This window comes from Rhizobium sp. GCM10022189 (assembly GCF_042656325.1).
GTDB lineage: Bacteria > Pseudomonadota > Alphaproteobacteria > Rhizobiales > Rhizobiaceae > Rhizobium.
Genome location: NZ_JBHSOR010000051.1, coordinates 1 through 57,671, shown reverse-complemented (window position 1 = coordinate 57,671; position 57,671 = coordinate 1). Strand labels below are relative to the sequence as shown.

Below are 57,671 nucleotides of genomic sequence, written 5' to 3'. Positions count from 1 at the left end.
CACGCGCCCGCCTCGCCCACGGACGAGACGCCGTTCCTGGCGGAAAACGATGCGGCTATGACGAAGATGATGAACGATATGGCGGTCAGGCCAACAGGCGACGTCAACAGGGATTTCGTCGAGATGATGATCCCCCATCATCAGGGCGCGATCGACATGGCGCAGGCCTATCTGCGCTACGGCAGCAACGAGCAGCTCAAGCGCATCGCCCAGGAAATCATCGTCGATCAGCAACAGGAAATCGCCGCGATGCGTCTGTCGCTTGGCGATCCGCTTCCGCCTTCGGCTCCGGCGCCGACCCAGGTTTCCCCGCAGAACTCTCTCCCCTCCGGCGCCGGCATGTCGATGATGCCGACGATGGATCCGAACATGAAAATGGGCAATTGAAAGGACCCTGTCATGAAGTCCAGCCTCCTCGTTCTCAGCCTTCTCGCCGGCACGATACTGGCGCCCGCCGCAAGTTTTGCCGGCCAGGCGCCGGGTGCTGCCTCCGATCCGGATATTCCGGTCAGCAGCAAGGATCGTGTCTATGCGGCCGAACAATTCTCCAACACGGTTTCGGTCACCGATCCGTCCACCAACAAGCTGCTCGGCGTCATCCGTCTCGGCGATCCGCAGCCGGGCAATCTGAGCCCGCTCTATCGTGGACAGGTCCTGGTTCACGGCATGGGCTTTTCGCCGGATCACAGGACGCTGGCCGTCGTTTCGATCGGCTCGAATTCGGTGACGTTCATCGACACGGCAACCAATGCCGTAAAACACACGACCTATGTGGGGCGCTCGCCGCATGAAGCGTTTTTTACGCCGGATGGCAGCGAGGTCTGGGTCACGGTTCGCGGCGAGGATTACATCTCCGTCATCGACGCGCATACCTATGAGGAGAAGCTGCAGATCAAGGTGCCGGCCGGGCCGGGCATGCAGATCTTCTCGCCGGACGGCAAATACGGCTACGTCTGCTCTTCGTTCAACCCGGAAACCGTCGTCGTTTCCGTCGCCGATCACCAGATCGTCGGCCACATCAAGCAGGAAAGCCCCTTCTGCCCCAATATTGCCGCGACGCCCGATGGCAAGCAGGTCTGGTTCACCCTGAAGGATATCGGCAAGACGCAGGTCTTCAACGCCGAGGCGCCTTTCGATCTGATCAAGACGATCGATACCGGACCGATCACCAACCATGTCAACATCGTTCACAACGCCAACGGCGATTTTGCCTACATTACCGTTGGCGGCCTCAACCAGGTGAAGGTCTATCGCACGGACAATTTCGAGCAGGTCGCGACGATCCCCGTCGGCAATCTTCCGCACGGTGTCTGGCCATCAGGCGATGGTACGCGCGTCTATGTGGGGCTCGAAAACGCCGACGCACTCGCAGCGATCGATACGCTGACAAACAAGGTGATCGCCACGATACCGATCGGCCAGGCTCCGCAGGCCGTCAACTATGTTCCGGATGCGGTGCCTGAGGGCAATGGCATGGAGAACCTTCAGCCGCTCGGCATCGCCGGCCAGGTGGCGCATCTTGCCCTGCGCGCGCCGAAGTCGGAAGGCGTTGCGCCAACGAGCGTCTCCCTTTTCGATCAGGGTCTGTCGCAGGTGCTGCAGGCATCCGTGACGGGGCTGGAGCCCAGGAAGCCTTACATTCTTGCGCTCTCCACCCGGGCCGACGGTACGGGCGATCTTCAGCCTCTGGCATCGTTCATGACGAATCCGGCCGGCTCGGCGATCGTCAACGCCGTCGGTCCGATCAGGCAGATCGTCCAAAGCAGCGAGAAGGCCGAGCGCCGCTATCTCGTCGTCGCCCTGGCGGGTCAAAAAGGACCGGGCGAAGTCGTCCAGATCGAAGCGAAGTAAATCCCTTCCGCCCGCCGCCTGTGCTAGGGTGGCGGGCGAAGCTCCTGAAGGTAAGCCTCATGAGTGACATTCTGCAGCTTGTCGAACCGATGATCCCCGCACTCCGCCGCTACGCGCGCGGCTTGCTGAAAGACGTAACGGCCGCCGACGATCTCGTTCAGGATTGCCTGGAGCGGGTTATTGCCCATTGGCATCATCGCCGAAACGACGATCCGCGCACCTGGATCTTCGCTATCCTTCATAATCTAGCGGTCAACCGGTTGAAACGGACGGCACGCCGCGGCGAACATCTGCCCTTCGAGAAGGTGGATGAACGCGTTCTTGCCCGGCAGCCGACGCAGGAAGACAATCTGATGAGCCGCGACATCCTTCAGGCGCTGGAGCAGCTTCCCGAGGAGCAGCGCAGCGTGCTGCTGCTGGTATCGGTCGAGGATCTGTCCTATTCGCAGACGGCGGAAGTGCTGGCCATCCCGATCGGCACCGTCATGTCGCGCCTGTCGCGAGCGCGCGAGCGGTTGCGGCAGATATTGGAGAACCCGGGCAAGGCAGCACAGGGGCCGGCGGCCCATCTTCGGAGAGTAAAATGAGCGTAAAACCGATCACCGAGGATGATCTTCACGGATTTGTTGACGGTGCGCTGGACGAAACGCGCGAAGCCGAGGTTTCCGCCTATCTCGAGACGCATCCCGAAATCGCTGCGCGAATTGACGGCTACGGCAGGCAGCGGCTCGATCTGCGGGCTGCGCTCAACCCGGTTGCAGACGAGCCAGTTCCGAGCCGGCTGAACCTGAGCCATCTGATGGAAGTGCGCAAGCAGAGCAGGCTCCCCGTCTGGCGTATGGCGGCGGCCGCTGTCGTTCTCCTTGTCGCCGGCGGTTCCGGCGGCTGGATGCTGCATGGCATGTACAGGCAGCCGGGCGAGGGCATGGTGGCGCTGGCCAACGAGGCAACCGACAGTTTCGCCACCTATGCATCTGACAGGATGAGGCCGGTCGAAATCCGCGCCGACAATATGGCCGAGCTTGTCGACTGGGCGACGGCGCGCATGGGCCGCAAACCGATCCTGCCGGACCTTTCCAACTCGGGCTATCGTCTGATGGGCGGCAGAATGATCTCGACGGCGCATGGCGCCGGATTGATGCTGATGTATGACGACGATCGCGGAACGCGGCTCGTCATGCTGACGCGCCCCATGCTCGTTGATCAGAATAGACCTATGGCGCCGCATGAGCAGGGCAATGTCGAGGGCTGGAGCTGGGCGTCGGGCGGCATGGGCTATAGTCTCGTCGGCGCCCTGCCGGCCGATCGTTTGCATCCGATTGCCGACGATATCAGGCTGCAGACCGAGACCGGTGCCTGAATTTTCCGCCGATGCATGCCGCGCAAAGGGCGCATGCCGCCCTGCGGCAACGATGGCGTGAAACGAAAATTTCAGTGCATGCGGGGGCGGCGTTTCTCGCCGCCGCGCTTTCGTGGCAATCCCATCATGCCTTCGGGAATCTGTTCGTCGGCTGCCAGTGCCGCATTATGCTGGCGTAGACGCTCGAGCGCCACCGAAGCAAGCTGGCTGTAGGGAACGGCAGCCGGATCGTCGGTATGGATATCCTGGATCGCCGCAAGAACCGCCTCCGCTTGTGCAAGGCGGCGCGTTGCGATGAGGGCGACCCCTTCCTTGTAGCGCGCCTGCACCGCATGGGGCGCCTGCTCGCCGATGCGGCGGAAGGTCACGATCGCATCCTCATAGAGTTTCAGCGCCAGTTGCGTATCGCCAAGGCGAAGTGCGATCGGCAATGGCTCGGCCGCGCGCTCCAGCAGCGACTGATAGGCGGCAAGGGCCTCGGTCAGCTTTCCCCGGTCGAACAGCAGGTTGGCAAGGCCGAATTCGGCGCCGGTATGGCCGGGCGAGGACTGCAGAACCTGGGTGAAGACGATCTCCGCTTTCCCCTTTTCCCCTTTCTGATACATGTCGAGCGCCTGCTTGTAGACATAGTTGACGCTGCGCGGATGCAGGACGCCGCCGAGGTTGCGTCCGTCGCGAGTCCTGAAGAGCGTATAGCTGATCCGCCGCTCGTCGGCGCCGAACACATATTTGTACGGTTCGTTTCCGCGCAGGAAATCGTAGGCCCGGAAGCCCGCCTCGATCGCCCGGCGGATGCAGTATCCGTGCAGCACAAGGCCGGGAGACGGCGTCTTCCAGTTCTCGTCCCGGCCGGTGATATAAAAGAGGATCGTTTTCTTCGGGCGGTCGATGATGTTGGCGAGCGCGCCGAGCGGCTGTTCGCCCAACCAGAAGACCGGGACCTCGAGCGTGCCGCTCTTGAAACAGTCCATCAGCATTTCGCGGGTGGAATTGATGAGCCGCTCGGTCCGCTCCGGTCCTTTGCGCTCCGTCCATCGCTTGCGCCAGAAATCGAAGAGAATCGTGAGGTCCCGGTCGATGGTTGCGGGCGTCGCCATGGTAATCCGGTAGCCTTCGTCGCCATCGAGCTTGCGCAGGAAGCGGCGCAGCTTCTGGCGCGTCTGGCTGCTCATCTTCTGCTCCAGATAGTCGTCCCAGCTTCCCGGCAGGAAGACGACCGGGCAGATCGTATTGTCGATATTGTCCGGGCTGGTCGGGGCGTTGTCACGGAACATGACGAGCGGCCCCTGCAGGGCCAGGATCATCTTTTCCCGCCGCTCCGGCGGCCCGTTGAAATGCTCCAGCCGGAGATGCGTCCAGTTCTGCTGCTTGAGGTATGCGGCAAAGCCGTCAATGGCTTTCTGTTCGTAGCCGGGCATGACGATGAAACCGGTATAATCGGCCGAATAGTTTCCGCCCATGACGATTTCGTCGTAGAAAAGCCCGCTCTGGGCATCGAGTTTCGTGAGCAATCTCAGGGGTAGGAATGCGACATAAGGAGCGTCCGGCTCCCGCTCGCGCAGCGCCAGGATGAACCAGCGGCCACGATGCCCGAGAAAGTCTCTCAGCCATGTCCAGGAAAGGAAATGCTGGGCGTCCGGATCGTCCCTGTAGACCTGATCCCAGTTGTCGCGGACGGCGTCGATGCCGGCTACGGTATCAATGATATCGATGCGCATGCCCCCTCCCAATACCCCATACGTAATTCGGGAGATTCCAGTCTAATGAGAAACATCGATCTTCAAATAAACCGTCCGGGTGATTCCTTCAGTCGAAATGGGATTAGCCCAGGGAAGCCGGTTTCGGCCGCCCGAAACTAGAGCGCGACAATTCGCGGGCTTGCGTGGATGAAGGTCCAGAGCGCCTTGCTGATATTGACGATCTCGCCAATGGATTTCTCCAGAAGCTCCATCTCGCGGTCGTCCATCTGTTCGATCTTGCCGTAGCGGATTTCCTTCTCGTCCTCGACGAGCCGCATGAGCTGCGTGCTGGAGATTTCGCCCTTCTCGTCGAAGGAATAGATGCAGTGATTGTACTTGTTGCGCATCTTCGATTCCTTCTTCAGGCGCGACATGGCCGAAAGAACGGCCTTGCGGTCCGCAGCTGGCGTCGAAGGAAGCTTTGCCAGGCGCTCGACAAGATCGATGCGTGCGCGTGTCGTGTTGAGCGTCAGGAACACCACCACCGCCGCTTCCTTCTCGACCTTGAGAAGGTGGGCGATAATATAGATCAGCAGACTTTCTGTATTCGTCCAGACATAGTTCAACCGGCCGACCATCAATAAAACATCCGACATGGCCGGCATGTTGAACTCCCTAGGCTCAACGTTGATGATACCTGGACTATATCAGATCAGTTCGGTGAACGCCTCAGTCATTTCTGCGCTCAGCGTTCCTTGAAGGCGCGGGACATGCTGTCGGCAACCGGCTTGCTCAGATATTCGAAGAAGGTGCGCTCCGAGGTCTGGATCAGCACCTCGGCCGGCATGCCGGGAACCGGGTGGAAGTTGTGAATGCGGGCAATTTCGCTGTCCGGGATCTGCACGCGCACGATGTAGACGTCTTTCACCGACAGACCGGTATTTTCCTCGACCGAGTCTGCCGAAACATAGAAAACCTTTCCTTCGAGAACCGGCGTGGTGCGTCTGTTGAGGGCCGTGAGGCGGATTGCGGCCGTCTGTCCCTCGTGAAGCTGGTCGATGGAGGTACGCAATACCTGCGCCTCCAAGATCAGCGGCACATGAGCCGGCAGAATTTCCATGATCGGCTTTCCGGTGGTGATGACGCCGCCGGCGGTGTGATAGTAGGAGCGGACGACCGTGCCCGACACGGGCGAACGGATGATCGTGCGTTCCAGGACGCCGGCTGCTTCCCTTGCCTGTTCGCGGACGCTGTCGAGATCGGATTCGGCCGTCTCCAAGGCATCGAGTGCTGCCTGCTTGTTGGAGTTGACGGCGATGACCGCTTCCTGGCGGAATTTGGCGATTTCCGCTTCGCTTTCGTTGAGCTCGCCGTTAAGGCGCGAAATATCCCCCATCGCATCGGCAATGGCGCGCTCGATGGCCAGAAGATCGGTCTTGCGCATATAGCCGACCTTGACCAGCCTTTCCTTGGAGTCCCGCTCGTCCGACAGCAGCGCCAGCTGCCGCTCGAAGGATTCGCGCTGCCCCTTGTACCCGTCGAAACGGTATTCCAGCGACTTGATGTTCTTCTCGATGAGGTTCAGCTGTTCCTCGAGCTTGATCCGTTTGCTGTGGAAGACGATGTTCTGGCTCTGGATAATGGCGTTGACGTCCGGATCGCTTGCCTCGGCCATGACGATCTCGGGAATTTTGAACTCGCTTGCCCCCTGCGCTTCTGCCCTCAGCCGCGCCACAACGGTTTCCAGGCGCAGGCGCCTCAGGTTCAACATGCGTTCGTTGGTCAGGGCGGCGGTCTGGTCGAGCGTCAGCAGCACGTCGCCTTCCTTGACGCTTGCGCCTTCGCCGACCATCATTTCCTTGATGATGCCGCCTTCCAGGTGCTGGACCACCTTGTTGTTGCCGGTGGCCACGAAGCTGCCCTGGGCGATGATCGCCGAGGCGAGCGGCGCGGTTGCCGCCCAATATCCGAAACCGCCAAACGAAGCGAAAAGCACCGTCAGGCCGATCATGCTGTGAAAGCGGATCGACCGCGGCACGTCGCCATACCATTCGAGCTGCGGGCCGGCTGTTTCCTGTTTCTTCTTGCCCATGGCCGTTACCCTTCGATACGCGGGGCTTGCTGGCCGTTGCGGCCATTGCCCTTGGAAATTGCTTGCAGCACTTCCATACGTTCGCCGAACATGGCGACCGTGCCGTCCTTAAGCACCATGATCTTGTCCACGCATTGCAGAAGTGCCGGGCGCTGCGTGATCGTCACGGTCGTGATCCCCTGTTTCTTGGCGTGGATCAGTGCTTTTGCGAGCGCTGCTTCGCCCTGGGTGTCGAGGTTGGAATTGGGCTCGTCGAGCACGACGAACTTCGGATCGCCGAAGAAGGCGCGGGCCAGCGCGATGCGCTGCTTCTGGCCGCCCGAAAGCGGCGCCCCGTCGGAAGCCACGACGGTCTCGTAGCCCTGGGGGAAGCCTGCGATCAGCTCGTGTACGTCGGCAAGGACGGCCGCCTCGTAGATCTGCCGGTCTTCGACGTCGTCGCGCATGCGGCAGATATTGGCCTTGATGGTGCCCGGAAACAGCTGCACGTCCTGCGGCAGATAGCCGATGCTTTCCCCGAACTGCCGCTGGTCCCAGTTGCGCAGATCCATGAGGTCGAGGCGTACATTGCCCGAGGTCGGCAGGATCGAGCCCACCAGCATCTTGCCGAGCGTCGTCTTACCGGAGCCGGAATTGCCGATGATCGCCAGCGATTCCCCCTTCTTCAGCGAGAAGGAAATGCCGTTCAGGATCACCTTCTTCTGCGGCGGCGGAACGAAGAGGATCCGTTCCACGTCCAGCCGTCCTTCCGGGTTGGGAAGACGCAGCCGCGGAAAATTGAGCGGCGAGTTCAAAAGCAGGTTCTTGATGCGGCCGTAAGCTGCGATCGATCGGTTAAACTGGTGCCAGCCTTCGATGGCTCCTTCGATCGGGGCCAGCGCGCGGCCGGAAATGATCGAGGCCGCGATGACCATGCCGCCGGTCAGCTCTCCCGACAGCGACAGATGTGCGCCCCAGCCGAGAAGCCCGATCTGCGTGATCATGCGGCAGGCTTTGGAAACGCCCGTAAAGATGATGTTCCGGTCCTGTGCCTGCACATGCGATTTCAGCGAGCCGGCGGTTTCCCGGCCCCACATTTTCACCGCCTCGGGAATCATCGCGAGCGCGTTGATGATCTGCGAATTGCGCGACATGGAATCGAGATGGAAGTTCGCGCGGCTGAGATAGCTGTTGGATTCGGCGAATTGTTTGGCCGTGAATTTCTGGTTCAGGAAAGCGATTACGAACAGCACCGCACAGCAGACCATGATGATGATGCCGAGATGCGGATGCACCAGGTAGACCACGATCACGAAAAGCGGCATCAGCGGCGCGTCGAGGAAGGCGATCAGCGTGCCTGACGTCAGGAAGCTTCGCAGAAGCTGAAGGTCCTGCAGGATCTGGTAGTCCTTGCCGTTCCCGTGCAGCGAGGCGCGCGCCGCCGCGCTCAGGATCGGGGCGCCCAGCTGGACCTCCAGTTCCACGGCGGTTCGCATCAGGATGAAGCGTCGGACGGAATCCAGGAAGGCCTGTATCAGGACAGCCCCCACCACCACGATCGAAAGCATCACCAGCGTGTCGATGGAGCGGCTGGTCAGGACGCGGTCGGAAATCTGGAAGAGGTAGAGCGGGATGGCCAGCAGCAGCACGTTGATCGCGATCGTAAAGACCATCACGATGGCGAGGTTGCGCCTGATGACGGCAATGCCGCGCGCAAGGCTCAAGGCGAAATTCACCGGCTCGCTGCGCTTGTGGAAGCCGCTGGCTCCGCCGCCGCCCCCGCCCCCGCCTCCGCCGAAGTCCGGCTCCTTGCCGCCCCCGCCTCCGCCGCCAGCGCGCAGGCGGCGCTCGTTCTCCTTCACCGGACCGGTGTCGCCCTCGATCGTCCTGGCGAAGGGAATGTCCGGTTTGGCCTTGAGCTCGTCGGCCTCATCGGGCGCCCGCCGTGCCTGAAGGTCTGGTGCCGCCCGCAATTCCTCGGTGGACTGCGGCCGTATTTCCGGCTCTGCGGCACTGACCGCAGGCATGTCGTGGCCGGAAAGCGGCCTGTCGGATCGCATGGTCGGTGTCACGGCTTGCACTTCATCCATTTTTTCCTCAGCGACAGCCTCGACAGCCTCGACAGCCTCGATTTCAGGCGGGCAGGAAGGTGCCGCGCGCGTCAACTGGCGAAGATGATCCACGGCGTCGTCGATGGCCGAAACGCAGGCCTGCGTCAGGACCTCCTGCGAATTCGCCGCTCCCGGCGATGGCTTCTCGCCACCCAGGTCGAGCGCGCTGCCATTGGCAAAAATCTGTTTCGAGATCTGATTCATCGCGGTCTCTCCCAAGATACGCAGGTCACGCGACCACGGCTTGCATTACATCCGAGGGGTGGGCGGAGGACCATGACGGATCCTGCCCGCTATTGATGACGGCGTCGCCGTTATCAGCGCCTTGGGGACTGTCGTCATCGAGAAAGGCGATGACTTCATTGGCAAGCCTTTCGCCTGCCGTTTCGGGCTGGGTCGTGTCGTGCTCGATGATCCCGCCCTGAATGAGAATGGCGTCGGAATAGAGCTGACCGGCAACATAGGTTGTGTTGCCGAAGCTGTCATAATCGACGATTTCAGCGATGTTGGCGACGGTATTGCTGCCCGTATCGATCGTGACCACGGCATCCTGGGCATTTTCCAGAAGCTCGGCCGCGGCTTGGGTCACATCGTCGGAATCTCCGAGCACCGCGACCTGCTTGATGATCGTCATGTCGAAGAGGTTGCCGGTGATATAGAGAACGTTGAGGCCGAGATAGCCCTGGAAATTGACATCGGTGGACAAGCCCTGCGGCATTGTCGGATCGCGATCCTGGATGCCCTCTTCTGCCTGGTGCATGTAGTCGGGCATCGTCTCGAAGCGGTCGTTGGCCCCGACATTGTGGATCGCCGCGAAATTCCAGATGAGATTGTCGCCGGACTGGACGGTGGCATCCCCCTCCGCGCCGTCTTCGGCGCGCGCCCAGTCGTTGTCGTAGAGAAGTGAAATCTGCGTGATGCTGTTGATGTCGTAGACGCTGCCGCCGACGATGATGAGGTCGTATTGCAGGCCCATTTCGAAGAACGACGAGAAATTCAGCGTTGTATTGCCGCCGGTCAGAACGGTGGCTTGCGACCCGCTCGTCGTAACGGTCATGGTGTCGTTGTCGCTGACGAAATGATACTGCTCGATCCAGTTTACGAAGGTTACGTCGCCCTCGATGACGCTGACACGCCAGGCCATCGGAAAGATGGGATCGCCCTGCGCATCGACCATTGTCTGCGGCTGGGGCGCTTCGTACGCATCGCGTTCGAAGCTGGCGATATTGTAGGCAGCGGTTGCGGCGCCCGCGTTCGAATCGGCGGAGGACTGGAACACCGAGGCGATGTCGTCATTGTTGCTGTAGGCGTAGACCTGCGTGATGGCGTCGATCTGGTGATAATCGCCCATGACAGCCGTTACGGAAGAGATCACCGCAGTGTTGACGACGGACGCTATGTTTGCGACGAGGTTTGCGCCGGCAGTGACCTCCAGGCTGCTCGAAGCCGGGTCGTGCTGCTCGACGGATGTCTGGCTTTCGTCCGGGTCTTCGGGCGGTTGGGCAAGACCGCGGTCCGGCAAGAGATCGTCCAGCACCGGAACCTCGGAAACGAGCTTGCCGTTCATGTAGGTTCCGGTGATCTCGTCGCCCGCCAGCACGAAATCGTGCACCTGGTCATTTGGATTGTCCGCCGGCGGCTCACCCGTGCCGAGCGATGTCTGGCCGGAAGCCTCCTTATCCTGGATATAGGCTTCCATGTCCGCGGCGATCTGCTTGATCCCCTCGTGGGTGTCGGTTCTGTGCAGATCGGAAAAGGGAGAGAATATCTCGACCTTCGAACTGAATTCGGCCAGTTTTTCCGTGACGAAGCTCGTATCGCGCGGGGCATGATGCCCGTCGGTCATGTCGAGATAGTCGTCGTCGTAGAGAACGTTGACCTGCGTGGTGTATCCGATCACCGATCCGGGACCATCGAAAACCTGCAGTTCTTCTTCGTCCTCGATGTTGATGTCCTGCGGACTGCCGAAACGTGGCAGCGGTACGTCGCGGTGGGCGATTTCGGACAGTTTGTCGAGGCTTTCCTCGAAGGAACTGCCGAACCGGCGCGGACCGCCATAGACGATGTCGTAACTTACGCTGCGGTAGTTGACGTCGGGATCGTAGTCTTTGAGCGCGAGATCGGAAGCGAATGCCGGGCTTCTGGCGGTCAGGTCGTCGAGCGTCGGATTGTTTTCGGCAGGACCGGCTCCCTCGGTCAATTCTGTGCGCAGCCGCATCTCTTCGGTCATCGTTTCGAATATGCCGATGAAATGGGCGATGATTTCTGAGAATTTCTCGATTTGCATTGCCTTGGCCCTCCCTACCGAAGAAACGACCGGCCATGCGACGTCCTTCTGCGGGAGCCGCGCTGTTCGTCAATTCGTACGCAAGCATTCAAACTGCACCGGCCGAAGCCGGTGCAGTCCTTTCTTGGTCTTGGAGGTTATTGTCCGCTGGTATCTTCGCCGACGTCGGAGGCGTGCGAGTTGCCGCCGATGACGCTGGAGTCCACAGCGTTGCTGAGCATGTTCGCGCCCTGCACGAGTTCCAGATGGAAGCCCGAATTGGCGAGGATTGCAGAAGCATCTGCCGTCGAAGTGCCTGCGACGTCGTCGCCTGCCTTGAGATCCCAGCCCTTGCCGTCCATGTCGACGCCGTCAGCACCATGCGCGGTGCCTGCATTCGCGCTCAGCTGGTTCTGAGCGCCGGCGTTGTCCATCTTGACGTTCCAGGCCTCATCCTGGTCTGCGAGATGGTTTGCCTGCACGATGCTGAAGCCGGTATCGTTGCCTGCACCGTTCAGCGAATCGTTGAGAATGTTGTTGACGTCGAGCGTGAAGGAGAAGTCGTCGCCGATATTGAAGGTAAGGTCATGGCCGGCCACGCCGAGGTTCCCGAAGTCCTTGACATCCTCGATAACGGCGAAGTCCGTGTCCGTCTTGTTGAAGCTGTCGCTGGTGTTGTAGCTGTCCGTGGTCGTCTTGGTGTCGGTATCGGTGACGGTCTTGATGTCGGTATCGATATCGGTGTCGGTCTTGGTGGTCGTTTCCGTATCCGTGACCGTCTTGATGTCGACGTCGTCGTCGCTGTACGACTTGGCGTCATAGCTCCAGTCGTAATCCGACTTCGTGGTTGTGGTCGTGTCGTTGTCGTTGATCGTGGTCGTCTTGGTGTTCGTGTCGTCGTCCGACTTGTAGCTCCAGTCGTATTCGTTGTCGCGGTTGTCGCCGTTGTCGGTCTTCACGTCGAGATCGATATCGGCCTTGACGTCGACGTCCGTGCTGTTGTCGGTGTTGTTGCGATTGTCGCCGTTGGCGATGCCGCCGACATAGCCCGTGGAATCGTCATCGATATCGGTTGAATTGATGGCGCTGGAAAGGCCGTCGGCCAACGCGCCTACCTTCACGGTGTCGTCATCGGAACCGTGCTTGGGGTCATAAGACATTGCTGTTCCTCCAAAAAATTGGAGCAGCTTTCGAAGTCCCTCTCATCTCAAATGGGATCTTTGCTCGCGCTTGCTCCAATACGTTAACATCGGCAGATGGACGCGGTACCTCTTCATCTGCAGTTCATTGCGATTTGTTGTCCAAATTCTGTATTGGGACTGTGCTTAAGCAGTACAAAGGCGCACAGATCCGATCCCGGACTCGTTTTGAGCGCGAGCAAGGCAGTTCAACTTCTTTTTGAGTTCCCTCGAAAGAAGACCAAGTATCAAAAACACATGCCGATACTTGATTTTCACGTCGCCACTTTGGCAACCGTCATAGATTGGTGCAAAAATCCGGGTCCCGATAGATATCAATTCGGGCTAAGGCATCTGAAAGCCGGTTCAATACTGTAATTAAGCCCATGCCGGCTCGAAGGCCCGGCGGAAGCCGTTTACGAATTCGGGAGTGCCTCGCAAACCGGCAGCTCCGACTGTTTGCGATACCGCGAAGTTAAGCCCGGAAGGTTCTCCGTCTTATTTTGAAATATCGTCTGGCAATACCACTTCGATTTCGTATGTCCCGAACTAATACATGCTGCTTTATACCGAAATCTAGTTGAAATACCGCCCGCCAGGATGTTTCTGGTCGGAAATGCAACCATAAAGTGGCAAAAAATAAATAGAAGTTCCTGACAACTAACCCATTTGGGCCATTTCTTTCCTTTGAAATCCATATTACCATAATTAAGAAATGCCTAAAAGATAAGGCGGCCACATGCCTAGGGGCAATGTTCGTCGGCATGTAATACCCGTCATCGCGCCAATGGGAGTAGATGCTCCGAGTTTGAGTATAGTGTAGCGCTAGGGGAGGCGTATATGTTCATGGTTGGGTCGGAAGTAGGAGATTCGGATCAGGCAAGAAGACTGAGCCCGAACGGGGAAACAGTCCTGGTAATCGCCAAGGCGGATCTGTTCTCGGAGTGCATGGTTGAGGCACTCGCAAAGAAATTCCCGAATTTCGATGTCGTAAGCGTATCGAGCGCGCAGTCCATATCCGAGAAGGATATTCAGGATATGCGGCTTGTCCTTTTCTATCACGTCACCGGCGCCGAGTTGCATGATGCGCTGCAGGTCGTTCGCGAAAACCGTCCGGACGCATCGATCGGCCTCGTCGTCGAAGCCATCGACATGATGGAGCCCTATATCAGCCGCCTTGTCGAGGCGCGTGTCGTCGATGGCGTCCTGCCGCTCAACCTGCGCCTGGATGTCTTCATGGCGGCAATCGATTTGCTGATGAAGGGCGGCGAACATTTTCCATCCGCACTTTTAGGCCGTCTGTCCAATCGGGCGACGGCCCAGCTCGAGCCCTCGCTGTACCAGACCAAGTCCGTCGATGCAGCGCGCGCCAATGCCCTGAAGCTTCGCCGCAACAGCATGGCGGCCCTGACCACGCGCGAGGTGCAGATCCTCGACCTTATCTGTAAGGGCACGCAGAACAAGATTATCGCCGACAAGCTTCACCTGTCCGAAAACACGGTGAAGGTCCACGTCCGCAATATCTACAAGAAGATGAATGTGAGAAATCGCACGGAAGCGGCCTCGCGTTTCTTCAACGACACGTCGGACAACGGCGAACTCTCCGGCAGGTGGCCGCACTAGGCCATCAATCCGTCCGGGACGTGCGGGCAAAGCAGCGCGATTTCTGGCCGAACCCACTCGGCGAGCAAATGTACGGCGCGGAACCGGGATAGATCGCGGCGCTCACTTTCGCCGGCGCAGTCTTTGGTTCGGCGGCATCGGGGAAGTCCTTCGCGGCACGTGGCGCACTTGCCACAACGATGTTCTTCTCCGTGCTGCCTACGATCGCCGGATCGACGACCGCACATGACATCGGTCCGAAAGCCGAGAGAACGACCGTCGCCGCCAAAACCAGAGAGCTGAAACCGCATGGCGCTCTGCCATGCATGCGATCGTCAGCCGTCATCGAAGAACCCCCTATATCATCAGGGCAATTGCGACGCGCCCTCGCACAGCACTGGCCGGCCACGTCCCTAAACTGGCTTCATCGACTGAAGCAGGAGCGGTCGGACTGAGGCTTGGCACCATAGTCGTTGAGGGGGATTAATCAAGAGAATTCCAAAGTTTAATACTGTAGCTATTTAGAATTGCTCTAGCGTTTTCAAGTTGACCTGACCTGATATCCTCCTATCATTTTGACCATGGGTGCAACTATCCGAAGAATAGCCAGGGTGGTTATTTGATCGATACTACTTCACGTTGAAGTTATCGAGGCGGAAGAAGGGGGAGCCTAAAGTATAGAAGGGTCTAAAAGACCACACCACATGGGAAGGATTTGTAATGCGTAGCTTCATTCCCACCGAAGGACATTCAGGATCTGCGTCCGCATCGCCGCGACAGCGGTCAAAGACCGTGCTGGTCAACGGCGGCGCCGGTTTCCTGGGTTCGCATCTTTGCGAGCGACTTCTCGAGCGCGGCCACGAGGTCATCTGTCTCGACAATTTCTACACCGGTCGCCGCGTCAATATCGAGCATCTGCTGGCGAATACCCGTTTCAGGCTTTTGGAACATGACGTGCGCCAGCCCTATGATGTCGAGGCCTCCGTCATCTTCAATTTTGCGTCGCCGGCTTCACCGCCGGATTATCAGCGTGATCCTGTCGGCACCTTGCTGACCAATGTGCTCGGTGCCGTCAACACGCTCGATGCGGCGCGCCGCACCGGCGCAACGGTCGTCCAGTCCTCGACTTCGGAAGTCTATGGGGATCCGCACGAGAATCCGCAGCGAGAAACCTATTTCGGCAACGTCAACCCGATTGGTCCGCGCGGGTGCTACGACGAGGGCAAGCGATCGGCCGAAACCCTGTTCTTCGACTATCACCGCAAATATGGCGTCGATATCAAGGTCGGCCGGATCTTCAACACCTATGGCCCGCGTATGCGCCTTGATGACGGGCGGGTCGTATCCAACTTCATCGTCCAGGCGCTCTCCGACGCGGACATCACCATCTACGGCGACGGCAGGCAGACGCGCTCCTTCTGCTATGTCGATGATCTCGTCGATGGGTTCCTGCGTTTCGCCGAGGCCGGTGAGCACTGTGTCGGTCCGATCAATCTCGGCAATCCGGCGGAGATCACGGTGCGCGATCTGGCCGAAATCGTCCTCGATCTGACCAATTCGCGCTCGCGCATCATTTACCTGCCGGCCGTGGCAGACGATCCGCAGCAGCGCCGGCCGGACATTTCCAAAGCCAGGGAAACGCTGAACTGGTGGCCGACGACGGAGTTGAAGGCCGGGCTCAAGCGCACGATAGCCTATTTCGATGCGCTGCTGACCTGCCGACAAGTGGTGGAGGCACTATGAGATGCCCCGCTACATCCTGGTTACGGGTGGCGCCGGCTTCATCGGCAGCCACATCTGCAAGGCGCTTGCGCGTGCCGGCATGGTTCCGGTCACTTACGACAATCTTTCCACCGGGCATATCGATAGCGTCCGGTGGGGGCCGCTGATCCAGGCCGACATCGCCGACGGCGCGAGGCTGCGGCAGGTCATGGCCGCCTATTCGCCGGATTGTGTCATCCATTGCGGTGCCAATGCCTATGTCGGCGAATCCGTCGAAAAGCCGAGCGTCTATTATCGCAACAACGTCATCGGCAGCCTGTCGCTGCTGGACGCCTGCCTCGACTGCAATATCGACAGGATCGTCTTTTCCAGCAGCTGCGCGACCTACGGCATCCCGGAAATGTTGCCGATCAGCGAGAAAACGCCGCAACAGCCGGTCAGTCCCTATGGCAGGACCAAGCTGATCTTCGAAATGGCGCTGGAGGACTATGCTGCCGCTTATGGCATCCGTTTTGCCGCACTCCGTTACTTCAACGCCGCAGGCGCCGATCCGGAAGGCCAGCTTGCCGAGCGGCACTATCCCGAAACCCATCTGATCCCGCGTGCGCTTCTTGCCGCAAGCGGCCGGATCGAGAGCCTCGATGTTTTCGGCACCGACTATCCGACGGAAGATGGCACCTGCGTCAGGGACTATATTCATGTCAGCGATCTCGCCGAGGCGCATCTTGCCGCCGTTCGCCACCTTCTGGTTGGCGGCAATTCCCTCAGCCTCAATCTGGGTTCGGGCCGCGGCACGTCGGTCGGCGAGATCCTCCGGGCCGTCAGGCGGAAGACCGGCCATAAAGTGCCGATCCGTTGCCAGCCGCGCCGCGCTGGCGATCCGCCCGTGCTTTTCGCCGATACGAAAAGGGCTTGCCTGGAATTGGACTTCGTGCCGACGCTTTCGGATATCGACACGATCATCCGCACGGCCGGCCCGACCTTCGGACTGGAGGTGATCGCATGAGCGCCGGAGCCGGAATCGGTCGAACATATCGGTCTTCCGCAGCCGGATCCCGGATGTTCGAGCCCGTCTTTGCCGGCTGGAACCGGGCCGCCTACGGCCTTGGCATCGCCGGCTGGCTGGCAGCGCTTGCCTACTTCTGGCTCTGGTGGGTCGAGCCGACGCACGTCGTTTCATGGCCGGCATTCCTGCTCGTCACCCTCGTCCTTGCCTGGATCACTCTGGTGCCGGCCTATTTCATCCTGATTTTTCTGGACGCAAGGCAGGTCGGATCGTCCGCCGGCCTGCCGCAGGGCCGCGTCGCCATGGTGGTTACCAAGGCGCCGTCGGAACCCTTCGCCGTCCTGCGCAAAACGCTTCTTGCCATGCTCGATCAGAAGGGTGTCGAGTTCGATGTCTGGCTTGCCGACGAAGATCCGTCCGAGGAAACGAGGAGGTGGTGCGGGCAGCACGGCATCATGATCTCGACACGCAAGGGTGTGAGCGAATATCACCGCGCCACCTGGCCGCGCCGCACGCGCTGCAAGGAAGGTAATCTCGCCTATTTCTACGATCACTTCGGCTACGAACGCTATGACTTCGTCGCTCAGTTCGACGCCGATCATGTTCCGACGCCGACCTATCTTCGCGAAGTCCTGCGACCCTTCTCCGATCCCGAAGTGGGCTATGTCTCGGCACCCAGCATCTGTGATGCCAATGCGGCCGAAAGCTGGGCCGCCCGCGGCAGGCTCTATGCGGAAGCAAGCCTGCATGGCTCGCTGCAGGCGGGATACAATAATGGCTGGGCGCCGCTTTGCATCGGCTCGCACTATGCCGTTCGCACGGCGGCCTTGAGGCAGATCGGCGGGCTCGGCCCCGAGCTCGCCGAAGATCATTCGACCACGCTGATGATGAATGCCGGTGGCTGGCGTGGCGTCCATGCGGTCAATGCCATCGCCCATGGCGATGGGCCGGCGACATTCGTCGATCTGGTCGTGCAGGAATTCCAGTGGTCGCGCAGCCTGGTGACGATCCTCCTGCAGCATTCTCGCCGCCATGTCGCCCGGCTGCCGCTGAAGCTGAAGTTCCAGTTCCTGTTTTCGCAGCTCTGGTATCCGCTGTTTTCAGCTTTCATGGCCCTGACGTTCATGCTGCCGGTCGCGGCCCTGCTCACGGGGCATGTCTTCGTCAACGTCACCTATCCGGCATTCCTGTTGCACTCGCTGCCGCTGTCGCTCGCACTGACGGCATTCGCCGTCTTCTGGCGCGCGTCGGGCACATTCCGGCCACACGACGCGAAGCTTTTCGGCTGGGAAGGTGTCGTTTTCATCCTGCTGCGCTGGCCCTGGTCGCTTGCCGGCAGCCTCGCCGCGCTGCGCGATCACATGACCGGCTCCTTCGTCGATTTCCGTATCACCCCGAAGGGTGATCAGGGCGCGCGCAAACTACCGGCGCGGATCATCGCACCATACATTGCGCTGGCAGGCATTTGTGCCGCGGCCATGGCTTTTGCTGCCGATGGCGATGCCGCGCATGGCTTCCAGATCTTCGCGGCGATCAACCTGTCGATTTATCTGTCGCTCGCAATCCTGGTTGTCGTCCGTCACGCCGCCGAGAACGGTCAGCCCCTCTTGCCGCAGGCATACGGCCTGCGCCTTGCCGCTGCGGGCGGTCTCGTTGCCTGCCTGGTCGGCGGAGCGCAGCTCGGCAACCATGGGCTGGTTGCCATGGAAGCGCTTTCCCACGGCCAGCCGTTTGTCACCTTTACCCGGTCGCAATTTGCTGTGGCGGGCGCGGGGCTCGGCGGCGGCAAGACCAGGATCGTGAAATTCCGTCTCAAATGGCACGGTTTTGCCGACCTTGGCCGGGAGCGAAGGGATGTTGGGGAGAGCAGAAATGCGTGAGGAGGACAAAATGAGCATGACGACACGATTGACGGGAGGAGTGCTGGCTCTGTGCCTTAGCCTTATCCTGCCGGCGGGCGCACTGGCCGCAGAAAAGAAGAAAGCACCGGTGCCGGTGCCGCTGAGCGCCGGCGAACTCTACGGGATCTACGCCAACAAGACCTGGATCTGGAATACGGGCGGCGGTCGTTTCTTTGGCGAGGGCAGGCATTTCGTCGCCTGGGTCGACAATGGCGGCAAACAGTCTTTCGCCGAAGGCCGTTGGGTCGTCGACGATTTCGGCCAGATGTGCATGCGCGCGACCTGGACCAACAATGAGGGGGCGGCACGTGCCAGTACCTGCTTCGGCCACCGCAAGATCGGCAATACGATCTATCAGCGGCGTCAGCCGAGCGGGGACTGGTACGTGTTCCGGCACGCTTCCACGAAAACCGACGATGAGTTCCGGAAGCTGGTTCCGGCAGACACGGTGAGCCTGAAAGCCAAAGAGCTGAAACAGGTTCTCGTGACCAACAGGTAAGCCGAAGGGGAGGGCAAGACCATGAAAACCCTGGCGAAGAAAATCTCGACGGCAGCAATCGCGTTGCTTCTGTTCGGCGCTGCCGACCTGTCGCACCGAAGCGCGGCGCAGAACGCCATCGCCCCCGTGAATACGGCTGCGCAAACGATCGCCGACAAACGACCGGTCATTCACGCCGGCGGCATCCGGTTTGGCGCCTACGACCCGCATGGAGATTTCGGCGCGCAGCAGAACGTAACGACGGAGCACCTTTTCCTTCCATGGGAAGATGTCGATCTCGAAACGCTGCGTGTCGCGGACGCCTATGCGCTGGCGAGGGGCCGCAACCTGCTGATCACGGTGGAACCCTGGTCGTGGGATGTGGACTGGCGGCTGACGTCAGCTGAACTTCGCCGGAAGCTGTTCCGCGGTGAATACGACGCGAACATGCGGGCGATTGCCAGGTTGATCGCCCAGCTGCAAAGCCCGGTCATCGTCCGCTGGGGACAGGAAATGGAAGACGATTCCGGCCGCTTTTCGTGGTCCGGCTGGAATCCTGCCGACTATATAGCCGCCTACAGGCGCATGATGGATATCGTGCGGCAGGAAGCGCCCAAGACGAAACTCATGTGGTCGCCGAAGGGAAAGCCTGGCCTCAATGCCTATTATCCCGGCGATACCTATGTCGACTTTGTCGGCCTATCGGTTTTCGGCCTGGAGCCTTACGACCGGATCGTTCACAACGGCCCGCGGACGTTTGCCGAGGCGCTGAGGCCGGGATACGACCTTGTCGCCCGGTATCACAAGCCGGTCTGGGTGGCCGAGCTCGGCTATGAAGGCAGTGACGGATACGTCAAACCGTGGATGGAAACGGCGACGCTGAGGCAGGGCGATTTTCCCGAACTGCAGGAAGTCGTCTACTTCAACGACCGCGACGTGCATGCATGGCCGTTCAATCTCGGCCGGCCCGACTGGCGGGTCGTTGACGATGCCAGCAACTGAGCTGGCGTACTGAATGCGCTGGGGTTGCCGAAAGGGAAAGGCCCGCCGATGGCGGGCCGCAATTCGTCGTGCAGGATATGATTAACCCCTGATGGTCGCCTTGCCGGTCTCGACAAGCTGCTGGGCGGCATCTGCCACCGAGATACGTTCGAAGGCGAGTTCGTCGCAGGTCGGACGAAGCACCCGCTGGTCGAATTCGGTGGAACCCATCGGAGCCGGCGGCGGATACTCGCCCACCTGATCCTTGAGCAAGGTAATGTACTTGACAGTCTCTTGCTCCGTCGGGTTGAGCTGCGGCAGAATGGCTTCCCGCACCACCGGCGACATCGGCACGCCGCGTTCTACGCCAAGGATCTTGCCGGCTTCCGGATCGTTGACGAAGAAGCTGATGAACTTTGCGGCTTCTTCACCCTGCTTGGTCGTGGCGCCCACGCTCCAGATCAGTCCCGGACGATAATAGTGGCCCGACGGGCCGCCCTTCTTCTCGCGCGGCAACATAGCAATACCGAGCTTGTTCTTGATGACCAGCTGATAGCCGACCATCTGGTTGGAATAGGCCATGCTGATGGCCGATTTACCAAGTGTGAGGCAGTTCGTGTCGATGTTGTTCTGGTCCAGCGTCTGCACGTCGGCAGCAACGGTGCCGCCGGCCTTGCGCAGCTTATCCCAGTAATCGAACCATTCCTTGGCGTCGTCGACCGTGAAGCCGAGGGTCGGGCTTTCCTTGGCATAGAGGCTCTTGCCGCGCTGGCGCAGCCAGGCGTCGAAGACGTAGGTGTAACGGGCTGCGAAAGGACCGGGCTTGCCGCCGGATTTCCCGAGCTCCACGGCGAGCTTGGCATATTCCTCCCAGGTAAGATCGGGCGTCGGCGCCGGAATGCCGGCCTTTTCGAATGCGGCCGTGTCATAGAACATCGCGAAGGAATTAAGGCCGAGGCCGACGCCGTAGAGCTTGCCGTCCACTGTTGTCAGTTTCAGCATGTCGGCGCCGAAATCGTCGACCTTCAGCGTCGAAGGCACGAATTGATCGAGCGCCAGGCAGGCGCCGCGTTTGGAATAATCGGAAATCGTGCCCGGCTCGAGTTGGAAGACGTCGGCAATCGAGCGGCCGGCCATCTGTGTCGCAAGCTTCGTCCAGTAGCCGTCACCGGCCAGCGATTCACCGACGATTGTGACGCCAGGCGTCTTGGACTGGTAGAGCTTGGCGACATCGAGCGTGCGCTTGGCGCGGTCGTTCGAGCCCCACCACATGGCACGAAGCGAAACGTCCTCGGCAAAAGCGGGGGTCGCGCTGCCGGCGCCGAAGGCGAGGCCGGCCGCGGCACCTGCGGTTCCCATCAAGAATGAACGGCGATTGACCTGCATTGATTTCCTCCTTTGTCCAATGCCCGGTGCCATCCTCCAATGGTCTTTCCGGGCGTCTCGGCGTAGAGTACGCAAAAAATTTCTCTTTGCAAGAAATTATGATTGTCTTGCAAATTTGCATGATTTGCATAATCTTTGCCGTATGGATGAGATCAAAATGAACGAGACCAAGAGCAAAAGGCCACGCCAGGCCGATATCGCCAGTCTGGCCGGTGTATCCGTTTCCACGGTCTCGCGGGTGCTCGCCAACGAGCCCGGCATCAGTGAAAACGTGCGGCGGCACATCCTGAAGGTCGCTGCCGAGCACGGCTATCCGGTTAAGACCGTGTCGGAAAGCGTGCCAGGCGGGCTTGCCCTGATTGCCAGTGACGGGGCGACCGGCGGCCTCAGCGTCTTCTACGAATCGATCGTCGAGGGTCTTCGTGCCGGTGCTGCCGAGGCAAGCATGCCCTTCGAGGTGCGGCTCGTGCGTGAGGACCGCACCACGCCCGACGTCGTCGGCGAATATATGCAGACGGCGGATGCCGAAGGACTGTTCCTCGTCGGCATCGATCCCAGCGATACGCTGCGGGCCTGGCTGGAAGAAACGGGAACGCCGACAGTGCTCGTCAACGGTACCGATCCGCGCCTGCGTCTCGACGGTGTTTCGCCCTCCAATTTCTTCGGCGCCTACGAGGCGACGAGCCGGCTCACGAAAGCCGGGCATCGCCGTATCCTGCATCTCACCGGCTCCCACCGCCACACGATCCGCGAGCGCGTGCGGGGCTTCGAGGCGGCGATTGCCGCGGTGCCCGGTGCCGAAGGCCGGCTCGTACCGCTTACCTTCCAGGGCAGCGCCAGCCGCGAGGCGCATGAGCGCACGCTCGCGATGCTCGCCGAGGATCCGGGATATACGGCAGCTTTCTGCATGAATGATTTCATTGCCGTCGGCGTTCTCGAAGCCGTTACCGAAGCGGGCCGTCGTGTTCCCGAGGATTTTGCGATCGTCGGCTTCGACGACCTGCCCTGCGCGGTCATGACCAATCCCCGGCTTTCCACCATGCGCGTCGACCGCGCAGCCCTTGGCCGCGAGGCCGTCTCCCTGATGCTCTCCCGCTACCGCGACAGGACCGCTCCCGCCCGCCATATCTGCCAGGCGGTCGTTCCCGTTGCCGGAGGCACCGTTCCCGATACAGACAAGCTGTGAGTGATGCCGATGACCTATGATCCCGCCAGCGCAAACCCGCTTGCAGGCAATCCGCTGAAGACGCGCGCCGACATGATCCGTGCCGTCAACGACCTCTTCGACCCGCTGCTGCCCTTCTTCTCCGAGGGCAGCGCTCGCGTTCGCCTCGATGGCGCCGGCGCCCATTTCGACCGGGCCGCTGCCGATCTCGAAGGCTTTGCCCGTCCGCTATGGGGTCTTGCGCCGCTCGGCGCCGGCAGGAACGCTTTCGATCACTGGCACCGCTTTGCCGAAGGCCTGGCCAATGGCTGCGATCCGGCTCATCCCGAATATTGGGGCACGGTCAACGCCCGCGACCAGCGCATGGTGGAACTCGCCGCTCTCGGTTTTGCCCTGGCGCTGGTGCCCGACAAGATCTGGGAACCGCTCGACAGCCGCGCCCGTGACAATGTCATCGCCTATTTCAAGCACGTCCGGCAGTTCGACTATGCCGACAACAACTGGAAATTCTTCCGCATCTTCGTCGATATCGCGCTCGACCGTCTCGGAGCTGATTTCGACCGCAGCCTGACCAGGCAATATCTCGAGGAACTCGAAGGTTTCTATATCGGCGACGGCTGGTATCGCGACGGCAATATCCGCCGCATCGACCACTACATTCCCTTCGCCATGCATTTCTACGGGCTGATCTATTCGAAGCTGGTCGATGACGACTATGCCAGGCGCTATCGCGAGCGCGCCGTGCTCTTCGCCAGGGATTTCCGCCACTGGTTTGCGCCCGATGGCGCGACAATACCCTTCGGCCGCAGCCTCACCTATCGTTTCGCCTGTGCCGGTTTCTGGTCGGCGCTTGCCTTCGCCGATCTCGAGGCATTGCCCTGGGGCGAGGTCAAGCATCTCTGCCTGGAGCATCTGCGCTGGTGGCGGGACAAGCCGATCGCCAGCCACGACGGCGTTCTCTCCATCGGCTTCGGCTATCCGAACCTCCTGATGTCCGAGAGCTACAATTCTGCCGGCTCGCCCTATTGGGCCTTCAAGGCCTTCCTGCCGCTCGCCATTCCGGAGGATCATCCTTTCTGGCTCGCGCAGGAGAAGGCACCGGAGCCGGTGCCGGATGTCGTTCCGCAGCGTCATCCCGGCATGGTGGTCATGCGCGCCGGCAATGATGTCGTGGCGCTGTCTTCGGGGCAGGAAAACCTGCAAATGCGCTTCGGCACGGAGAAATACGCAAAATTCGCCTATTCTGCCCGCTACGGTTTCAGCGTCGAGGCCGACGAGCGCGCTTTCGCATTGGCTGCCTTCGATTCGGCACTCGCCTTCAGCGACGACGGGCTGCATTACCGTGTCCGGGAAACGAACGAGGAAGCGAAGATCGCCGGCGACATCCTTTATTCCAGATGGTCGGCCTTCAAGGACGTGAAGGTCGAAACCTGGCTGGTGCCATCGGCGCCGTGGCATATCCGCGTTCACCGTATTGCGACGCCGCGCCCGCTGCAGACGGCGGAAGGCGGCTTTGCGATTGCCAAACGCGATCTCGATGCGGATACGCTTTCAGCCGCCGAAGGCTCGGCCCATGCGATCGGCGAAGCGGATTTCACCGGCATCGTCGATCTTGGTTCCTCGATCAAGCGAAACGGCCTTGTCCAGAAGGCGCTGCCGAATACCAACCTGATCGTTTCCAAAACGCTCGTGCCCCAGCTCCGCGGCGAGATTCCGGCTGGCGAAACGATCCTGGTCACGGCTGCGCTCGCGTTGAACGATCCGGCTGCCGTATCGGGCGTTTGGTCCACGCCGCCCAAGGCTCCCGATCTCGTTGCGCTCCGGAAGCTGGTCAGCGAAAAGGGCGTGACCGTCAGCGCCATCGAAGCGCCGGGACACATGCCATGAGCCGTCCTGCCATCGTCCTCGCCATGCAGCCTTCCCGTACGGAGCATGTGCTGCCCGAGACGATCCTTCGCCGGCTGGATGGCGTCGGGCGCCTGCTGGATGCCGAGCCGCTCGAGCACTTTGACGACGAGCGGGCGAAACGCCTTCTTTCCGAGGCGGAAATCCTGATCACCGGCTGGGGAGCGCCCTATGTCGGCCATGAGGTTCTGACGCTTGCTCCGAAGTTGAAGCTCGTGGCTCATGCGGCAGGAACGGTGAAGGGCATCGTCGATGCCGGCATATTTGAAGCCGGCATCGCCGTCAGTCATGCGGCCGAGGCCAATGCCGTTCCCGTTGCCGAATTCACGCTGGCCGCGATCATCTTCGCCGGCAAACATGTCTTCCGCTTTCGCGACCTTTATGTCGCCGACCGCCATCGTGATCGGACCTACCCGATGCAGCGGGAAGCCATCGGCAATTATCGCCGCACGGTCGGCATTATCGGCGCCTCGCGCATCGGGCGCCGTGTCATCGATCTGCTGAAGCCCTTCGACTATCAGGTGCTGCTCTTCGATCCGACAGTCGATGCTGAGCAGGCACGCGCAATGGGCGCGCAGAAGGTGGAGCACGACGAGCTCATGCGCGGATCGGATATCGTCTCCGTCCACGCGCCGTCGCTGCCGTCTACCCGGCACATGATCGATGCGTCGAAGCTGGGCCTGATGAAGGATGGCGCGACGCTCATCAATACGGCCCGTGGCGCGCTGATTGATGAGAATGCTCTGCTGGCCGTGCTGAAAACGGGCCGTATCGACGCCGTCATCGATGTGACCGATCCCGAAATACCGGGACCGGGTTCGGCATTCTACGACCTGCCCAACGTCTTTCTGACGCCGCATATCGCCGGCGCGGTCGGCCTGGAGCGCACCCGCCTCGGCGAAATGGCGGCGGACGAGGTCGAGCGCTTCATCAAGGGCGAGCCTCTTCTCTACGGGCTCACCCTCGAAAGCCTGGAAAATACCGCCTGAGGCCTCTTACGACGCCTTCAGGGAATTCGGCGAACCGTCATTGGCAAGTTCCGGCATGAGGTCGGATATGCTGACGACCTTGCCGGTGCGCGAACTCGTCAGTGCCGCGATTCCGCAGAGCACGGACATGGCGCCGGCCCGGGTGCCGGCGCGCTGTGCGAGCCTGTCCTGCATGTCGGGCTTGAAGATCATGTTGCGCATCCTGTCGTCGCCGCCATAGTGGCCGCCGGAGGAGTGCGGCACCTTGATCCGCTCGACCGCCTCCTTGCCATGCGGGAAGCTGCGGATCAGCAGGATCGTATCTTCCCTCGGCTCCTCCCAAGGCTGCGCCTCATACTGGCGGATTTCGATGCGGCCCTTGGTGCCGTTGAAGGCAAGGTGATGTCCCTCGATCGGCTGGAACGTGTTCAGCGAATAGGAAACGTGCACATTGTTCCGGTAGCGGATGGAAACGACCATCGTATCGGGAATGTCGATATCCTCGCGGAAAACGCAGCCGTCGCGGAAATAGCCGTCGATCTTCGACGGATCCTCATAGAGCGTGTCGAGGAAAGGATCCTTCTCGAGATCCAGGTAGTAATCGCACTCCTGCGTATGCGGACAGAGCTTGCAGCGCGGGCCGCGGAACGGCCCCTTGCGGCCGTAGTTCTGCAGATCGGCAAAAGAGGTCACGGCGTCGGGATCGCTGTCGAGATACCAGTTCAGAAGGTCGAAATGGTGGGTTGCCTTATGAACGAACAGGCTGCCGGAATTTTCCGTATAGGCATGCCAGCGGCGGAAATAGTCCGCGCCGTGCTTGGTGTTGAGATACCAGTGAAAATCGACCGACGTGACGCGGCCGATCTCACCGGAATTCAGCAGTTCCTTGATCTTGGCCGCCGTCGGCGCGTAACGATAGTTGAAGGAAACGTCGACCCGGCGGCCGGTGCGCTTTTCCGCATCCAGAATCCGGCGAATCTTCTCGACCGAGGTCGTCATCGGTTTTTCGGTGATGACGTCGATGCCAGCTTCCAGCGCGCGCACCACGATATCGTCATGCGTATGGTCGGGCGTGCAGACGATCACCAGGTCCGGTTTCTGCTCCGAAAGCATCGAATCGATGTTTTCGTAGAGCGGCGCGTTGCTGCCGATCATGGTGCGGGCGCGCTCGCCGCGCAGCGAATTCTTCTCGACGATCGCGGTCAGGTCGACATGCTCGCGCCAGCCGGCCAAGAGATCCTTGCCCCACATCGTCGTGCCGCGGTTACCGGTGCCGATCAGGGCAAAACGGCGTTTCTCCATCGAATGATTCCTCCTTCATACGTGATGAAACGATTGGATTTTAAACTAGGCTTGGCAGCAGCTCCTGAAGCGCTCGACGCAGGTGGCGATCACCTCGTCGGCAGGACGCTTCCACCAGTTTTCGGCGGAGAAGATCTCAACCTCCTGGGCGCCGAAGAAGCCGGCGGCTTCCACCATCCGTCTTATGCCTTTGAGATCGATAACGCCATCGCCCATCATGCCGCGGTCCAGCAGCATGTCCTTGGTCGGGACCAGCCAGTCGCAGATATGGTGGGCAAAGATGCGTTTCATCCGCCCGGCCCGGGCAATCTGGTTGGCAAGATCGGGATCCCACCAGACGTGATAGACGTCCACGGCAACGCCGACGTCTTCGCCCAGCTGCTCGCACATGTCGAGCGCCTGGCCGAGCGTGTTCACGCAGGCGCGGTCGGCGGCATACATCGGATGCAACGGCTCGATTGCGAGTTTCACGCCCGCAGCCTGCGCATGCGGCAGCACGGCGGCGATACCGTCGAATACCATCTGGCGCGCTGCGACGATATCTTTCGAACTGCCCGGCAGGCCGCCGACGACGAGAACGAGGCAATCGGCTGAAAATGCCGCCGCTTCGTCGATGGCGCGTCTGTTGTCGTCGAGGTTCTTCTGCCAGTCCGCCGCGTTTGCCGCCGGAAAGAAACCGCCGCGGCAAAGGCCTGTGAGCTTGATGCCGTTCGACTTGACGATACGTACCGCCTCGTCGAGGCCGGCCTTGGCGACCTGATCGCGCCAGGGCGCAATCGAGGTGATGCCGTGTTTCAGGCAGATATCGACGGCTTCGGCAAAGTCGCATTGTTCGCGGATCGTCGCGAGATTGATCGAAAGTCCTTCGACCTGCATGTCATTCCCCTCCCATTGCCGGCCAGCGCTCAGTGAACGCCGTGGACGGCAAGCACCTGCTTCATGCGGGCAGTTGCCATTTCCGGATCGGCAAGGACGCGGGCCTTGTCGGCCAGGCGGAAAAGTTCCGCCAGATGTACGAGAGACCGCGTGCTCTGCTGGCCGCCGATCATCGTGAAATGATCCTGCAGGCCGTTGAGATAGGCGAGGAAAACGACGCCGGTCTTGTAGAAGCGGGTCGGCGCCTTGAAAATGTGGCGCGACAGGGGAACGGTCGGTTCGAGCAGGTCGAAGAATTCGCGATTGCTCTTGCGGCCGAGCGCATCGAGCGCCGCGGAGGCGGCCGGTGCGATCGCGTCGAAGATGCCGAGCAGCGCGTCCGAATGGCCCTGTTCGTCGCCGGCGATCAGTTCGGCATAGTTGAAGTCGTCGCCCGTATACATGCGCACGCTCTTCGGCAGCTGCCGGCGCATGGTCACTTCCTTCTCCTTGGAAAGAAGCGAGATCTTGATGCCGTCGACCTTCGCGGCATTGGATTCGATGACCTGAAGGCAGGTTTCCATTGCTTTCAGGTGGTCGCCATTGCCCCAATATCCCTGAAGGGCCGGGTCGAACATTTCGCCGAGCCAATGGATGATGACGGGTTCCCTGACCTGGCGAAGGATCCGGTCATAGACCCTGATATAGTCGTCCGGTCCCTTGGCGGCGGCAGCGAGCGCCCGGCTTGCCATCAAGATGATGCGGCCGCCCGCGGCTTCCACCGTCTCGATCTGCTCCTCATAGGCACGAATGATCGTGTCGATTGTCACGTCGGGTCCGGGCGCCAGATGGTCGGTGCCGGCGCCGCAGGCAATCAGCGCGTCCTTGCGGGAGCCGGCTTCGGCAAGCGCACGACGGATCAGCTCGCGTGCTTCCGGCCAGCCGAGACCCATGCCGCGCTGGGCCGTATCCATCGCCTCGGCAACGCCGAGGCCGAGATCCCACAGGCGATGGCGGAAGGCAAGCGTCCGCTCCCAGTCGATTGCCGGCGTCAGCCACGGATCGTTGTCGGCAAGCGGATCGGCCACCACATGGGCGGCAGCAAAGGCGATGCGCGGGAAGCTCTTGGCCTCCCGCTTCTTGAGCTCGATCGGCGTGCCGGTCAGCGCATAGGGAACGATTTTGCCGTCGAGAGGAAGATTGATCGTCGTCACGGCTCAGAACTCCAGGGCGGGGACATCGAGCCAGCGGCGCTCGGCCCAGGATTTCAGGCCGAGTTCGGCAAGCTGCACGCCCTTGGCTCCGGCTTCCAGCCCGTAGGGCCACGGAGCGTCTTCGACGACATGGCGGATGAACATTTCCCACTGCGCCTTGAAGCCGTTGTCGAAAACCTGCGTATCCGGCACCTCGTCCCAGGTCTTGTAGAAGTCGATGGTCTGCGGCTGGTCCGGGTTCCAGACCGGCTTCGGCGTGTTGACGCGATGCTGGCTCCAGCATTTCGTCAGGCCCGCAACGGCAGAGCCGTGCGTGCCGTCCACCTGGAAGGTCACAAGATCGTCGCGGCGCACGCGAACGGCCCAGGAGGAGTTGATCTGCGCGATCGCCCCGCCCTCCAGTTCGAAGGTCGCGTAGGCAGCGTCGTCGGTATCGCAGTTGTAGGGTTTGCCCTGTTCGTCGATACGGCTCGGAATATGGGTCGCACCAAGGCACGAAACGGCCTTCACCTCGCCGAAGAGATTGTCGAGCACATAGCGCCAGTGGCACAGCATATCGAGGATGATGCCGCCGCCATCGGCCTTTCTGTAGTTCCAGGAGGGGCGCTGGGCCGGAACGCCCCAATCGCCTTCGAAGACCCAGTAGCCGAATTCGCCGCGCACAGAGAGGATCTTGCCGAAGAAACCGGAATCGCGCAGCAGCGCCAGCTTGCGCAGGCCGGGCAGGAAGAGCTTGTCCTGCACCACGCCGTGCTTGAGGCCGGAGGCGCGCGCCTTGCGGGCAAGCTCGATCGCCACCTGCAGGTCGTCGGAAATCGGCTTTTCGCAATAGACATGCTTGCCGGCGTCCAGCGCCTTGGAGAGCAGTTCGGCGCGCATCAGCGTCGTGCCGGCATCGAAGAAGATCGTGTCGTCGGGATTGGCGAGCGCTGCGTCGAGATCGGTCGACCAGCGCTTGATATTATGCTTGCGGGCAAGCTCTTCCATCTTGGCGCCGTTGCGGCCGACGATGATGGGATCGATTTCGAGTTTCTCGCCTGATTTCAGCGTGATGCCGCCCTGGTCGCGAAAGGCGAGGATCGACCGGACGAGGTGCTGATTGTAGCCCATGCGGCCGGTGACGCCATGCAAAATGATCCCCAGACGTGCCATTTTTCCCTCCCTGGAAGCTTTTATGCGGCGGGAGCGGGCAGCCAGGCCCGGCCCTCCCGAGCCGGTAACTAAACAGTTACTTGATGGCAGAAGAGGAATATTGCTGTCAATAGACAATTCCGTTTTTTGAAAATCAGCGCTTTATCGAGGCGAGCGTGACGTGGACGATATGCCGCTCCCACGCATCCAGATTGCCGGGCGTGATCAGGTCGCGGCCGAAGATCGTCGAAAGCGTGTACTGGTTGGACAAATAGAAATAGCCGAGCGAGGCGATGGTCAGATAGACGTGCAGCGGATCGGCGGTCTCGATGAAGACACCGGCTTTCTTGCCTTCCTCCAGCACCTGCGAGAGTTCGCCGATCAGATGCGAGTGCAGCTCCTTGAGCCGCACGGACTGGCGCAGCCAGCGGGCGCGATGCAGGTTCTCCGTCCCGAGCAGGCTCAGGAATTCAGGATGCTGCAGGAAGTAGCGCCAGGTGAAGAGGGCAAGCTCGCCGATGCCCTCCTCGGGGCTGCGCGTGCCGATATTCAGCGCGCGTTCCGCCGTGCGGATGCTGACATAGGCCTCCTCCAGCACCCGCAGATAGAGCTGCTCCTTGTCGCCGAAATAGTGGTAGAGCATCCGCTTGTTGGTGCCGGCGCGCTCGGCAATAGCATCGACACGCGCCCCACCCATGCCGTTCTCCGCAAATTCCTGCGTGGCGGCTTCCAGGATGGCCGCGCGGGTGCGCTCCGGATCGCGTTGGGCGGTTCGCTCGGCGGGCGGGCGCTTGATTTTCTTTTTTGCGCTCTCCCCGGTGTCGTTCATCTGATATCCCCTATTTCCCCATGTTGCGCTCATATGGCTAAAGCGGGACAATGTAAAAACTCAAATTGGCCGACGCAACCGCGCCACCAACACCGCTTGACAGTCCGGAGGCTTTGAACATAACTTGTAACCAATTAGTTATTTGTTGCAAGATAGCTAATTCGGAAGCGTGTGGAGGCGCTTCCTTTTGGGAGGAGGAAAACCAATATGACTTTTCGTGTAAGCAGACGTAATTTCATGGCGGGGGGTGCTACGCTCCTTTCGCTGTCGGCGCTCGGAAACAGCGCTTTTGCCCAGGAAAACCGCCTGCGCCTCATCTGGTGGGGCTCTCAGCCGCGCGCTGACCGCACCAACAAGGTCTCCGACCTTTTCAAGGCGCAGCACAGCGGCGTTTCGATCACCGGCGAATTCCTCGGATGGGCCGATTACTGGCCGCGCCTTGCCACCCAGGTGGCCGGCCGCAACGCCCCCGACGTCATCCAGATGGACTATCGCTACATCGTCGAATATGCCCGGCGCGGCGCTCTCGCCCCGCTGGAATCCTACATGCCCTCGAAGCTGCAGCTCGACGATTTCGACCCGGCGCAGATCGAAGGCGGCAAGGTGGACGGCCATTTCTACGGCGTCAGCCTCGGCGCAAACTCGGCGGCGACGGTCATCAACACCGTCGCCTTCAAGGAGGCCGGCATCGACGTGCCGACCAACAAGACCACCTGGGAAGAGTTCGGCAAGATCGGCGCCGAAATCACCAAGGCCGGCAAACGCAAGGGCTATTTCGGCTTTGCCGACGGCAGCGGCGGCGAGCCGCTCTTCGAAAACTACCTGCGCCAGCGCGGCAAGGCGCTCTACACGGCAGATTCGAAAATTGCCTTCGGTGCCGAGGATGCGTCCGAATGGTTCGACATGTGGGCCAAGTTCCGTGAGGCCGGTGCCTGCGTAACGCCCGATATTCAGGCGCTCTACAAGGACACGATCGACACCAGCCCGCTGACCGTCGGCAAGGCTGCCTGCGACTATGCCCATTCCAACCAGTTCGTTGGTTATCAGGCGATGGTCAAGGACAAGCTGATGCTCAGCAACTACATGCGCATCAAGCCGGATTCGAAGGGTGGTCACTATCGCAAGCCTTCGATGTTCTTCTCGGTCTCCGCGCAGTCGAAGGCGATCGATCAGGCCGTCGACTACGTCAACTTCTTCGTCAAGAACCCCGATGCCGCCAAGATCCTCGATGTCGAGCGCGGCATTCCGGAATCGAAGGCGATGCGTGAGGTTGTCGCCGGCACGCTCGATGAGACCGGCAAGATCCCGCTCGAATATGTCGGCGGTCTTGGCGATCTCGCGGGCCCGCTTCCGCCCCCGCCGCCGACCGGCGCCGGCGAAGGCCAGGTCGTGCTGCGCACGATCTCCGAACAGGTCGCGTTCGGCCAGCTTACGCCTGCCGATGCCGGCAAGCAGCTCGTGGATGAAATCACGCGAATTCTCGCGCGGGGTTGATCTTATATGACAAATGCGATGCGCACGTCCGCAGGGACGGTAACGGTGGAAAGATATCAGGGAGCAAGGGCTGACGGACGCTTCCGGCGGCTGTGGAATGCCAATGCTCCCGGCTATCTCTTTCTGCTTCCCTGGCTGATAGGCTTCTTCGGCCTGACGCTCGGCCCGGCCCTGATTTCGCTCTACCTCTCCTTCACCGACTTCGACATGTTGCGGGCGCCGGGATGGGTTGGGGCAGCCAATTACGTGCGCATCGCCACGGCCGATCCGAAATTCGCCTCGGCCATGTCCGTCACGCTGACCTATGTCGTCCTGTCGGTGCCCTTCAAGCTGACTTTTGCGCTGCTCGTCGCGCTTGCCCTGAACCGGGGTCTGCGCGGCCTGCCGATCTACCGCGCGATCTTCTACCTTCCGTCGCTTCTCGGCGGCAGCGTCGCGATCGCCGTGCTGTGGCGCCAGCTTTTCGCCAGCGACGGCCTTGTCAATGCTGCGCTCGCGCATTTCGGCATCGTCGGTCCTAGCTGGATCTCGCATCCGAGCTACTCGATCTATACGTTGGTCGCACTGTCGGTCTGGCAGTTCGGTTCGCCGATGATCATCTTCCTGGCCGGATTGCGGCAGATCCCGCAGGATATGTATGAGGCGGCAAGCCTCGACGGCGCCTCGAAATTCCGCCAGTTTTACAAGATTACCCTGCCGCTTCTGACACCGGTGATCTTCTTTAACGCGGTCGTGCAGACGATCGATGCCTTCAAGGCCTTCACGCCGGCCTTCATCATTTCAGGCGGTACCGGCGGCCCGATCAATTCGACGCTGTTCTACACGCTCTATCTCTACCAGGAAGCTTTCGGCAATTTCCGCATGGGCTACGCTTCGGCGCTCGCCTGGATCCTCGTGGTGATCATCGCGATCTTCACTGCCTTCTCCTTCCTGACTTCGCGCTATTGGGTACATTACGATGACTGAGATGACCGCTTCCGTCACCGTGGCCAGGCCGCCATCGGACATTACCAAACGTAGCCTGCCGGCGACGCTCGTCATCCACGCGCTGCTGATCGCCGCCTCGCTTCTGATGCTCTATCCGCTGCTGTGGATGGTGTCCGCATCGGTCAGGCCGGAAAACGAGATCTTCTCGTCGACCTCGCTCATTCCGTCCTCGGTCGATTTCTCGTCCTATGTGCGCGGCTGGACCGGCCTCGACATTTCCTTCGGCCGGTTCTTCTGGAATTCGCTTGTCATCTCGCTTCTGGTCGTCGCCGGCAATGTCATCGCCTGTTCGCTGACGGCTTTCGCCTTCGCGCGGCTGCGTTTTGCCGGCCGGAACTTCTGGTTCGCGATCATGCTCGGCACGCTGATGATCCCCTATCACGTGACGCTGATCCCGCAGTATGTGCTTTTCCTCGACCTTGGCTGGGTCAATACCATCCTGCCGCTGGTCGTGCCGAAATTCCTGGCAAGCGACGCCTTTTTCATCTTCCTGATGGTGCAGTTCTTCCGCGGCATCCCGCGCGAACTCGACGAGGCGGCGATGATGGACGGCTGCAGCGCCTGGCGCATCTACTGGAAGATCATGCTGCCGCTGTCACTGCCGGTGCTGGCCACAGCCGCGATCTTCTCCTTCATCTGGACCTGGGACGATTTCTTCGGTCCGCTGATTTACCTCAACGACATGAACACCTACACGATCCAGCTCGGCCTTCGCACTTTCGTGGATTCCACCAGCGCTTCGGACTGGGGCGGACTGTTTGCCATGTCGACGCTGACGCTCGTGCCCGTGTTCTTCTTCTTCCTGTTCTTCCAGCGCCTGCTGATCGAAGGCATCGCCACGACCGGCATGAAGCGCTGATGGATCGGGTAAGAAAGCCAGACAGGATTAAATGACATGAGCATCAAGACAGTCGCGATCATCGGCTGCGGTATCGGCCGTTCCCACATCGTCGAAGGTTACCTGCCGCATCCGGACAAGTTCAAGGTCGTCGCCATCTGCGATCTGAACGAAGAACGCCTGAAGACGGTCGGAGACGAATTCGGCATCGAACGGCGCACGACCTCCTTCGATGAGCTGCTGGCGGATGGCAGTATCGACATCATCGATATCTGCACGCCGCCCGGCATCCACAAGCAACAGGTCATCGCAGCCCTTGCCGCCGGCAAGCACGTGGTCTGCGAGAAGCCGCTGACCGGCTCGCTTGCCGGTGCCGACGAGATCATCGCCGCCGAAAAGACGGCCAAAGGCACGCTGATGCCGATCTTCCAGTATCGCTACGGCGATGGCGTGGAAAAGGCCAAGCGCATCATCGACGCTGGTCTTGCCGGCAAGTTCTACATGGGCTCGGTCGAAACCTTCTGGCGCCGCAAGCCGGAATATTATGCCGTGCCCTGGCGCGGCAAATGGGCGACGGAGCTCGGCGGTGTGCTCGTCACCCACGCGCTGCACCTGCATGACATGCTCTTTTATCTCGCCGGTCCGGCGATCCGCGTCTTCGGCCGCGTGGCAACGCGCGTCAACGAGATCGAGGTCGAAGACTGCGCCTCCGTCAGCCTGCAGATGCAGAACGGCGCTTTCGTTTCGCTTTCCTGCACGCTCGGTTCGCAGAACGAGATCAGCCGGCTCAGGCTTCACTTCGAAAACATCACCTTTGAAAGCAACCATGAGGCCTATGCGCCCGGCCAGGACCCCTGGCAGATCATCGCCGCCGACGCCGAAGTACAGGCGAAGGTCGACGCCGTGATCGCCGACTGGCAGCCCGTGCCGCTGCGTTTCAACACGCAGATGCTGCGCTTCCACGACTACCTGATGGGCAAAGGCCCGCTTCCGGTGACGAGCGCCGATGCACGGCGCGCACTGGAACTGGTCACGGCCATCTATCAATCTTCCGATAGCGGCGCCGATGTCGCCCTGCCGATCGGTCCTGACAGCCCGAAATACGCCGACTGGCGTGCAAGAACCAAATAAGAGGGGATTTCGGAACATGGCAACGAGTGTCGTTCTTCAGAAGGTCGAGAAGCGCTATGGCTCGCTCGACGTCATCCACGGCATCGACCTGACGATCGATCCCGGTGAATTCGCCGTCTTCGTCGGCCCTTCGGGTTGCGGCAAGTCCACGCTGCTGCGCATGATCGCCGGCCTTGAGGAGATCTCCGGCGGAGCGCTGCTGCTCGACAACGAGCGCATGAACGAAGTAACGCCCGCCAAGCGCGGCATCGCCATGGTCTTCCAGTCCTACGCGCTTTATCCGCATATGTCTGTTTACAAGAACCTCGCCTTCGGCCTCGAGACCGCAGGCTACAAGAAGGCCGAGATCGAGCCCAAGGTACGCCGCGCCGCACAGATCCTGCAGATCGAGAAGCTGCTCGAACGCAAGCCGAAGGCACTGTCGGGCGGCCAGCGTCAACGCGTCGCGATCGGTCGCGCCATCGTGCGCGAACCGCGCATCTTCCTCTTCGACGAACCGCTGTCCAACCTCGATGCGGAACTGCGCGTGCAGATGCGTGTCGAGATTTCCCGCCTGCACCGCAGCCTCGGCAACACGATGATCTACGTCACCCACGATCAGGTGGAAGCCATGACCATGGCCGACAAGATCGTCGTGCTGAATTCCGGCCGTATCGAACAGGTCGGCGCCCCGCTCGATCTCTATAACAATCCCGCCAACCGTTTCGTTGCCGGTTTCATCGGCAGCCCGAAGATGAATTTCCTGAGCGCCAGGATCGAGACCGTCACCGACAACGGCTCGACCGTCAATGTCTGCGGCAATTCCATTCAGCTCGGTCGCCGGCTTGCCGGTCAGGCCGGACAGAACGTCACCTTCGGCATCCGCCCCGAACATCTGGCGCTGACGGAAGGCGGCACGGTTCTTTCGACCGTCAATGTCGATCTCGTCGAAAATCTCGGCGGCGCCACGATGCTTTACGCGACGACGCCGGACAATCAGGCGCTGACCATCGCCCTCGATGGCCAGCAGAAGGTCGAGCGCGGCACCAATGTGAAGGCCTCCTTCGATCCGGCGCGCTGCCACGTCTTCGATGAGACCGGAAAGACGATCTGAATTGACCGCAACTTGACAGTCGATCCCTCTCGAGCCCATCATTTGTCCTGGGCTACGAGGGGGATACGCGTGACGCCTGAAGAGAGGATTCATGCGCTAGGCATCTGGCAAGGCCCGATCGACATAGCCCCGATTGCCGGCGGCCTCACCAACAGAAATTACCTGGTGAAGGATGGCGCACTGAAGCGGGTCGTGCGTCTCGGCGACGATATTCCGATCCATCATATCAACAGGCAGAACGAGCTTGCGGCGAGCCGCGCCGCGCACGCGGCAGGCATCTCGCCCGCCGTTATCCATCACGTGCCGGGTGTGCTGGTGCTCGACTATATCGATGCCACGCCACTGTCGCCCGACGATGTCAGAAAGCCGGAAACGCTTGTCCGTCTGATCCCGTTGATCCGCACCTGCCATCACGACATGGCGCGCCAGTTCCGCGGTCAGGCAATCATCTTCTGGGTCTTTCATGTGATCCGCGATTATGTGGCGAACCTCAAGGCCGCAAACAGCCCCTACGCGCTGCGGCTGGACGATCTGCTGGACAAGGCCGAGCGTCTCGAAAGAGCCGCCGGTCCCTTCGAGATCGCCTTCGGTCACAATGACCTGCTCGCCGCCAATTTCCTCGATGACGGCAGGCGGCTCTGGCTGATCGATTGGGACTATGCCGGTTTCAATACGCCGCTTTTCGATCTCGGCGGTCTTGCCTCCAACAGTGAGTTTTCGGCGGAAGCCGAACGCCGCATGCTGGAAACCTATTTCGAGCGACCGCTGACGGATGATCTCAACCGCCGTTACCAGGCCATGAAATGCGCCTCGCTGCTGCGCGAGACGCTGTGGAGCATGATCTCCGAGATCCATTCGACCATCGATTTCGACTACGCCACCTATACCGCTGAAAACCTCACCCGCTTCGAGCGCGCCTACCGGGCATTTGAACAGGATCATTGAATGACGAAGCAACTACCGAAGACGGCGAAGGCCGTGGTCATCGGCGGCGGCATCATTGGCTGCTCGACCGCCTATCATCTGGCCAAGCTCGGCTGGACCGATACCGTGCTCTTGGAGCGCAAGAAGCTGACGTCGGGCACCACGTTCCACGCCGCCGGCCTTGTCGGCCAGTTGCGCACCAGCGCCAACATCACCCAGCTTCTGGGATATTCCGTCGATCTCTACAAGAAGCTCGAGGCCGAGACCGGCCTCGGTACCGGCTGGAAGATGAATGGCGGCTTGCGGCTTGCCTGTAATGAAGAGCGCTGGACCGAAGTCAAGCGTCAGGCGACGACGGCCCAGTCCTTCGGCCTCGAAATGCATCTCCTGAACCCGCAGGAAGCCTTCGATCTCTGGCCGCTGATGACGACGGACGATCTCGTCGGGGCTGCCTACCTGCCGACGGATGGACAGGCCAATCCCTCCGATATCACCCAGGCATTGGCAAAAGGCGCCCGCATGGCCGGTGTCTCGATCTTCGAGGATACGGAAGTTCTCGATCTCGAACTCGACAGAGGCAGGATCCGCGCCGTCCTCACCGCACAAGGCCGCATCGAATGCGAGCGCGTGGTGGTCTGCGCTGGCCAGTGGACCCGCAGCTTCGCAGCCCGCTTCGGCGTCAACGTGCCGCTCGTTTCGGTCGAACACCAGTATATCATCACCGAATCCTTTGGCGTGCCTTCCAATCTGCCCACGCTGCGCGATCCCGATCGCCTGACCTACTACAAGGAGGAGGTCGGCGGCATGGTCATGGGCGGCTATGAGCCGGATCCGATCGCCTGGGCTCTGGACGGCATACCCGAAGGTTTCCACTACACGCTGCTCGACAGCAATTTCGATCATTTCGAACAGATCATGGAACAGGCGCTCGGCCGCGTCCCGGCGCTTCAGAATGCCGGCATCAAGCAGCTTCTGAACGGCCCGGAAAGTTTTACCCCCGACGGCAACTTCATCCTTGGCGAGGCGCCGGAGCTGAAGAATTTCTTCGTCGGCGCCGGCTTCAACGCTTTCGGCATTGCCTCTGCCGGCGGGGCGGGCATGGCGCTTGCCGAATGGGTAACGAAGGGCGAACCACCCTACGATCTCTGGCCGGTCGATATCCGCCGCTTCGGCCGCCCGCATTTCGATCCGGACTGGGTCCGCACGAGAACGCTGGAGGCCTATGGCAAACACTACACGCTGGCCTTTCCCTTCGAGGAATATTCGAGCGGCCGGCCCTGCCGGAAGTCGCCGCTTTATGACCGGCTGAAGGCGCAGGGCGCCTGCTTCGGTGAAAAGCTCGGCTGGGAGCGGCCGAACTGGTTTGCCGATCTCTTCGCCAACGAAGAGCCGAAGGACATCTACACTTACGGTCGCCAGAACTGGTTTACTGCCGTCGGCCGCGAGCACAAGGCCGTGCGCGAGGCGGCCGTCATCTTTGACCAGACGTCTTTTGCCAAATTCGCACTGAAGGGCAGGGATGCCGAGGCCGCCCTCTCATGGATTGCCGCCAATGACGTCGCAAAGCCCGTGGGATCGCTGATCTACACGCAGATGCTGAACGACAAGGGCGGCATCGAATGTGATGTCACCTGTGCTCGTATCGCCGAGAACGAATATTACATCGTCACCGGCACCGGCTTTGCCACGCATGATTTCGACTGGATCTCGCGCAATATCCCCGATGGCCTCCATGCCGAACTGGTCGACGTCACCTCGGCCTACACGGTCCTGTCGCTGATGGGCCCGAATTCCCGCGCCATCCTGGAGAAAGTCACGACCGGCGACGTCTCCAACGCCGCCTTCCCCTTCGGCCGCGTCAAGACGATCGGCATTGCCGGCTGCCCTGTGCGGGCGCTGCGCATAACCTATGTCGGCGAGCTCGGCTACGAACTGCATGTGCCGATCGAATATGCAACGACTGTCTATGACGCGCTGATGGCGGCGGATGGGCAGTTCGGTCTCGTCAACGCCGGCTACCGCGCCATTGAAAGCTGCCGCCTGGAAAAAGGCTACCGTGCCTGGGGTTCCGATATCGGCCCCGACCACACGCCGGTGGAAGCCGGTCTCGGCTGGGCCGTGAAGACACGGAGGAACACGCCCTTCAAGGGCCGCGAGGCGATCGAACGCCAGCTCGAAGGCGGCGTGAAGAAGATGCTCGCCTGCTTCGTGCCGGATGATCCCGATATCGTGCTGCTCGGCCGCGAAACCATCTATCGTGACGGAGCGCGCGTCGGCTGGCTCTCAAGCGGTGGCTTTGGCTACACAATCGGCAAGCCGATCGGCTACGGGTATGTCCGCAACTCCAATGGCGTAACGGAGGATTTTGTCCTTTCCGGCACCTATGAGCTGGATGTCGCCCGCGAGCGCGTGCCCTGCAAGGTCAGCCTCAAGCCGCTCTATGATCCGGAGATGAAGCGTGTGAAAGCCTGAAGCTCCCCATCCAGAACGATGGCGCAGGCAGGCTCCGGAATTGAGCCTGCCTGCGCCTCGTTATGGGCGCAATTCCGATCAAGGAACGTCAAAACAGCGGCAGCCTGTCGTCCTGGATCAGGATTTCCAGCTTGTTGGCCACATCCTCGGTCCAGCCAATATTCGCGGTGAGAGCCCGTGGGAACAGCCCCGGGAGCTTGAAGAGCGCCGCCGAAACGGCCCCGCCATTGCGCGGCACATCGGCAATCAGCGCCGCAATCTCTTCCGCCCGCGGGTCGCGCAGTTCGTAACGCTCGCCATTGCGATCGACGCCTATTGCATACCGCATCCATGCTGCCACTGCGATCGCGTAGGTTTCCGCCTTGCCGCCCTTGGCAAGTGCTTCCGTTGCCGGTTCGAGCAGGCGCTGCGGCAGTTTCTGTGTGCCGTCCATGGCGATCTGATAGGTCCGGTGCGCAATCGCCTTGTTTGCAAAGCGCGCTATCAATTCGTCGGCATAGGTATCGAGATCGATTCCGGGGACCGGATCCAGCGTTGCTGCCGCCGCATTCATGTGCCGGCGTGCAAGGGCCGCAAGTCCGGCATCGTCCATGACGTCGCGGATGAATTCATAGCCAGCTGTATAACCGAGATAGGCAAGCAGCGAATGCGCACCGTTGAGCATGCGCAGCTTCATTTTCTCATAGGCCGAAACCTCTTCGACCATCAGCGCACCGTGAACCTTTTCCCAGGCCGGGCGGCCGTTGGCGAAATGGTCCTCGATCACCCATTGGGTGAAAGGCTCCGTCTCGATTGCTGCCATGTCCGTGCGGCCTGTCAGCCGCCTGGCATCGGCGTAGGTCGCATCGGTGCTGGCCGGCGTGATGCGGTCGACCATCGTGGAGGGGAAGGGCACATTCGCTTCGATCCAGTGATGCAGGTCAGGATCGATGCGGGCGGTAAATTCCAGCACCAGGCGCTTCAGTACCGCACCATTGCTCGGCAGGTTGTCGCAGCTGAGCGGCGTGAAGGGTGGTATGCCCTTCTGCCGGCGCCGCGCCAGGCCCTCGACGAGATAGCCGATGACACCGCGCGGCGCGTGCCGGTTGGCAAGGTCGGCGACGATATCGGGGTGCTTGAGATCGAGGCCGCCTGTCGCCGGATCGAAACCATAGGCCTTTTCCGTCACCGTCATGCTGACGATGCGGATACCGGGATCTTCGAGCCGTGCCAGCAGGCCGGCCGGATCGCGCGGCGCCACATGCGCCTTCAGGATCGAGCCTATGACCTGCGCCGTCGTGCCCGACGTATCGCGGATCAGCACCGCGTAGAGCCCGTTCTGGGCGGAGAGATTGTCGGCGACATCGGGGGTGCGAAGGCTTGCCACCTCGATGCCCCAGTCGCCGCCGGCCGCAGCAAGCGCGCCATCCGTGAAGGGCGCGAAATGGGCGCGGAAGAAGGCGCCCGGACCGAGATGCAGGATGCCGGATTTCAGTGCGGTCCGGTCATAGGCAGGAAGCTTCGCCGTCGGCGCAAGGCCGGTCACGTTCTGCAATCTGTCGCTCACAGCTTGTAGGCCTTCTTCGCATTGTCGTAGGAGAGTTCACGTGCGACGACTTCGGCTTCCTTCCTGGAAATCCGGTGCTCGGCCGCCAGCTGCGCCAGGAAGCGGCAGATCTCGCGGCGCCAGACGTCGTGGCGGGCGGGAATCGACAGCAGGGCGCGCGTATCGTCGTTGAAACCGGCGAGGTTCGCAAAGCCGGCCGTCTCCACCACCTGGTCGAGATAGCGGCGAATGCCGAGCGGGCTGTCGTGGAACCACCAGGGCGGCCCGATCATCAGGCAGGCCCAATGGCCGGCCATCGGCGCCAGCTCGCGCGCGTAAGTCGTCTCATCGAGCGTGAAGAGCAGGATCCGCAGACCAGGCGCATGACCGTATTTCGAAAGCAACGCATTGAGACCGCCGACCCAGTCGGTGCGCGTCGGAATGTCGGCGCCCATGTTCGGTCCGCGGGTTTCGAATAGTTCGCGGTCCGTGTTGCGGCGCGCGCCGGCATGGATCTGCATCACCATGCCGTCCTCGGCGGACAGGCCAGCCATTTCCGTCATCATCTGGCCGCGGAAAAGCTCCGCATCTGCAGCCGAAAGCGGCCCCTTCAGCGCCTTGTCGAGCAGCGCCTGCTTTTCGGCAAGCGGCAGATCGGCGGTAAAGGCGCTCGGCACGCCATGGTCGGTCGCCGTCGCGCCGAACTGGCGGAAATAGGCGCGCCGCTTGCGGTGCGCGTCGATCAGCCCGTCCCATCTGGTGATGTCGCAGCCGGTGATCTCGCCGAATTTGACGAGATTGTCGCGGAAACCGGCGGCATCGGGGTCGGTGACGCTGTCGGGCCGGTAGGTCGTGCGCACTTTGCCGATCCAGCCGTCGGCGGCCATCTTCTGGTGGTGCGCAAGCGGATCAAGTGCGCCTTCCGTCGTGGCAATTGTTTCGATGCCGAAGCGCTTATGCAGCGCCCGCGGCCGAAACTCGGGAAGCTTGAGCTGCGCGTTGATGTGGTCATAGAGCGCATCGGCATTGTCCGCCGTCAGCGGCTCGGTGCAGCCGAGCACGGCCGACATGGCGTGATCGACCCAGAGGCTCGAGGGCGTCCCGCGGAAGAGATGGTATTTGGCGGCGAAGGCACGCCAGATATCCCGCCCGCTTGAAACCGGCTTGCCGTCGAGGCGTGGCACGCCGAGCTCGTCGAGCCTGGTGCCGGTGCTGTGCAGCATGCGGAAGAGATAGTGGTCGGGAATGACAAGCAGCGAGGCGGCATCTTCGAAGGCCTTGTCGTCCGCGAACCAGGACGGTTCGGTGTGCCCGTGCGGGCTGACGATTGGAAGACCGCGCACCGTCTCGTAGAGATCGCGTGCTATTGCCCGCGTTGCCGGATCGGCGGGAAAGAGCCGGTCCGGATGAAGAAAGCCGTTACCTACATCCATCAGTTTTCCTCCCTGGTGGATAAGGGCCTACCCCACAAGAAGAGATGCGGCAAGGCCTTTTAGTAACCAAACGGTTCACATTCGATTGCCTTTTTTCCGACCCTCGAAACCGTTGACGCCCCGACCTATTTCGGCTTTGGAAATGCCACCAGATTGACGGGGAGAAACCGATGTCAGACGCAGCCCGTATCACCAGGCTGGAAGAAATACTGGCCCATCAGGCAAAGACGATCGATGAGCTTTCCGACCAGCTTGCCGAGCAATGGAAGGTCGTGGAGCAGACACGCGCCAAACTTGACCGATTGACCGAGCGATTTCTGAGCCTGGAGGAACAGTCGCTGGAAGCGCCGCCGATCACGAGGCCGCCGCACTACTGAACCGGACGCGCGCCGCCGGCTGGCGGCGGGCGGGCAGACGGAAAGCGGTTTCGCGCTTCCGCCCTTTGCGCTATAGCCCGGAAAGACAGAGCTGAACGAGAGACATCCCATGGCCGCCACCATCCGTTATCACCAGGGCGATATTTCCGCGGCAGATGCCGCCCGCTATACCGGCGCCATCGCAATCGATACCGAAACGCTGGGGCTCGTGCCGCGCCGGGACCGTCTCTGCGTCGTGCAGCTTTCGCCGGGTGACGGTTCGGCCGATGTGATCCGCATTGCGGCCGGGCAGAAGGAAGCGCCGAACCTGGTGGCGCTGCTTGCCGATCCGTCGCGCCAGAAGATCTTTCATTACGGCCGCTTCGATATCGCTGTTCTCTTCCACACGTTCGGCGTCACCACGACGCCGGTCTTCTGCACGAAGATCGCCTCGCGCCTGACGCGCACCTACACGGACCGCCACGGCCTGAAGGACAATCTGAAGGAAATGCTCGAGGTCGACATCTCCAAGGCGCAGCAATCCTCCGATTGGGCTGCCGAGACGCTCTCGCAGGCGCAGCTCGAATATGCCGCCTCCGATGTGCTCTACCTGCATGCATTGCGCGACAAGCTGAACGAGCGCCTGATTCGCGACGGCCGCCTGGAACATGCAACAGCCTGTTTCGAATTCCTGCCGACACGCGCCAAGCTCGATCTTCTCGGCTGGGAAGAGGCGGATATTTTCGCACACAGCTGAAATGCTCTCTGTCGAACATGCTGCGCGGCCGCAGATTGGGCATCTGCGGCCGTTAGCTATTCGTTAAGAGGTTTTCAGTAACATTATCCTTAATTTTTATGCATTCGACGGCGCGAAATGCGCCGATGCGGACAGGAGGATCTGCCGGGATGCGAGGGGCCGGATGAGCACGGTCTCGTTGTACGACCTGCTTTCATAGCCACTTTGCGAAAGGAGCATGCCTGTGTTGTCTCCCATTCGTTCAGCGTCCAATGCAAGCCTTTCTTCCCAGGGTCAGACGGCGGCAATCGTTGCCGGTGGTCTTGGCCGTTCGGTGGTCGCCCCCACCCCGGTCAATGCGGTCGAAGCGGCCGACCTCAATGCTGCGATTGCCGGCAGGCTCAATATTCTGCTCATCGCTGCGCGCCAGCGCATGATCGAAGCGCTTCTCGACATTATCAACGCCACAGGACGCACCATTGCCCTGCAGCGCGGCGAAGGTGAATCCGATCAGGCCTTCGCCGCCCGTGTCGCCGATGCCATCCGCCGCATGCCCGACGCCGAGATCGATGCGGTCGAGCGCCAGCTCTCCGATGACGGGCACAGCCTGCCGCTGAGAATGATTGCCGCGGCGCTTAAGGATCCGACCGGACCGGAAGCCGCCCGTGTCGTCGCCTATCTCGAGACCGTCAGCTACAAGGACAGAGACCTCGCTGCCCGCGCCGTTGTCCGCTCCTACCGCCAGAACGATGCCGCGCCTCTGCCGCGCGCCGAGCAGCGGCCGGAAATCAAGCTTCAGGGAGAGAGCCCGCCCGCCGCACGTCAGCCCGCGGCAAGACCGGCCGAAAGTGCAGCGACGCCCGCTGCCGCCGAAAAAATCGTTCTGGCCGAAGCTCCTGTCGCCGCAAAAGGCGATCTCGCCGTGGGGGGCAGGCAGACCCGCTCTCAGCCTGCGGCAGCGGTGCAAGAAGCTTCGTTTGAGGCTGCTGAACCGGGCGAGACGGAAGGCTTCCAGGCCGCCCGGGCCGCATCGGTAGAGCAGGAAGTACCCGAGCCGGAGCAGGCCGCGCCCGCCGTCGAGCGGCGGCCGATCCCCGTCCGGGCTGATCCGGTCATCCCGCGCAACTGGACCGGGATCATCAGCTCCATGACCGAACAGGTTTCGCAGATGATCGCAGCGATCATTCGCGAGCAGGAAGCCGCTATCCTGTTGACGGATGCACCTGTCGAAGCTGCGGTCGAAATCGATGTGATGCTGGACGAGGCTGTCATCACCGAGGCGACAGAGAGCCTTGCCCGCACTGTTGCCGAAGACGTGGTCGAGCCCGCCTCTGCCCGCGCCGCTCAGGCTTCGCGCCCGTCCCAGGCCGAAATTGCAGCGGTCGCCCAAACGCAGCGTCCCGTGCGCGATATCGCCGCTCAGCCGCAACCGGTTGCCGTCGCAGTCGTCGAGACGCAATCCTATGTCCCGCTCGCAATGCGCATGCCGGACGGGCTCCCCTACGCCCAGACGCCTTATCAATTCGCCCGCGATGAATATAAGGCGACGAAAGCCGACGAGCCCCCGCATCGCCATCACGAAAACGGAGGCGCGCAGGATCAGGATCAGCAGCAGCAGGCGCAATCCGGCCAGGGCAGCGACGAACAGCAGACCGGCGAGGAGGATGCTCCGCGCCAAGAGCGACGCCAGCCGAAGATGTTCGATCCCGATCCGTCCACCGCGCCGGCGACCGTCGCCGATCCGGTCTATGCCCTCTATCAGCGCATGGTCGGCTGGGAATAGTCCGGAACGACCTCCCGAAACGAAAGAACCCGCCGGAGCGCTCCGGCGGGTTCTTCATGTCAATCGGTCGGCGAAGGATTATTCGCCGCCGCGGTTCTTCAGAGCGGCACCCAGGATGTCGCCGAGCGAAGCGCCCGAGTCGGACGAACCGAACTGAGCAACGGCTTCCTTCTCTTCCGCGATTTCCAGAGCCTTGATGGACAGCATGATCTTGCGGTCCTTCTTGGAGAAGTTGGTGACGCGGGCGTCAACCGTCTGGCCGATCGAGAAGCGTTCCGGACGCTGTTCGTCGCGATCGCGAGCGAGGTCGGCGCGACGGATGAAGGAAGTGATGTCTTCGTGGTTGACGAGCTTCACTTCGATACCGCCGTCGTTGACAGCGATGACTTCAGCCGAAACGACGGCGTTCTTGCGCAGGTCGCCGGAAGCGGCAGCTTCGCCGACCGAGTCCTTGCCGAGCTGCTTGATGCCGAGCGAGATGCGCTCCTTCTCGACGTCCACGTCGAGAACGACTGCCTTGACGACGTCGCCCTTGTTGTACTCCTCGATGACCTGCTCGCCCGGACGGTTCCAGTCGAGGTCGGAGAGGTGCACCATGCCGTCGACATCGCCGTCGAGGCCGATGAACAGGCCGAATTCGGTCTTGTTCTTGACTTCGCCTTCAACTTCAGTGCCGGCCGGATGGCTGCGGGCGAATGCTGCCCACGGGTTTTCCAGCGTCTGCTTGAGGCCGAGCGAGATACGGCGCTTGGACGGATCGACTTCGAGAACGACGACTTCGACTTCCTGGCTCGTGGACAGGATCTTGCCGGGGTGAACGTTCTTCTTGGTCCAGGACATTTCCGAGATGTGGATCAGGCCTTCGATGCCCGGCTCCAGCTCGACGAACGCACCGTAGTCGGTGATGTTCGTAACGGTACCGGAAATCTTCTTGCCTTCCGGATACTTGGCCTGGATGCCATCCCACGGATCGGACTCGAGCTGCTTCATGCCGAGCGAGATACGGTGGGTTTCCTGGTTGATGCGGATGATCTGAACCTTGACCTGCTGGCCGATGTTCAGGATTTCCGACGGATGGTTCACACGGCGCCATGCCATGTCGGTGACGTGCAGCAGGCCGTCGATGCCGCCGAGGTCAACGAACGCACCGTAATCGGTGATGTTCTTGACGACGCCGTCAACAACCTGGCCTTCTTCGAGGTTCTGAACGATTTCAGAACGCTGCTCGGCACGGGATTCTTCGAGAACCGTACGGCGCGAAACCACGATGTTGCCGCGGCGCTTGTCCATCTTGAGGATTTCGAAGGGCTGCGGGTTGTGCATCAGCGGAGTGACGTCGCGGATCGGACGGATGTCGACCTGAGAACGCGGCAGGAAGGCGATCGCGCCGTCGAGGTCGACCGTGAAGCCGCCCTTGACCTGGTTGAAGATGACGCCTTCGACGCGCTCGCCGGCCTCGAACTTGGCTTCGAGCTTGATCCAGCTTTCTTCGCGGCGAGCCTTCTCGCGCGACAGAACGGCTTCGCCCAGCGCGTTTTCGATGCGCTCGACATAAACTTCGACTTCGTCGCCGACCTTCAGCGAACCGTCCTTGGCACGTGCGCCGAATTCCTTGAGCGCGATGCGGCCTTCGACCTTCAGGCCGACGTCAACAACGGCGACATCCTTTTCGATGCCCGTGACGATGCCCTTGGTAACATAGCCTTCAGCCAGATCGTTCTTGGCAAAGGACTCTTCGAGAAGGGCCGCGAAATCCTCGCGAGAGGGAGTTGCTACTGACATAAAATCTCCTGCGTGGCCTTCGATAGCGTCAAGGCTCACGTATGCGCCGGTTGGTTCGTGTTGAACGGGCCTGAACCCAGTCCGCCTTCTCTCACGAAGGCAATCCGGCGCTTGGACGGAATTTCAGGCTTGTTTTCGCAATGCGTCCCGTGCTTGAAGCACGGAAAGCCGCTTATTTTTAGGCATTTCGGCTCAAGGCAGCGTCGATAATCGACTTAGCAGCCTGAAACGCGGCCTCTATACTCATTTCCGACGTGTCAAGCAAGTGCGCATCGACCGCCGGTTTCATCGGGCTGTCCGCCCGGTTCATGTCGCGATCGTCGCGTCGTTTGACGTCTTCGAAGATCGCTTCGAAATCCGCCGCCCCGCCCTTGCCGATGATCTCGTCGTAACGGCGTCTCGCGCGCACTTCCGGCGATGCCGTCACATAAAGTTTCACCGGTGCCGCGGGGCAGACGACGGTGCCGATATCGCGCCCGTCGAGAACCGCCCCCGGCAGTTTCTCGGAAAACCGCCGCTGCGCCTCGACCAGCGCCCGGCGAACCGCCGGCATGACAGCAATTTTCGAGGCGGCTTCGCCGATCTCGTGTCGGGACAGTATATCGCGATTGAGGCCGGCGAGTTCAACCTCGCGCGCCATCTTTTCCGCGACAGCCTCGTCGTCGAGCGGCAGGCCGGCGTCGAGGAGCGCCTTCGCCGTCGCCCGGTAGGTAAGGCCGGTATCGAGGTGATGGAAGCCGTATTGCTCCGCGATCCCGCGCGATAGCGTGCCCTTGCCCGCCGCGGCGGGGCCGTCGATGGCGATGATGAAGCTGCCGGTCATAAAGTCATTCCGTGCCGAGGCCGCCGTAACGGCACACCAGTTCCTGCATTTCCGCCTGCTCTGCCATTTGTTCCAGGCCCCTGGCAACACCCTTGCGATCGGCAACCGGCCGGTTCTGGCTCACCTTCCATTTACCCTCTATTGCGGTAATCTCGATTTCGACACCGATGATGCCCTTGAGCTGCGCGCGGATGAAATCTTCAGGTGCATCGCTGACCGACCAGGGTTGCTCACGCGGCCCCTCATGGTCGCCGGTAAGGGCGTTGATCTGCGCAAGCAGCCAGCCGGCGTCCTCGATCACCCGTGCCGCCCCCCGCGCCTGCACGACCGCATAGTTCCAGGTCGACACCACTTTGCCGGTCTCGGCCTTGGTCTGGTACCAGGACGGCGTGATATAGGAATCGGCCCCCTGGAAGACGGCAAGCACCGCCGCGCCTTCGGCAATGTCCTGCCACTGCCGGTTTGCCCGTGCCAGATGCAGCCGCAGCGTTCCCTTCTCCGATGCCGCCGCATCAAGATGGAAGGGCACGGAATTGGCGATCAGGCCGGAAGCCCCCGCCGTAATCAGCAGGCCAAGCGGATGCGCGCGGATCAGCTGATGCTGCACATCAAGGTCGTCCTCGCGAAAATGGGGTGGCTGGTACATGTCAGGCTCGTTCTATTTCTGCTCCAAGGCTCGCCATCAGGTCGAGGAACTGCGGAAAGCCGGTCGCAATTGCCCTTCTGTCGTCGATGCCGACAGGATGCTCCGAAGCCAGCCCCATGACAAGGAAGCTCATGGCGAGACGATGGTCGAGATATGTGCTGACCCGCTTGAGCGCGGCATTGCCGAGCCCCTTTCCATCCGGCCGGCCGGCGACGGAAAACCGGTCCCGGCCTTCTTCGCATTCGACGCCGTTGAGCCTCAGTCCTTCCGCCATCGCCGAAAGCCGGCCCGGTTCCCTGTTGCGCAGGTCCTGCAGGCCGTTCATCACCGTCCGGCCCCTGGCAAAGGCGGCGGCGACGGAAAGGGCCGGATAGTCATCGATCATTGAGAGTGCCCGCTCCGCCGGGACGGTGACACCGGTCAGTTCGCAGTGACGCACGCGCAGATCGGCGATCTCCTCACCGCCGGCAATCCGCCGCTTGAGGATCTCGATATCGGCGCCCATGTCCTGGAGCGTCAGGATCAGACCTGTCCGCGTCGGGTTCATCAGCACATTCGAAATGGTGATGTCCGAGCCGGGTACGAGCAGGGCCGCAACAAGCGGGAAAGCCGCAAGGGAGGGATCGCCCGGCACGTCGATGGTCTGGCCGGTCAGCCGGCCGCGCCCCTGCAGCCGCACCGTCCGCGTACCGTCCTTGTCCGTCTCGATCAAGACTTCTGCGCCGAAGCCGATCAGCATCTTTTCCGTATGGTCACGCGTGATCGCCGGTTCGATAACCGTCGTCACACCCGGAACATTGAGTCCGGCCAGCAAGATCGCCGATTTCATCTGCGCCGAGGCGACGGGCAGCGTATAGCGGATCGGCGCCGGTGTTTCCGGCCCGCGCAGTATGACCGGCAGGCGATCACCCTCCATGGCCTTCACCTGCACGCCCATCCGCCGCAGCGGGTCGAGCACGCGGCCCATCGGCTGTCGTGAGAGCGAAGCGTCGCCGGTAAAGACGGTATCGAAATCGTAGACGCCGGCAAGCCCCATGAGCAGCCGCGCGCCGGTGCCGCCATTGCCGAAATCGAGCGGCGTCTCCGGCGCAAGCAACGTGCCGTTGCCTGTCCCGCCGATGACCCATTCGTCGCCATCCCCACGGATCACGGCGCCCAAGGCCCGCATCGCCTCGGCTGTGCGGAGCACGTCCTCGCCTTCCGCAAGCCCGCGAATGCGCGTTTGCCCCGATGCCACCCCGCCGAGGATCAGCGCGCGGTGCGAGATCGACCTGTCGCCCGCAAGGCGGACGATGCCGGAAAGCCCTGGCGATTTCCGGGCGACGGCCGGCTTCTGTTCAGAACCCCGCGACATGGGCTAATCCCCTGCAAAGGCAATATATAGGCACCGCGGACGATCCGGCATCGGCGCATTTTCCCGGTCGGTCCTGCGGCAATTGCGGCTGGTTAGCACAATCTTCCGAAACGGTCATCCGCAATGCCGGCGAAAAGGCCCGGACAGCCACGCGAAGTTTGGCTTTGACATGGGAAGCCGTAGCGATTAAGGGGACCGGCTTATAAATTCCGAATAGAACGCCGGTTTGACGGCATTTGCCGAATCTCGCATTCGGCCATTCTCACGAGGCTTATAGTGGCGAAAGCGGAACTTGGAACCAAGCGCACCGATCCGGAAACCGGCAAGAAGTTCTACGACCTGAACCGGGATCCGATCGTTTCCCCTTATACCGGTAAATCCTACCCCCTGTCCTTCTTCGAAGAAACCTCGGCAACCGCCGAAGTCCAGGATGAGGACGAGGTCGCGGAAGTCGATACCGAAAACACCGAAGTCGAACTGGTTTCGCTCGAGGACGCCGATGACGGCGCCTCCGGCGACGATATCCCCGATATCGGCGACGACGATGTCGAAATCGAAGGCGATGACGACGATACGTTCCTCGAAGCTGACGAAGATGACGAAGATGACGACATGAGCGACATCATCGGCGTCACCGGCGACGAGGACGAAGTCTGATCGGACGAATACCGGCCCGGATGACAAAAATGTTCCGGGCCGAATTTTTTAGGCTTGCCATCTGCGAAAACCGCAAGTATGAAGCCGCCACTCCAGAGGAAACGCCCTCCGGAGTATCCCAGGACCGGCCAGGCCGGACCACCTTGATGGGGCTATAGCTCAGCTGGGAGAGCGCTTGCATGGCATGCAAGAGGTCAGCGGTTCGATCCCGCTTAGCTCCACCAAATCTTCCAGGATACAGCACAGCAGGCATTCCAGGTCAGTGTAGCTGACATTTTTCCGCAATGGCGCAGTTGCCGCTTTGCCAGCGGCGAAAAGCGGGTTTTTATAGCGGTCGCCGAAGTCAGCCGATTCGGCGCTTCCCGGACCCGAACCCATGACACGAGCAAGACGCCGCCGCATCATCAGAACCCGCAGGACCGCGACCGGATTGGCGCTGGTCGGCTCGATTTCCTTTCTGGCCGGAATGACGGATGCGACCGGACTGCTTCTGACCGGCGATTTCGTATCCTTCATGACCGGCAATACGACGCGGGCGGCGCTGGCGCTGAGCAGCGGCGATCTCAGGCATGCTGCCGTGCTATTGTCGGCCATCATCGTCTTCGTGCTCGGCAATGCCGCCGGCATTGTCGTTGCGCACCGGGCCGAACGGCGCATCTTCGTCGTCCTCAGCTGCGTCAGCCTGATGCTGGCGCTGGCCTCGATGATGACGCTGCAGGACCTGTTGATGACGCGTTTCTACATGATCGTTCTCGCAATGGGCATGGTGAATGCGGCGGTCGAGCATATTGAAGGGCTGCCGATCGGCCTGACCTATGTGACCGGCGCCCTGTCGCGCTTCGGCCGCGGCATCGGCCGCTGGATCATTGGCGACCGGCGTCTCGACTGGACGATCCAGATCGTGCCGTGGGGCGGCATGGTGCTCGGCGCCATCAGCGGAGCCGTCATGACGCATCGCATGGGCGCGCAGGCGCTATGGCTGGTCTCGATCTTCGCGATGGCGCTCGCGACCGTGGCCCTCTTCATCCCCCGTCCGCTGCAGCGACGTTTCAACCAGAAGATCGCGTCTCCCCAGCCGCAACAGGTGCGCTTCCGATAACGGCGATTATCCCGATCGTTCTCGAATCGGCTAGGAAGGCAAGACATTCTCTTGCCGGGAGTTGAACTTGTTCGTCTTGTCGAAGCTTGTCTGGATCCTTGCCCAGCCTTTTTCGCTGGCCTTCTTCGGCGCCCTGCTTGCCCTGGTCGCCGGGCTTCTGCGTTGGCGCCTGCTCAGCGCGCTCGGCGCGGCAGGGGCCGTCTCTATCCTCTTCGTTACGCTGTACACGACATCAGGCAATTATCTGCTGCAGCAACTGGAGGAACGCTTTCCGCGGCCGGCCGCCGATCCTGAAGACGTCAAATGCATGATCGTGCTCGGCGGTGCGTTCCAGAACGAGGTGAACACCGCGCGTCACGGCATCGAGTTCGCCGATGGTGCGGATCGCTTTATCGAGGCCTTGCGCCTGGCGCAGAAATACCCGCAATCCCGCATCCTTGTGTCGGGTGGCGACGGGTCGCTCTCGGGAACCTACGAAGGGGACGCGGTCGCTTCCAGGCGCTTCTTCCCGCTCTTCGGCGTCGGCAGGGAGCGTCTCGTCGAGGAGGCCCAGTCGCGCACGACCTACGAGAACGCACGCAACACGAAGGAATTCCTCGCCCAGCAGGGCCTTTCGGATTGCCTGCTGATTACCTCGGCCTTCCACATGCCGCGCTCCGTCGGCCTCTTCCGCAAGCTCGGTATCGAGATCGTGCCCTGGCCGACGGATTACCGCACGACCGGCAATGTTGCGCTCGGCCTGGATTTCACCCAGCCGAGCCTGAACGGCCAGAACCTCGGGACCGCCATTCGCGAATGGTATGGCCTCGCCGGCTACTATCTCGTCGGCCGTACCTCGGCGCTCTTTCCGGGTTGAGGCCTACTTCTTGGAAATCGTGACGAATTTGGTTCCCCGCACGCGGGTGGTGACGACGCAAGGGTCGCCGCCGGTACGATCGCAGAAGCGCGGGTTCATTTTCATGGCGAGCACCATATTGCCGAAGCGCTGGACGAAGTCGTAGCCGAAGATCTGCGCGGTCGCGATCATGAAATATCCGCCTTCGGCCACCTGCAGATAAAAATTGTAGGTGCAGCCGTCTTCGTTGCATTGCGGACCCTTCTGGCCGTCGCAGGTGAGTTCGCCCTCGTTGACGACAGCGTCCATCAGTCCGTCATTGTTGATGTCCTGACGGATAAGAAAACCGTCGCCGAAGGAAGCTTCGGTGCATTGCTGCTGAAAATGCTTCTTTTCATAGATCTCCGGGTCGGAGATCAGCGATTGCTGTGCGAAGGCCGCGACCGGCGTGACCAGCAGCAAAATGACGTTCAGGAGGATGGGCAGCAGCGTCTTCAAGGCTTTCCTCTCATGGATAAAGGCTCTCTGGCCTTCCATTCTCCATGCGCCGCCTTGCGCCGCCCTTGCCGCAGTGATTCAGTAAATCCCGTTCTGCCGGTCTGGAGGCTTCGATGTCATTGCTCGTCTATCTCGATTATGCCGGCATCGCCCTCTTTGCCGCGACCGGCGCTCTGGCCGCCTCGCGCAAGCAGCTCGATCTGATCGGCTTCCTGTTCTTCGCGATCGTGACGGGGACGGGCGGCGGCACCGTGCGCGATATTATTCTGGGTCGCGTACCGGTCTTCTGGGTGCTGAACCCCTTTTATATCGTCATCTGCTGTCTCGCAGGGGTCGTCGTCTTCTTCACCGCCCACCTGCTGGAATCGCGCTATCGCCTGCTGATCTGGCTCGATGCGGTCGGTCTTGCCGCCTATTGCGTGCTTGGCGCCGCCAAGGGGCTGGCCGCGACCGGCTCGCCGACGATCGCCATCGTCACCGGCGCCCTGACGGCGACCTTCGGCGGCATTCTGCGCGATCTGCTGGCCAATGAGCCTTCGGTGCTGCTGCGGCCCGAAATTTATGTGACGGCAGCATTGGTGGGGGCCGGTGTCTTTACCGGCGCCAACGCCCTCGGTGCGGAACTTTATATCGCATCGGCATGTGGCGTCGCGGCCGCCTTCGCGGTGCGCGGCGGCGCCCTGTGGTTCGGCTGGACGTTTCCGACCTACAAGCACAAGCCCGGCCGGCACCCCGATGACGTGATGTGAGAGGTCAGCTCTGCTTCTGCCGCAAGCGGATCACCACGTCGACATGGGCGATTTCCATGCCTTCGGGCGGTGGCGGCAGGTTGTCGATGGTCAGATTGCTGATCGGGATATCGAGCACCTCGTTTTCGCCTTCGACGAAAAAGTGATGGTGGTCGGAGACATTGGTGTCGAAATAGGTCTTGGCGCTCTCGACGGCGAGAACGCGGATCATGCCTGCTTCGGTGAACTGGTGCAGCGTATTGTAGACGGTGGCCAGCGAAACCGGCACGCCGGCGGCAACGGCTTCCTCGTGCAGTTCTTCGACGGTCAGATGCCTGTCGCCCTTGGCAAAAAGGAGATCGCCAAGCGCGACGCGCTGGCGGGTGGGACGCAGGCCGGCGGTGCGCAGCCTTACCTCTATGGCGATCGGGGCCTCACCCGTCATCAACACCAACTCCGGTTATTCTGGCATAAAGCAATCAGGTTTCCTCAAAGCGATATAACTTTTGCGCAAAAGCGTTTCAATAGTTCAATGGGGACAAGGAGGCTCAAAAGGCCGCAAAAACGGGCTTTTGACGCAAATAGGTCTGGTCGCGGCCTTGGCCTTCCTGTATGCGACCACCAAATATTGGCTCAGGCCCGGTCGGGACCTCAAAAAAGAAGCCGCCATGCTTGCGCTTCATTTTCTGAGGAACTTGGACTAAAGACACACATCCATCGCAAGAACGCGGGGGGAAACAGAGATTTATGACAACCAGACAGTCTAGTTACTCGTACGAAGAACTCATCGCCTGCGCACATGGTGAACTGTTCGGGCCTGGCAATGCGCAATTGCCTTTGCCGCCCATGCTGATGGTTCACCGCATCACGGATATTTCCGAAACGGGCGGCGCCTTCGACAAGGGCTATCTGCGGGCCGAATACGACGTTCGCCCGGACGACTGGTATTTCCCCTGCCATTTCGAAGGCAACCCGATCATGCCGGGTTGCCTTGGCCTGGACGGCATGTGGCAGCTGACCGGCTTCTTCCTCGGCTGGCTCGGCGAAGAAGGCCGCGGCATGGCGCTTTCGACCGGCGAAGTGAAATTCAAGGGCATGGTCCGCCCGCACACGAAGCTGATTGAATACGGGATCGACTTCAAGCGCGTCATGCGCGGCCGTCTGGTGCTCGGCACCGCCGACGGCTGGCTGAAGGCGGATGGCGAAACCATTTACCAGGCGACCGATCTTCGTGTCGGTCTCTCGAAAGACAAGACGGCCTGAAAACCGCGTTTCGAGCGGCTCACGAAAACAACAAAGGTTTGATCAGATGAGACGGGTAGTTGTCACGGGTCTAGGTGTCGTGTCTTCGATCGGAAACGACGCGGCCGAAGTTACCGAATCCTTGCGGCAGGCAAAGTCGGGCATTTCTTTCTCCAGCGATTTCGCCGAGCACGGCTTCAAGTGCCAGGTTTGGGGCAGCCCCAAGCTCGGCGCCGATAAGCTCGCCGAACTGGTTGACCGCCGCGCCATGCGTTTCCTGTCGCAGGGTGGCGCCTGGAACCATGTCGCCATGAAGCAGGCGATCGCCGATTCCGGCCTGGACGAGAAGGATTACAGCGAAAACGAACGCGTCGGCATCATCATGGGCTCCGGCGGTCCGTCCACGCGCACGCTCATCGAGGCGGCCGAGATCACCGTCAAGAACAACAGCCCGAAGCGCATCGGCCCCTTCGCCGTGCCGAAGGCCATGTCGTCCACCGCGTCGGCAACGCTTGCCACCTGGTTCAAGATCCACGGCGTCAACTATTCGATCTCGTCTGCCTGCTCCACCTCGGCGCATTGCATCGGCAATGCCGTGGAAATGATCCAGTGGGGCAAGCAGGACATGATGTTTGCCGGCGGTCACGAAGATCTCGACTGGACCATGTCGAACCTCTTCGACGCCATGGGCGCCATGTCTTCCAAATATAACGACACGCCGGAAACGGCCTCGCGCGCCTATGATGCCAGCCGCGACGGTTTCGTCATCGCCGGCGGCGCCGGCGTCCTCGTCCTCGAGGAGCTGGAGCATGCCAAGGCGCGCGGCGCCAAGATCTATGCCGAAATCATCGGCTACGGCGCGACCTCCGACGGTTACGACATGGTTGCCCCCTCGGGCGAAGGTGCGATCCGCTGCATGCGTCAGGCGCTTTCGACCGTGAAGGGCGATGTCGACTACATCAATACGCACGGCACCTCGACGCCGGTTGGCGACAGCAAGGAAATCGGCGCCATCCGCGAAGTCTTCGGCGAAAAGATGCCGCATATCCAGTCCACCAAGTCGCTCACGGGCCACTCTCTGGGCGCTGCCGGTGTCCAGGAATCGATCTACTCCCTGCTGATGATGCAGGAAGGCTTCATCGGCGAAAGCGCCCATATTACGGAACTCGATCCGGAATTCGAAGGTGTGCCGATCGTCCGCAAGCGCATCGACAACGCCAAGATCGACATCGCTCTTTCCAACTCCTTCGGCTTCGGCGGCACCAACGCCACGCTCGTATTCCAGCGCTATAACGGATAACAACATGACGGGAATCATGCAGGGTAAGCGCGGCCTCATCATGGGCGTCGCAAACAACCACTCGATCGCCTGGGGGATTTCGAAGGCGCTCGCAGCCCAGGGCGCGGAACTTGCTTTCACCTTTCAGGGCGAGGCGCTCGGCAAGCGCGTCAAGCCGCTTGCCGCCGAACTTGGCTCCGACTTCCTGCTTCCTTGCGATGTCGAGGATATTGCTTCGGTCGATACCGTCATCGACACGATCAAGGAGCGCTGGGGCAAGCTCGATTTTATCGTCCATGCCATCGGCTTTTCCGACAAGAACGAGCTGAAGGGCCTTTACGCCGATACGACGCGCGAGAATTTCAGCCGCACCATGGTCATCTCCTGTTTCTCCTTCACGGAGATTGCCAAGCGTTGCGCGCCGCTGATGGAAGATGGCGGCGCCATGCTGACGCTGACCTATAACGGCTCCACCCGCGTCATTCCGAACTACAATGTCATGGGTGTCGCAAAGGCCGCACTGGAAGCCTCCGTGCGTTATCTGGCGGCCGACTACGGTCCGCGCGGCATCCGCGTCAACGCCATCTCCGCAGGCCCGATCCGCACGCTCGCCGGCGCCGGCATTTCCGATGCGCGCGCCATCCTGTCATGGAACCAGCGCAATGCGCCGCTGCGCAAGACCGTCACCATCGATCAGGTCGGCAGCTCGGCGCTCTACCTTCTGTCCGATCTGTCGACCGGCGTGACCGGAGAAATTCATTTCGTCGATGCCGGCTACAATATCACGTCGATGCCGACGCTGGAGACGCTGCGCAAGGCGGACGTCGAGTAGCGCGACCAAGCTTCAAAGGAAAAGGCGGCCATTGGCCGCCTCAGACTGCTGACAAACCCCTGGCTTCGTTCAGGGGTTTGTGATTCATTGGGACATGTTGAAGAAACCCGCTCCTGAACAGACGGCGCTCGAGATGGTGACGCTCGATCAGCTGGTTCCGAAG

The 57,671-nt window shown here is 61.1% G+C and carries 50 protein-coding genes, 1 tRNA gene and 1 pseudogene (1 of these 52 running past the window's edge); 31 read left to right on the top strand and 21 right to left on the bottom strand.

Annotated elements, in window-relative coordinates; all coding sequences use genetic code 11:
- The 4 genes in view from ACFPWW_RS26070 to ACFPWW_RS26055 are tightly spaced (at most 59 nt apart) and all read left to right on the top strand, a layout consistent with a single transcriptional unit that may run on beyond the window.
- Positions 1–387, top strand: partial view of a DUF305 domain-containing protein gene (locus ACFPWW_RS26070; protein WP_112759057.1) — the 3' portion only. It extends 99 nt beyond the left edge of the window; only the last 387 of its 486 coding nucleotides appear in the window; its start codon lies off the left edge, out of view; the stop codon is at positions 385–387.
- Between the two features lie 12 nt (positions 388–399).
- Complete coding sequence (locus tag ACFPWW_RS26065; protein WP_377313919.1) at positions 400–1,851, top strand: YncE family protein; 1,452 nt, start codon at positions 400–402, stop codon at positions 1,849–1,851.
- A 59-nt stretch (positions 1,852–1,910) separates the two neighbouring features.
- Positions 1,911–2,438, top strand: coding sequence for an RNA polymerase sigma factor (locus ACFPWW_RS26060; protein WP_377313917.1), 528 nt, complete (start codon positions 1,911–1,913; stop codon positions 2,436–2,438).
- Entirely contained in the window at positions 2,435–3,211 is a 777-nt protein-coding gene (locus tag ACFPWW_RS26055; RefSeq protein WP_377313915.1) for an anti-sigma factor family protein, read from the top strand. Before ACFPWW_RS26060 ends, ACFPWW_RS26055 begins: the two co-directional genes overlap by 4 nt.
- A 71-nt stretch (positions 3,212–3,282) precedes the next feature.
- Here ACFPWW_RS26055 and ACFPWW_RS26050 read toward each other — a convergent pair whose 3' ends face one another.
- From ACFPWW_RS26050 to ACFPWW_RS26025, 6 genes are all read right to left on the bottom strand, one after another.
- On the bottom strand, positions 3,283–4,929 hold the full coding sequence (locus ACFPWW_RS26050) for a GNAT family N-acetyltransferase (RefSeq protein WP_377313913.1): 1,647 nt from the start codon (positions 4,927–4,929) through the stop codon (positions 3,283–3,285).
- Between the two features lie 137 nt (positions 4,930–5,066).
- Entirely contained in the window at positions 5,067–5,555 is a 489-nt protein-coding gene (locus ACFPWW_RS26045; RefSeq protein WP_112572599.1) for a hypothetical protein, read from the bottom strand.
- Positions 5,556–5,635: 80 nt separating this feature from the next.
- Positions 5,636–6,982 carry an HlyD family type I secretion periplasmic adaptor subunit gene (locus tag ACFPWW_RS26040; RefSeq protein WP_377313911.1) on the bottom strand — a complete coding sequence of 449 codons (1,347 nt, stop codon included), beginning with the start codon at positions 6,980–6,982 and terminating at the stop codon, positions 5,636–5,638.
- 5 nt (positions 6,983–6,987) lie between these two features.
- A complete protein-coding gene (locus ACFPWW_RS26035; RefSeq protein WP_377313909.1) occupies positions 6,988–9,276 on the bottom strand; it encodes a type I secretion system permease/ATPase in 2,289 nt (762 codons plus the stop codon).
- A 25-nt stretch (positions 9,277–9,301) separates the two neighbouring features.
- Positions 9,302–11,359: a hypothetical protein gene (locus ACFPWW_RS26030; protein ID WP_377313907.1), complete on the bottom strand. Its 2,058-nt coding sequence runs from the start codon at positions 11,357–11,359 to the stop codon at positions 9,302–9,304.
- A gap of 137 nt (positions 11,360–11,496) precedes the next feature.
- Complete coding sequence (locus ACFPWW_RS26025; RefSeq protein WP_112564814.1) at positions 11,497–12,498, bottom strand: fibrinogen-binding protein; 1,002 nt, start codon at positions 12,496–12,498, stop codon at positions 11,497–11,499.
- 858 nt (positions 12,499–13,356) lie between these two features.
- On the opposite strand from ACFPWW_RS26025, the gene ACFPWW_RS26020 reads away from it, so the two are divergent.
- Positions 13,357–14,139 (top strand): helix-turn-helix transcriptional regulator, encoded by a 783-nt coding sequence (locus ACFPWW_RS26020; RefSeq protein ID WP_377313905.1) that lies wholly within the window; start codon positions 13,357–13,359, stop codon positions 14,137–14,139.
- Between the two features lie 4 nt (positions 14,140–14,143).
- On the opposite strand, the gene ACFPWW_RS26015 is transcribed toward ACFPWW_RS26020, so the two are convergent.
- Positions 14,144–14,464: a hypothetical protein gene (locus ACFPWW_RS26015; protein ID WP_377313903.1), complete on the bottom strand. Its 321-nt coding sequence runs from the start codon at positions 14,462–14,464 to the stop codon at positions 14,144–14,146.
- A gap of 374 nt (positions 14,465–14,838) precedes the next feature.
- Here ACFPWW_RS26015 and ACFPWW_RS26010 point away from each other — a divergent pair, with 374 nt between their 5' ends.
- The 5 genes and pseudogenes from ACFPWW_RS26010 (at position 14,839) to ACFPWW_RS25990 (ending at position 20,227) form a co-directional block, all read left to right on the top strand.
- A complete protein-coding gene (locus tag ACFPWW_RS26010; protein ID WP_112759058.1) occupies positions 14,839–15,861 on the top strand; it encodes a UDP-glucuronic acid decarboxylase family protein in 1,023 nt (340 codons plus the stop codon).
- A gap of 1 nt (position 15,862) precedes the next feature.
- Positions 15,863–16,846, top strand: coding sequence for a UDP-glucose 4-epimerase GalE (gene galE, locus ACFPWW_RS26005; RefSeq protein WP_377313901.1), 984 nt, complete (start codon positions 15,863–15,865; stop codon positions 16,844–16,846).
- The gene (locus ACFPWW_RS26000; protein WP_377313899.1) at positions 16,843–18,726 is read left to right on the top strand and encodes a glycosyltransferase family 2 protein; all 1,884 of its coding nucleotides are present in this window, start codon (positions 16,843–16,845) and stop codon (positions 18,724–18,726) included. The genes galE and ACFPWW_RS26000 overlap by 4 nt, the downstream gene beginning before the upstream one ends.
- Positions 18,727–18,736: 10 nt before the next feature.
- A pseudogene (locus ACFPWW_RS25995) lies at positions 18,737–19,260 on the top strand (DUF995 domain-containing protein); the annotation flags it as partial.
- A gap of 7 nt (positions 19,261–19,267) precedes the next feature.
- Positions 19,268–20,227, top strand: a complete 960-nt coding sequence (locus ACFPWW_RS25990; RefSeq protein WP_377313897.1) for a glycoside hydrolase family 26 protein — start codon at positions 19,268–19,270, stop codon at positions 20,225–20,227.
- 81 nt (positions 20,228–20,308) lie between these two features.
- Here the strand turns inward: ACFPWW_RS25990 and ACFPWW_RS25985 are convergent, their stop codons facing one another.
- A complete protein-coding gene (locus tag ACFPWW_RS25985) occupies positions 20,309–21,592 on the bottom strand; it encodes an ABC transporter substrate-binding protein (RefSeq protein WP_112759062.1) in 1,284 nt (427 codons plus the stop codon).
- A gap of 157 nt (positions 21,593–21,749) precedes the next feature.
- On the opposite strand from ACFPWW_RS25985, the gene ACFPWW_RS25980 reads away from it, so the two are divergent.
- From ACFPWW_RS25980 to ACFPWW_RS25970, 3 genes are read left to right on the top strand one after another with little or no spacing between them, the layout of a single operon-like run.
- Positions 21,750–22,778 (top strand): LacI family DNA-binding transcriptional regulator, encoded by a 1,029-nt coding sequence (locus tag ACFPWW_RS25980; RefSeq protein WP_377313895.1) that lies wholly within the window; start codon positions 21,750–21,752, stop codon positions 22,776–22,778.
- Positions 22,779–22,787: 9 nt separating this feature from the next.
- Positions 22,788–24,644, top strand: coding sequence for a DUF2264 domain-containing protein (locus ACFPWW_RS25975; protein ID WP_377313893.1), 1,857 nt, complete (start codon positions 22,788–22,790; stop codon positions 24,642–24,644).
- Positions 24,641–25,651: a hydroxyacid dehydrogenase gene (locus ACFPWW_RS25970; protein ID WP_377313891.1), complete on the top strand. Its 1,011-nt coding sequence runs from the start codon at positions 24,641–24,643 to the stop codon at positions 25,649–25,651. The genes ACFPWW_RS25975 and ACFPWW_RS25970 overlap by 4 nt, the downstream gene beginning before the upstream one ends.
- 6 nt (positions 25,652–25,657) lie before the next feature.
- Here ACFPWW_RS25970 and ACFPWW_RS25965 read toward each other — a convergent pair whose 3' ends face one another.
- The 5 genes from ACFPWW_RS25965 to ACFPWW_RS25945 form a co-directional block, all read right to left on the bottom strand.
- Positions 25,658–26,932 (bottom strand): Gfo/Idh/MocA family protein, encoded by a 1,275-nt coding sequence (locus tag ACFPWW_RS25965; RefSeq protein ID WP_112759064.1) that lies wholly within the window; start codon positions 26,930–26,932, stop codon positions 25,658–25,660.
- A gap of 45 nt (positions 26,933–26,977) precedes the next feature.
- Complete coding sequence (locus ACFPWW_RS25960) at positions 26,978–27,808, bottom strand: sugar phosphate isomerase/epimerase family protein (RefSeq protein ID WP_112705626.1); 831 nt, start codon at positions 27,806–27,808, stop codon at positions 26,978–26,980.
- Positions 27,809–27,837: 29 nt separating this feature from the next.
- Positions 27,838–29,001, bottom strand: coding sequence for a dihydrodipicolinate synthase family protein (locus ACFPWW_RS25955; protein WP_377313889.1), 1,164 nt, complete (start codon positions 28,999–29,001; stop codon positions 27,838–27,840).
- Between the two features lie 3 nt (positions 29,002–29,004).
- On the bottom strand, positions 29,005–30,153 hold the full coding sequence (locus ACFPWW_RS25950) for a Gfo/Idh/MocA family protein (RefSeq protein ID WP_112564837.1): 1,149 nt from the start codon (positions 30,151–30,153) through the stop codon (positions 29,005–29,007).
- A 133-nt stretch (positions 30,154–30,286) separates the two neighbouring features.
- Positions 30,287–30,961, bottom strand: coding sequence for a TetR family transcriptional regulator (locus ACFPWW_RS25945; protein WP_112564839.1), 675 nt, complete (start codon positions 30,959–30,961; stop codon positions 30,287–30,289).
- A 207-nt stretch (positions 30,962–31,168) separates the two neighbouring features.
- Between ACFPWW_RS25945 and ACFPWW_RS25940 the strand changes: the two genes are divergently transcribed.
- The 7 genes from ACFPWW_RS25940 (at position 31,169) to ACFPWW_RS25910 (ending at position 39,900) form a co-directional block, all read left to right on the top strand.
- Positions 31,169–32,455 carry an ABC transporter substrate-binding protein gene (locus tag ACFPWW_RS25940; protein ID WP_112564841.1) on the top strand — a complete coding sequence of 429 codons (1,287 nt, stop codon included), beginning with the start codon at positions 31,169–31,171 and terminating at the stop codon, positions 32,453–32,455.
- A 6-nt stretch (positions 32,456–32,461) separates the two neighbouring features.
- Positions 32,462–33,421: a carbohydrate ABC transporter permease gene (locus ACFPWW_RS25935; RefSeq protein WP_162703010.1), complete on the top strand. Its 960-nt coding sequence runs from the start codon at positions 32,462–32,464 to the stop codon at positions 33,419–33,421.
- Between the two features lies 1 nt (position 33,422).
- On the top strand, positions 33,423–34,301 hold the full coding sequence (locus tag ACFPWW_RS25930; RefSeq protein ID WP_162719028.1) for a carbohydrate ABC transporter permease: 879 nt from the start codon (positions 33,423–33,425) through the stop codon (positions 34,299–34,301).
- 36 nt (positions 34,302–34,337) lie between these two features.
- Positions 34,338–35,411 carry a Gfo/Idh/MocA family protein gene (locus ACFPWW_RS25925; RefSeq protein WP_377313886.1) on the top strand — a complete coding sequence of 358 codons (1,074 nt, stop codon included), beginning with the start codon at positions 34,338–34,340 and terminating at the stop codon, positions 35,409–35,411.
- A 16-nt stretch (positions 35,412–35,427) separates the two neighbouring features.
- On the top strand, positions 35,428–36,504 hold the full coding sequence (locus tag ACFPWW_RS25920) for an ABC transporter ATP-binding protein (RefSeq protein ID WP_112756227.1): 1,077 nt from the start codon (positions 35,428–35,430) through the stop codon (positions 36,502–36,504).
- 69 nt (positions 36,505–36,573) lie between these two features.
- Positions 36,574–37,449, top strand: coding sequence for a phosphotransferase (locus ACFPWW_RS25915; protein WP_112705632.1), 876 nt, complete (start codon positions 36,574–36,576; stop codon positions 37,447–37,449).
- Entirely contained in the window at positions 37,450–39,900 is a 2,451-nt protein-coding gene (locus ACFPWW_RS25910) for a GcvT family protein (RefSeq protein ID WP_377313884.1), read from the top strand.
- Positions 39,901–39,988: 88 nt separating this feature from the next.
- Here ACFPWW_RS25910 and ACFPWW_RS25905 read toward each other — a convergent pair whose 3' ends face one another.
- Entirely contained in the window at positions 39,989–41,446 is a 1,458-nt protein-coding gene (locus tag ACFPWW_RS25905) for a mannitol dehydrogenase family protein (protein ID WP_377313882.1), read from the bottom strand.
- On the bottom strand, positions 41,443–42,858 hold the full coding sequence (gene uxaC / locus ACFPWW_RS25900; RefSeq protein ID WP_112759070.1) for a glucuronate isomerase: 1,416 nt from the start codon (positions 42,856–42,858) through the stop codon (positions 41,443–41,445). Before uxaC ends, ACFPWW_RS25905 begins: the two co-directional genes overlap by 4 nt.
- 170 nt (positions 42,859–43,028) lie before the next feature.
- On the opposite strand from uxaC, the gene ACFPWW_RS25895 reads away from it, so the two are divergent.
- The 3 genes from ACFPWW_RS25895 to ACFPWW_RS25885 all read left to right on the top strand — a co-directional run bounded on the left by ACFPWW_RS25895 (position 43,029) and on the right by ACFPWW_RS25885 (position 45,733).
- Positions 43,029–43,235, top strand: coding sequence for a SlyX family protein (locus tag ACFPWW_RS25895; RefSeq protein ID WP_112564855.1), 207 nt, complete (start codon positions 43,029–43,031; stop codon positions 43,233–43,235).
- A 109-nt stretch (positions 43,236–43,344) separates the two neighbouring features.
- Complete coding sequence (locus ACFPWW_RS25890; RefSeq protein ID WP_112564857.1) at positions 43,345–43,971, top strand: ribonuclease D; 627 nt, start codon at positions 43,345–43,347, stop codon at positions 43,969–43,971.
- 223 nt (positions 43,972–44,194) lie between these two features.
- Complete coding sequence (locus ACFPWW_RS25885; protein WP_377313879.1) at positions 44,195–45,733, top strand: hypothetical protein; 1,539 nt, start codon at positions 44,195–44,197, stop codon at positions 45,731–45,733.
- 78 nt (positions 45,734–45,811) lie between these two features.
- Here ACFPWW_RS25885 and rpsA read toward each other — a convergent pair whose 3' ends face one another.
- The 4 genes from rpsA to aroA form a co-directional block, all read right to left on the bottom strand.
- A complete protein-coding gene (rpsA, locus tag ACFPWW_RS25880) occupies positions 45,812–47,515 on the bottom strand; it encodes a 30S ribosomal protein S1 (RefSeq protein WP_112564859.1) in 1,704 nt (567 codons plus the stop codon).
- Positions 47,516–47,693: 178 nt separating this feature from the next.
- The gene (gene cmk, locus ACFPWW_RS25875) at positions 47,694–48,338 is read right to left on the bottom strand and encodes a (d)CMP kinase (RefSeq protein ID WP_112756237.1); all 645 of its coding nucleotides are present in this window, start codon (positions 48,336–48,338) and stop codon (positions 47,694–47,696) included.
- Between the two features lie 4 nt (positions 48,339–48,342).
- A complete protein-coding gene (locus ACFPWW_RS25870) occupies positions 48,343–48,984 on the bottom strand; it encodes an FMN-binding negative transcriptional regulator (RefSeq protein ID WP_377313877.1) in 642 nt (213 codons plus the stop codon).
- A gap of 1 nt (position 48,985) precedes the next feature.
- A complete protein-coding gene (gene aroA, locus ACFPWW_RS25865) occupies positions 48,986–50,338 on the bottom strand; it encodes a 3-phosphoshikimate 1-carboxyvinyltransferase (protein WP_377313875.1) in 1,353 nt (450 codons plus the stop codon).
- A gap of 276 nt (positions 50,339–50,614) precedes the next feature.
- On the opposite strand from aroA, the gene ACFPWW_RS25860 reads away from it, so the two are divergent.
- From ACFPWW_RS25860 to ACFPWW_RS25845, 4 genes are all read left to right on the top strand, one after another.
- Positions 50,615–50,995 (top strand): TIGR02300 family protein, encoded by a 381-nt coding sequence (locus tag ACFPWW_RS25860; RefSeq protein WP_112564865.1) that lies wholly within the window; start codon positions 50,615–50,617, stop codon positions 50,993–50,995.
- A gap of 148 nt (positions 50,996–51,143) precedes the next feature.
- A tRNA-Ala gene (locus tag ACFPWW_RS25855) sits at positions 51,144–51,219 on the top strand.
- Between the two features lie 152 nt (positions 51,220–51,371).
- Positions 51,372–52,094: a YoaK family protein gene (locus tag ACFPWW_RS25850; RefSeq protein ID WP_377313873.1), complete on the top strand. Its 723-nt coding sequence runs from the start codon at positions 51,372–51,374 to the stop codon at positions 52,092–52,094.
- A 67-nt stretch (positions 52,095–52,161) separates the two neighbouring features.
- Complete coding sequence (locus ACFPWW_RS25845; protein WP_377313871.1) at positions 52,162–52,950, top strand: YdcF family protein; 789 nt, start codon at positions 52,162–52,164, stop codon at positions 52,948–52,950.
- 3 nt (positions 52,951–52,953) lie between these two features.
- Here the strand turns inward: ACFPWW_RS25845 and ACFPWW_RS25840 are convergent, their stop codons facing one another.
- Complete coding sequence (locus ACFPWW_RS25840) at positions 52,954–53,427, bottom strand: hypothetical protein (protein WP_377313869.1); 474 nt, start codon at positions 53,425–53,427, stop codon at positions 52,954–52,956.
- A gap of 113 nt (positions 53,428–53,540) precedes the next feature.
- On the opposite strand from ACFPWW_RS25840, the gene ACFPWW_RS25835 reads away from it, so the two are divergent.
- Positions 53,541–54,176: a trimeric intracellular cation channel family protein gene (locus tag ACFPWW_RS25835; protein ID WP_112564872.1), complete on the top strand. Its 636-nt coding sequence runs from the start codon at positions 53,541–53,543 to the stop codon at positions 54,174–54,176.
- Between the two features lie 4 nt (positions 54,177–54,180).
- Here ACFPWW_RS25835 and irrA read toward each other — a convergent pair whose 3' ends face one another.
- Entirely contained in the window at positions 54,181–54,600 is a 420-nt protein-coding gene (gene irrA, locus ACFPWW_RS25830) for an iron response transcriptional regulator IrrA (RefSeq protein WP_112564874.1), read from the bottom strand.
- A gap of 302 nt (positions 54,601–54,902) precedes the next feature.
- On the opposite strand from irrA, the gene fabA reads away from it, so the two are divergent.
- The 3 genes from fabA to fabI are packed head-to-tail and all read left to right on the top strand — an operon-like array spanning position 54,903 to position 57,508.
- Positions 54,903–55,418 (top strand): 3-hydroxyacyl-[acyl-carrier-protein] dehydratase FabA, encoded by a 516-nt coding sequence (gene fabA, locus ACFPWW_RS25825; protein WP_112564876.1) that lies wholly within the window; start codon positions 54,903–54,905, stop codon positions 55,416–55,418.
- A 46-nt stretch (positions 55,419–55,464) separates the two neighbouring features.
- Complete coding sequence (fabB, locus tag ACFPWW_RS25820; protein ID WP_112564878.1) at positions 55,465–56,697, top strand: beta-ketoacyl-ACP synthase I; 1,233 nt, start codon at positions 55,465–55,467, stop codon at positions 56,695–56,697.
- 4 nt (positions 56,698–56,701) lie between these two features.
- Positions 56,702–57,508: an enoyl-ACP reductase FabI gene (gene fabI / locus ACFPWW_RS25815; protein WP_112564880.1), complete on the top strand. Its 807-nt coding sequence runs from the start codon at positions 56,702–56,704 to the stop codon at positions 57,506–57,508.
- Positions 57,509–57,671 lie beyond the last annotated feature (163 nt).

Coding starts and splice junctions, on each gene's coding strand:
- ACFPWW_RS25935 (WP_162703010.1), top strand. CDS start 32,462: ATGACAAATGCGATGCGCACGTCCGCAGGGACGGTAACGGTGGAAAGA.
- ACFPWW_RS26000 (WP_377313899.1), top strand. CDS start 16,843: ATGAGCGCCGGAGCCGGAATCGGTCGAACATATCGGTCTTCCGCAGCC.
- fabA (WP_112564876.1), top strand. CDS start 54,903: ATGACAACCAGACAGTCTAGTTACTCGTACGAAGAACTCATCGCCTGC.
- rpsA (WP_112564859.1), bottom strand. CDS start 47,515: ATGTCAGTAGCAACTCCCTCTCGCGAGGATTTCGCGGCCCTTCTCGAA.
- uxaC (WP_112759070.1), bottom strand. CDS start 42,858: ATGGATGTAGGTAACGGCTTTCTTCATCCGGACCGGCTCTTTCCCGCC.
- ACFPWW_RS26065 (WP_377313919.1), top strand. CDS start 400: ATGAAGTCCAGCCTCCTCGTTCTCAGCCTTCTCGCCGGCACGATACTG.
- aroA (WP_377313875.1), bottom strand. CDS start 50,338: ATGTCGCGGGGTTCTGAACAGAAGCCGGCCGTCGCCCGGAAATCGCCA.
- ACFPWW_RS25960 (WP_112705626.1), bottom strand. CDS start 27,808: ATGCAGGTCGAAGGACTTTCGATCAATCTCGCGACGATCCGCGAACAA.
- ACFPWW_RS25835 (WP_112564872.1), top strand. CDS start 53,541: ATGTCATTGCTCGTCTATCTCGATTATGCCGGCATCGCCCTCTTTGCC.
- ACFPWW_RS25870 (WP_377313877.1), bottom strand. CDS start 48,984: ATGTACCAGCCACCCCATTTTCGCGAGGACGACCTTGATGTGCAGCAT.
- ACFPWW_RS25895 (WP_112564855.1), top strand. CDS start 43,029: ATGTCAGACGCAGCCCGTATCACCAGGCTGGAAGAAATACTGGCCCAT.
- ACFPWW_RS25965 (WP_112759064.1), bottom strand. CDS start 26,932: ATGGAGAAACGCCGTTTTGCCCTGATCGGCACCGGTAACCGCGGCACG.
- ACFPWW_RS26040 (WP_377313911.1), bottom strand. CDS start 6,982: ATGGGCAAGAAGAAACAGGAAACAGCCGGCCCGCAGCTCGAATGGTAT.
- fabB (WP_112564878.1), top strand. CDS start 55,465: ATGAGACGGGTAGTTGTCACGGGTCTAGGTGTCGTGTCTTCGATCGGA.
- fabI (WP_112564880.1), top strand. CDS start 56,702: ATGACGGGAATCATGCAGGGTAAGCGCGGCCTCATCATGGGCGTCGCA.
- cmk (WP_112756237.1), bottom strand. CDS start 48,338: ATGACCGGCAGCTTCATCATCGCCATCGACGGCCCCGCCGCGGCGGGC.
- ACFPWW_RS25850 (WP_377313873.1), top strand. CDS start 51,372: ATGACACGAGCAAGACGCCGCCGCATCATCAGAACCCGCAGGACCGCG.
- ACFPWW_RS26010 (WP_112759058.1), top strand. CDS start 14,839: ATGCGTAGCTTCATTCCCACCGAAGGACATTCAGGATCTGCGTCCGCA.
- ACFPWW_RS25940 (WP_112564841.1), top strand. CDS start 31,169: ATGACTTTTCGTGTAAGCAGACGTAATTTCATGGCGGGGGGTGCTACG.
- ACFPWW_RS25910 (WP_377313884.1), top strand. CDS start 37,450: ATGACGAAGCAACTACCGAAGACGGCGAAGGCCGTGGTCATCGGCGGC.
- ACFPWW_RS26020 (WP_377313905.1), top strand. CDS start 13,357: ATGTTCATGGTTGGGTCGGAAGTAGGAGATTCGGATCAGGCAAGAAGA.
- ACFPWW_RS26025 (WP_112564814.1), bottom strand. CDS start 12,498: ATGTCTTATGACCCCAAGCACGGTTCCGATGACGACACCGTGAAGGTA.
- ACFPWW_RS26030 (WP_377313907.1), bottom strand. CDS start 11,359: ATGCAAATCGAGAAATTCTCAGAAATCATCGCCCATTTCATCGGCATA.
- ACFPWW_RS26060 (WP_377313917.1), top strand. CDS start 1,911: ATGAGTGACATTCTGCAGCTTGTCGAACCGATGATCCCCGCACTCCGC.
- ACFPWW_RS25930 (WP_162719028.1), top strand. CDS start 33,423: ATGACCGCTTCCGTCACCGTGGCCAGGCCGCCATCGGACATTACCAAA.
- ACFPWW_RS25990 (WP_377313897.1), top strand. CDS start 19,268: ATGAAAACCCTGGCGAAGAAAATCTCGACGGCAGCAATCGCGTTGCTT.
- ACFPWW_RS25920 (WP_112756227.1), top strand. CDS start 35,428: ATGGCAACGAGTGTCGTTCTTCAGAAGGTCGAGAAGCGCTATGGCTCG.
- irrA (WP_112564874.1), bottom strand. CDS start 54,600: ATGACGGGTGAGGCCCCGATCGCCATAGAGGTAAGGCTGCGCACCGCC.
- ACFPWW_RS25945 (WP_112564839.1), bottom strand. CDS start 30,961: ATGAACGACACCGGGGAGAGCGCAAAAAAGAAAATCAAGCGCCCGCCC.
- ACFPWW_RS26055 (WP_377313915.1), top strand. CDS start 2,435: ATGAGCGTAAAACCGATCACCGAGGATGATCTTCACGGATTTGTTGAC.
- galE (WP_377313901.1), top strand. CDS start 15,863: ATGCCCCGCTACATCCTGGTTACGGGTGGCGCCGGCTTCATCGGCAGC.
- ACFPWW_RS25970 (WP_377313891.1), top strand. CDS start 24,641: ATGAGCCGTCCTGCCATCGTCCTCGCCATGCAGCCTTCCCGTACGGAG.
- ACFPWW_RS25925 (WP_377313886.1), top strand. CDS start 34,338: ATGAGCATCAAGACAGTCGCGATCATCGGCTGCGGTATCGGCCGTTCC.
- ACFPWW_RS26035 (WP_377313909.1), bottom strand. CDS start 9,276: ATGAATCAGATCTCGAAACAGATTTTTGCCAATGGCAGCGCGCTCGAC.
- ACFPWW_RS26045 (WP_112572599.1), bottom strand. CDS start 5,555: ATGCCGGCCATGTCGGATGTTTTATTGATGGTCGGCCGGTTGAACTAT.
- ACFPWW_RS25950 (WP_112564837.1), bottom strand. CDS start 30,153: ATGGCACGTCTGGGGATCATTTTGCATGGCGTCACCGGCCGCATGGGC.
- ACFPWW_RS25890 (WP_112564857.1), top strand. CDS start 43,345: ATGGCCGCCACCATCCGTTATCACCAGGGCGATATTTCCGCGGCAGAT.
- ACFPWW_RS25980 (WP_377313895.1), top strand. CDS start 21,750: ATGAACGAGACCAAGAGCAAAAGGCCACGCCAGGCCGATATCGCCAGT.
- ACFPWW_RS25985 (WP_112759062.1), bottom strand. CDS start 21,592: ATGCAGGTCAATCGCCGTTCATTCTTGATGGGAACCGCAGGTGCCGCG.
- ACFPWW_RS25975 (WP_377313893.1), top strand. CDS start 22,788: ATGACCTATGATCCCGCCAGCGCAAACCCGCTTGCAGGCAATCCGCTG.
- ACFPWW_RS26015 (WP_377313903.1), bottom strand. CDS start 14,464: ATGACGGCTGACGATCGCATGCATGGCAGAGCGCCATGCGGTTTCAGC.
- ACFPWW_RS26050 (WP_377313913.1), bottom strand. CDS start 4,929: ATGCGCATCGATATCATTGATACCGTAGCCGGCATCGACGCCGTCCGC.